This is a genomic window from Vibrio sp. 10N.286.48.C11, from assembly GCF_041469805.1.
GTDB classification, from domain to species: Bacteria; Pseudomonadota; Gammaproteobacteria; order Enterobacterales; family Vibrionaceae; genus Vibrio; species Vibrio crassostreae_C.
Map to the genome: position 1 here is coordinate 56,487 of NZ_JBFRLK010000003.1, position 57,671 is coordinate 114,157.

General features: G+C 45.4%; 41 protein-coding genes and 3 pseudogenes (1 of these 44 only partly in view). 26 read left to right on the top strand and 18 right to left on the bottom strand.

Annotated features, from left to right (window positions below):
• On the top strand, window positions 1-388 hold the 3' portion of the coding sequence (locus AB4209_RS01155; protein WP_017067247.1) for a hypothetical protein. 137 nt of this gene lie to the left of the window's left edge; only the last 388 of its 525 coding nucleotides appear in the window; its start codon lies beyond the left edge, outside the window; its stop codon occupies window positions 386-388.
• Window positions 389-429: 41 nt separating this feature from the next.
• Here the strand turns inward: AB4209_RS01155 and AB4209_RS01160 are convergent, their stop codons facing one another.
• Window positions 430-1,065 (bottom strand): START domain-containing protein, encoded by a 636-nt coding sequence (locus AB4209_RS01160; RefSeq protein ID WP_372054526.1) that lies wholly within the window; start codon window positions 1,063-1,065, stop codon window positions 430-432.
• A gap of 49 nt (window positions 1,066-1,114) precedes the next feature.
• On the opposite strand from AB4209_RS01160, the gene AB4209_RS01165 reads away from it, so the two are divergent.
• Window positions 1,115-1,237 (top strand): hypothetical protein, encoded by a 123-nt coding sequence (locus tag AB4209_RS01165; RefSeq protein WP_017061529.1) that lies wholly within the window; start codon window positions 1,115-1,117, stop codon window positions 1,235-1,237.
• On the opposite strand, the pseudogene AB4209_RS01170 reads toward AB4209_RS01165, so the two are convergent.
• Window positions 1,234-1,724, bottom strand: a pseudogene (locus AB4209_RS01170) (YHS domain-containing (seleno)protein). The gene AB4209_RS01165 and the pseudogene AB4209_RS01170 sit on opposite strands and share 4 nt — an antisense overlap.
• A 110-nt stretch (window positions 1,725-1,834) precedes the next feature.
• Between AB4209_RS01170 and AB4209_RS01175 the strand changes: the two are divergent.
• Both AB4209_RS01175 and AB4209_RS01180 read left to right on the top strand, forming a co-directional pair.
• Window positions 1,835-2,289: pseudogene (locus AB4209_RS01175) on the top strand (helix-turn-helix domain-containing protein).
• A gap of 232 nt (window positions 2,290-2,521) precedes the next feature.
• Window positions 2,522-3,400: a 6-pyruvoyl tetrahydropterin synthase family protein gene (locus AB4209_RS01180; protein WP_372054528.1), complete on the top strand. Its 879-nt coding sequence runs from the start codon at window positions 2,522-2,524 to the stop codon at window positions 3,398-3,400.
• Between the two features lie 125 nt (window positions 3,401-3,525).
• On the opposite strand, the gene AB4209_RS01185 is transcribed toward AB4209_RS01180, so the two are convergent.
• Both AB4209_RS01185 and AB4209_RS01190 read right to left on the bottom strand, forming a co-directional pair.
• Window positions 3,526-4,566 carry an acyltransferase gene (locus AB4209_RS01185; protein WP_372054530.1) on the bottom strand — a complete coding sequence of 347 codons (1,041 nt, stop codon included), beginning with the start codon at window positions 4,564-4,566 and terminating at the stop codon, window positions 3,526-3,528.
• A gap of 122 nt (window positions 4,567-4,688) precedes the next feature.
• Window positions 4,689-5,645, bottom strand: coding sequence for an AEC family transporter (locus AB4209_RS01190; RefSeq protein ID WP_102321390.1), 957 nt, complete (start codon window positions 5,643-5,645; stop codon window positions 4,689-4,691).
• Window positions 5,646-5,821: 176 nt separating this feature from the next.
• Here AB4209_RS01190 and AB4209_RS01195 point away from each other — a divergent pair, with 176 nt between their 5' ends.
• Both AB4209_RS01195 and AB4209_RS01200 read left to right on the top strand, forming a co-directional pair.
• The gene (locus AB4209_RS01195; RefSeq protein ID WP_029235279.1) at window positions 5,822-6,415 is read left to right on the top strand and encodes a TetR/AcrR family transcriptional regulator; all 594 of its coding nucleotides are present in this window, start codon (window positions 5,822-5,824) and stop codon (window positions 6,413-6,415) included.
• A gap of 192 nt (window positions 6,416-6,607) precedes the next feature.
• A complete protein-coding gene (locus AB4209_RS01200) occupies window positions 6,608-7,456 on the top strand; it encodes an alpha/beta hydrolase (RefSeq protein ID WP_017065066.1) in 849 nt (282 codons plus the stop codon).
• 148 nt (window positions 7,457-7,604) lie between these two features.
• Here AB4209_RS01200 and AB4209_RS01205 read toward each other — a convergent pair whose 3' ends face one another.
• Both AB4209_RS01205 and AB4209_RS01210 read right to left on the bottom strand, forming a co-directional pair.
• Window positions 7,605-10,139, bottom strand: coding sequence for a glycosyl hydrolase family 18 protein (locus AB4209_RS01205; RefSeq protein WP_372054532.1), 2,535 nt, complete (start codon window positions 10,137-10,139; stop codon window positions 7,605-7,607).
• Window positions 10,140-10,537: 398 nt separating this feature from the next.
• Entirely contained in the window at window positions 10,538-11,002 is a 465-nt protein-coding gene (locus tag AB4209_RS01210) for a DUF2850 domain-containing protein (RefSeq protein ID WP_017065063.1), read from the bottom strand.
• Window positions 11,003-11,309: 307 nt separating this feature from the next.
• On the opposite strand from AB4209_RS01210, the gene AB4209_RS01215 reads away from it, so the two are divergent.
• Complete coding sequence (locus AB4209_RS01215) at window positions 11,310-11,591, top strand: pyrimidine/purine nucleoside phosphorylase (protein WP_017057600.1); 282 nt, start codon at window positions 11,310-11,312, stop codon at window positions 11,589-11,591.
• A gap of 197 nt (window positions 11,592-11,788) precedes the next feature.
• Here AB4209_RS01215 and AB4209_RS01220 read toward each other — a convergent pair whose 3' ends face one another.
• On the bottom strand, window positions 11,789-12,661 hold the full coding sequence (locus AB4209_RS01220) for a pirin family protein (protein ID WP_372054534.1): 873 nt from the start codon (window positions 12,659-12,661) through the stop codon (window positions 11,789-11,791).
• A 158-nt stretch (window positions 12,662-12,819) separates the two neighbouring features.
• On the opposite strand from AB4209_RS01220, the gene AB4209_RS01225 reads away from it, so the two are divergent.
• On the top strand, window positions 12,820-13,104 hold the full coding sequence (locus AB4209_RS01225; protein ID WP_017061541.1) for a hypothetical protein: 285 nt from the start codon (window positions 12,820-12,822) through the stop codon (window positions 13,102-13,104).
• 25 nt (window positions 13,105-13,129) lie between these two features.
• Here AB4209_RS01225 and AB4209_RS01230 read toward each other — a convergent pair whose 3' ends face one another.
• Window positions 13,130-14,320 carry a GGDEF domain-containing protein gene (locus AB4209_RS01230; protein WP_372054587.1) on the bottom strand — a complete coding sequence of 397 codons (1,191 nt, stop codon included), beginning with the start codon at window positions 14,318-14,320 and terminating at the stop codon, window positions 13,130-13,132.
• A gap of 315 nt (window positions 14,321-14,635) precedes the next feature.
• Between AB4209_RS01230 and AB4209_RS01235 the strand changes: the two genes are divergently transcribed.
• The 6 genes from AB4209_RS01235 (at window position 14,636) to manA (ending at window position 21,873) form a co-directional block, all read left to right on the top strand.
• Complete coding sequence (locus AB4209_RS01235; RefSeq protein ID WP_017061543.1) at window positions 14,636-14,974, top strand: DUF1840 domain-containing protein; 339 nt, start codon at window positions 14,636-14,638, stop codon at window positions 14,972-14,974.
• A gap of 406 nt (window positions 14,975-15,380) precedes the next feature.
• Window positions 15,381-16,775, top strand: coding sequence for a hexose-6-phosphate:phosphate antiporter (uhpT, locus tag AB4209_RS01240; protein WP_017061544.1), 1,395 nt, complete (start codon window positions 15,381-15,383; stop codon window positions 16,773-16,775).
• A gap of 147 nt (window positions 16,776-16,922) precedes the next feature.
• Complete coding sequence (uhpA, locus tag AB4209_RS01245; RefSeq protein WP_372054536.1) at window positions 16,923-17,531, top strand: transcriptional regulator UhpA; 609 nt, start codon at window positions 16,923-16,925, stop codon at window positions 17,529-17,531.
• Window positions 17,531-19,027: a signal transduction histidine-protein kinase/phosphatase UhpB gene (gene uhpB, locus AB4209_RS01250; RefSeq protein ID WP_017065060.1), complete on the top strand. Its 1,497-nt coding sequence runs from the start codon at window positions 17,531-17,533 to the stop codon at window positions 19,025-19,027. The genes uhpA and uhpB overlap by 1 nt, the downstream gene beginning before the upstream one ends.
• A gap of 8 nt (window positions 19,028-19,035) precedes the next feature.
• Window positions 19,036-20,376 (top strand): MFS transporter, encoded by a 1,341-nt coding sequence (locus AB4209_RS01255; RefSeq protein WP_065583566.1) that lies wholly within the window; start codon window positions 19,036-19,038, stop codon window positions 20,374-20,376.
• 291 nt (window positions 20,377-20,667) lie between these two features.
• The gene (gene manA / locus AB4209_RS01260; RefSeq protein WP_372054589.1) at window positions 20,668-21,873 is read left to right on the top strand and encodes a mannose-6-phosphate isomerase, class I; all 1,206 of its coding nucleotides are present in this window, start codon (window positions 20,668-20,670) and stop codon (window positions 21,871-21,873) included.
• Here the strand turns inward: manA and AB4209_RS01265 are convergent.
• The 4 genes from AB4209_RS01265 to AB4209_RS01280 form a co-directional block, all read right to left on the bottom strand.
• The gene (locus AB4209_RS01265; RefSeq protein WP_102321382.1) at window positions 21,870-22,394 is read right to left on the bottom strand and encodes an N-acetyltransferase; all 525 of its coding nucleotides are present in this window, start codon (window positions 22,392-22,394) and stop codon (window positions 21,870-21,872) included. The genes manA and AB4209_RS01265 overlap by 4 nt on opposite strands.
• Before the next feature lie 96 nt (window positions 22,395-22,490).
• Window positions 22,491-22,748: a YdcH family protein gene (locus AB4209_RS01270; protein WP_009846137.1), complete on the bottom strand. Its 258-nt coding sequence runs from the start codon at window positions 22,746-22,748 to the stop codon at window positions 22,491-22,493.
• Between the two features lie 201 nt (window positions 22,749-22,949).
• Window positions 22,950-23,939 (bottom strand): rhodanese-related sulfurtransferase, encoded by a 990-nt coding sequence (locus AB4209_RS01275; RefSeq protein ID WP_372054538.1) that lies wholly within the window; start codon window positions 23,937-23,939, stop codon window positions 22,950-22,952.
• 314 nt (window positions 23,940-24,253) lie between these two features.
• On the bottom strand, window positions 24,254-25,402 hold the full coding sequence (locus AB4209_RS01280) for a PLP-dependent aminotransferase family protein (RefSeq protein ID WP_372054540.1): 1,149 nt from the start codon (window positions 25,400-25,402) through the stop codon (window positions 24,254-24,256).
• Window positions 25,403-25,517: 115 nt separating this feature from the next.
• On the opposite strand from AB4209_RS01280, the gene AB4209_RS01285 reads away from it, so the two are divergent.
• The 7 genes from AB4209_RS01285 (at window position 25,518) to AB4209_RS01315 (ending at window position 33,417) form a co-directional block, all read left to right on the top strand.
• Complete coding sequence (locus AB4209_RS01285) at window positions 25,518-26,387, top strand: GyrI-like domain-containing protein (protein WP_017061552.1); 870 nt, start codon at window positions 25,518-25,520, stop codon at window positions 26,385-26,387.
• A gap of 209 nt (window positions 26,388-26,596) precedes the next feature.
• Window positions 26,597-27,934, top strand: coding sequence for an MATE family efflux transporter (locus AB4209_RS01290; RefSeq protein WP_372054542.1), 1,338 nt, complete (start codon window positions 26,597-26,599; stop codon window positions 27,932-27,934).
• 220 nt (window positions 27,935-28,154) lie between these two features.
• Complete coding sequence (locus AB4209_RS01295) at window positions 28,155-28,913, top strand: ATP-binding cassette domain-containing protein (protein WP_372054544.1); 759 nt, start codon at window positions 28,155-28,157, stop codon at window positions 28,911-28,913.
• A complete protein-coding gene (locus tag AB4209_RS01300; protein ID WP_017065049.1) occupies window positions 28,910-29,761 on the top strand; it encodes an ABC transporter ATP-binding protein in 852 nt (283 codons plus the stop codon). Before AB4209_RS01295 ends, AB4209_RS01300 begins: the two co-directional genes overlap by 4 nt.
• Before the next feature lie 48 nt (window positions 29,762-29,809).
• On the top strand, window positions 29,810-31,321 hold the full coding sequence (locus tag AB4209_RS01305; RefSeq protein ID WP_372054546.1) for an ABC transporter substrate-binding protein: 1,512 nt from the start codon (window positions 29,810-29,812) through the stop codon (window positions 31,319-31,321).
• 4 nt (window positions 31,322-31,325) lie between these two features.
• Window positions 31,326-33,062, top strand: coding sequence for an ABC transporter permease subunit (locus AB4209_RS01310; RefSeq protein ID WP_372054548.1), 1,737 nt, complete (start codon window positions 31,326-31,328; stop codon window positions 33,060-33,062).
• A 112-nt stretch (window positions 33,063-33,174) separates the two neighbouring features.
• Window positions 33,175-33,417 (top strand): hypothetical protein, encoded by a 243-nt coding sequence (locus AB4209_RS01315; protein ID WP_372054550.1) that lies wholly within the window; start codon window positions 33,175-33,177, stop codon window positions 33,415-33,417.
• Window positions 33,418-33,523: 106 nt separating this feature from the next.
• Here AB4209_RS01315 and AB4209_RS01320 read toward each other — a convergent pair whose 3' ends face one another.
• The 3 genes from AB4209_RS01320 to AB4209_RS01330 all read right to left on the bottom strand — a co-directional run bounded on the left by AB4209_RS01320 (window position 33,524) and on the right by AB4209_RS01330 (window position 39,831).
• Window positions 33,524-36,379: an FAD-binding and (Fe-S)-binding domain-containing protein gene (locus AB4209_RS01320; RefSeq protein WP_372054552.1), complete on the bottom strand. Its 2,856-nt coding sequence runs from the start codon at window positions 36,377-36,379 to the stop codon at window positions 33,524-33,526.
• A gap of 416 nt (window positions 36,380-36,795) precedes the next feature.
• Window positions 36,796-37,935: an FMN-dependent L-lactate dehydrogenase LldD gene (lldD, locus tag AB4209_RS01325; RefSeq protein ID WP_372054554.1), complete on the bottom strand. Its 1,140-nt coding sequence runs from the start codon at window positions 37,933-37,935 to the stop codon at window positions 36,796-36,798.
• 201 nt (window positions 37,936-38,136) lie between these two features.
• The gene (locus AB4209_RS01330; RefSeq protein WP_017061561.1) at window positions 38,137-39,831 is read right to left on the bottom strand and encodes an L-lactate permease; all 1,695 of its coding nucleotides are present in this window, start codon (window positions 39,829-39,831) and stop codon (window positions 38,137-38,139) included.
• Window positions 39,832-40,065: 234 nt separating this feature from the next.
• Between AB4209_RS01330 and AB4209_RS01335 the strand changes: the two genes are divergently transcribed.
• The 5 genes and pseudogenes from AB4209_RS01335 to AB4209_RS01355 form a co-directional block, all read left to right on the top strand.
• Window positions 40,066-40,983: a LysR family transcriptional regulator gene (locus AB4209_RS01335; RefSeq protein WP_017068571.1), complete on the top strand. Its 918-nt coding sequence runs from the start codon at window positions 40,066-40,068 to the stop codon at window positions 40,981-40,983.
• A gap of 11 nt (window positions 40,984-40,994) precedes the next feature.
• Window positions 40,995-43,055: a prolyl oligopeptidase family protein gene (locus AB4209_RS01340; protein WP_372054556.1), complete on the top strand. Its 2,061-nt coding sequence runs from the start codon at window positions 40,995-40,997 to the stop codon at window positions 43,053-43,055.
• Between the two features lie 221 nt (window positions 43,056-43,276).
• Window positions 43,277-45,613, top strand: a complete 2,337-nt coding sequence (locus AB4209_RS01345; protein WP_372054558.1) for an immunoglobulin-like domain-containing protein — start codon at window positions 43,277-43,279, stop codon at window positions 45,611-45,613.
• Between the two features lie 201 nt (window positions 45,614-45,814).
• Entirely contained in the window at window positions 45,815-48,586 is a 2,772-nt protein-coding gene (locus tag AB4209_RS01350; RefSeq protein WP_372054560.1) for a glycoside hydrolase family 3 N-terminal domain-containing protein, read from the top strand.
• 210 nt (window positions 48,587-48,796) lie between these two features.
• Window positions 48,797-49,837, top strand: a pseudogene (locus AB4209_RS01355) (family 16 glycosylhydrolase); the annotation flags it as partial.
• Between the two features lie 150 nt (window positions 49,838-49,987).
• Here AB4209_RS01355 and AB4209_RS01360 read toward each other — a convergent pair.
• The 3 genes from AB4209_RS01360 to AB4209_RS01370 all read right to left on the bottom strand — a co-directional run bounded on the left by AB4209_RS01360 (window position 49,988) and on the right by AB4209_RS01370 (window position 57,108).
• The gene (locus AB4209_RS01360) at window positions 49,988-52,768 is read right to left on the bottom strand and encodes a glycoside hydrolase family 3 N-terminal domain-containing protein (protein ID WP_372054591.1); all 2,781 of its coding nucleotides are present in this window, start codon (window positions 52,766-52,768) and stop codon (window positions 49,988-49,990) included.
• A gap of 543 nt (window positions 52,769-53,311) precedes the next feature.
• On the bottom strand, window positions 53,312-55,420 hold the full coding sequence (locus tag AB4209_RS01365; protein ID WP_372054562.1) for a hypothetical protein: 2,109 nt from the start codon (window positions 55,418-55,420) through the stop codon (window positions 53,312-53,314).
• A 131-nt stretch (window positions 55,421-55,551) separates the two neighbouring features.
• On the bottom strand, window positions 55,552-57,108 hold the full coding sequence (locus AB4209_RS01370) for a family 16 glycosylhydrolase (protein WP_372054564.1): 1,557 nt from the start codon (window positions 57,106-57,108) through the stop codon (window positions 55,552-55,554).
• Window positions 57,109-57,671: the final 563 nt, after the last annotated feature.

Here is a 57,671-nt window from a genome sequence, read left to right on the forward strand (position 1 = left end):
CAATGTGTACTCAATACAGCTTGCTTGGAATACGATTGAAACCCTAGAGCGCAAGCGTGAAGCGATTTTGATTCACCTTGATAAACTAGAAACGGTGCAGCCGACCACGGTTCTCGACGAAGCACTGCGTGGGCAACTTAGGCGTTGGGTGAGTAGCGAAGTGCCAAGTATCTCTTTGGCTCACTTACCGAAACTGATGATGCTGATAAACAGTGCACAAGAAGCACAACGAACTCGAATCGATGATTACTATTTGGATAACCTGACCTTGGTTGAGTTAATCCAAAGGCTTGATGAGAAAATGGCTTTCTATAAGAACATCGCCCTGTTTCTTCAAGTATTTGGCTTGGCGCTTATCTTAGCTCGCGACCTCGCTAGAAGACCTTAATCTTAACCTTAATGCCTCCATTTACTTATCGACTTGTATCGTTAGCGAGACTCATTTGGCAGGTTAGGGTGCTGTTGGCCTTGGTACTTTGGTAACTGTTCTTTTAGCCCCTTAAACGTGCTCAGTGCACTGCCTATCGATAACTTGTTCATCAACCAATTTGGTAAGATGCCCCCTGCGTTCGCATACGCGGTGTAGGTGATGTAGGTATTGCCATTAGTCAGCGGTTGCAGTGTCCAAAGTGCGTCCACATCGTAGATTCGAATGTACCCCGACTCTTTCGCCAAATAGTTCGACGCATCCTTTATCGACAAAACAAACTGCCCACCCTCGATGCTGTATTTTGAGTAGGTCACCATGTCTCGATCTCTGGCAGGCCACGGTGCTTTGAATTGGGTATAGACGATGTTTTCATCTTCAGATATCTGCATCAACACACGGCTTTGCGATACATTATCTATCCAGTTTGGCACGTTCTCACTGTCTTCCAATAACAGTAAAAAACCGGAGTAAGTGGTGGACGTTTGCATCTGTGCTCGTATTTCGACCAAGCCTTCGCTGTGTGGCCTTTTATCAATCATGATGCCATCTTCACTTTTGACGAACTGCCATGGGTTGGCATAAGTCAGTGTCGATAGGGCGCAGAGGCCGAGTGCCAAAATCCTAGGTAATGTCATTATTCTTCCATAAAAAGAAAAGCTTATCTGCTAGGAGTATAGAATAGAAATGGACTTAGTAGGTGTTGCCAATCGCTTTGGGTTGGCCTCTTTGGGGAAAATCCCAATGAAAACGGAAGCGTTCGGTCGCTTCCGTTTTATTCTTGGGCAATGGATAAGCGCTGTAGGCTAGAGCTTATAGGCTTCTACGGTTTTGATGGTTGTCCAGTTGCTGTTGGCGTCTTGGATGAACTCTTGTGTATTCTCCAGCCAGCGTTTCTGAACCGATTTGTCTAAGTTCAGATACAACTTTCCATCTTCCATCTTCCATCTTCCACCTTCCAAGCGAGAGGGTCGGTTTCAAACTTCTTACCCATGGCTACTCCAAACGCGCAGTAACCGCCATATTGAGGGGCATAGGCTTCTGGATTGGCTCGAAATTCATCTCTGTTTTTACTGCTCGCAAAGTTATAGATCGCATTCTTATAGGTCGCTGTGAACTCAGATGTGCCTTTTACTGGACCTTTATTGGCAAAGTAAGCGACAGGATCATAGCCTTTAATTGCGAGGTTATTGCTGTCGACACTCATATCAAGGTCTGCTGCCATTAACGAAAAGCTGGTGCCTAGTAACGCGGCCATTAGAGTGATTTTTTGACTGGTCGATTTCATGTGTGACATATCAAGTTCCTTGTCAGTGTTGGTTATCTTGTTTGAAATAATTTAGCCCACTCGTCCGGTCTATAGAGGGACAAAAGAACTAAAAACTAAGCGAATCGTTCGGAGGATGCATGGATCTGCTTTCACAACTAATGGAACACTTCTCGATACGCACTGGCGTTTTCTATTCTGGAAACCTGTGTGGAGTATCGTCATTTAACGCGCAACAAGGTAAAGAGGGCCACCTTCATGTATTGAGCGCGGGGGAGTTGAGCTTGTCTAGCGCTCACACGGAACACAGGCATTTGTCGCAGCCTTGCATTGTTTATTTGCCGAAATGGCGTCACTGGCCGCGATGTCTCGTACTCAGTTTATTGAAGCGTTCAAACGGGAAGTGGGTGAAACGCCGGGAGATTATGTGCAAAAGTGGCGAGTCTCTGTTGCTCAATCTCTGTTATTGCAAAATAAGCCGATCAATTGGGTCGCTGATGAAGTGGGTTACAATAGCTATTCAGGATTCTCACGTGCTTTTCAACATGTTGCCGGAGTGTCGCCGCGCCTTTGGCTAAAGCAAAATGCGTCGTGAAACGGCAGGCAATCCCCACCCGATTTATGGCTATTCGTATCTGGCTGGTCTATGTTTTAGCGGAAATTGTATGTAGTTTGTTCTTTTATCGGAAGAGGGTGTAAAAAGGTGGACTTTATAAGCTCGTTGTAACATCCTGCCCGTCCTATTTTATCTAGACACCAATGAGACGAAGTGCCTGCTGAACATTATTCAGCCTCCCGTATCTCATTAAAGTATTAAGGAGTTCAACTTGAACCTATTTGTAAGAGACCTTACCGTTATCGATTCTTCATACATCTGTGAACACAGAGGGGTCGTAGGAGATAGTTGGATTTTAGATGTCACCATGTCTGGTGAACTTAATGAAATGAGCATGGTGCTGGATTTTAGCAAGGTCAAAAAGCAGATCAAACAGCTTGTCGATGAGCATGTTGATCATCGTTTGCTGCTGCCAATGCAGAGCGCTGCAATTGTTCTTCAAGCGAGCAAAGCGGGCTACTCTAAGGTTGATGTGTTGCGTGGTGACAAGAGTCTTCATCTACATTGCCCTGATGAAGCATATTGCCTCATTGATGCAGAAGCGATCACCATCGAGAGTGTGACCGCACACGTTTACAATATTCTTCGCGATAACCTACCAAGTAACGTCACAGGGTTAGAGATCACCCTACGTCATGAGAACATTAATGGCGCGTTCTACCACTACACCCATGGTTTAAAAAAGCATGATGGCAACTGCCAACGCATCGCGCATGGTCACCGTTCTCCAGTAGAAATCGTGGTCGATGGTCAGCGTGACGGGCAACGTGAACAAGCATTTGCTCAGCGTTGGGAAGACATTTATTTAGGTTCTAAAGAAGACCAAGTTTCAGTTTCATCACTTAACCTGAGTGAACATGCGAACAGTGTGAATGATGAAAGTCACTATGGCTTCCGCTACACCGCGCCACAAGGCGAATTTGAGCTAGCGATTGCTAAGAGTGAGACGGAAATTTTGCCGACCGATACCACGGTGGAATTACTTGCTGGCTATATTGCGGATCAAGTTGAACCGAGCCTAGCAGAGAACCAATCACTACAAATCGTCGCTTATGAAGGTGTTGGTAAGGGCGCAATGGCGTTCCGATAACACTTCAACGAGTGACACAGTCTCATTACTGACATGATGAAATAAAGGCAAGATAATCCGTTATCTTGCCTTTATTTTTTGTGACTCTTTAAAACTGATTTAGCTGATGATGTTAGGCACAAACACTAACGAAGCAGCACACGTCGCAGTGGTGTTTTTTCGATTCCAACAACCAACCCGAAGCTCAACAATACGGTGCCAAAAAATACCGTAACGTCTTTTGTCAATTCCGTAATGCCTAAGACTCCACAGACATTGAACAGCACGATAATGATCAGCAAATGGCTGACGTAGATACCTAGCATGCGATTTGAAATGGCGCGAACCCAAGCGTAGTTACCCATGTTTGGATTTGCTAAAAGCCACATGAACACGCCCATCCCCCATAGCGCCGTGCCAAACAAGAAATCATTCATGTTGAATCCGACGTCGAACGTGGTGAGCCATGATGCCTCAGCAAAATGAATCAACATGCCTAACGCTAATAACCCCAACGCTTTAGTTGATGACACCTTCCATTGATTCTGACGAATAAGGAAACCTAAGGTCACCATTAACGTGCTAAAGAACGGGCCATTACGCGTGAAGAAAGGTGCTTCTAACCCGGTTAGCGTTGCGTAGCTGCCCGCTAAAACACCATAAACGTAAAGTACAATGGCCGCTGGTAATAGCAGTTTGTCGAGTTTCATTTCGACTATCAAAGCAATGATCAAAACTGCACATACGAGAGCGGGAATAAACCATAAATGAACCAATCCACCCTCTAAGAAAGAGTTAAGTGGCGTGTTCATTAAGAAACCCCAATAGCCTTGGCGCTCACCTAGGTAACCAAACTCTTCTACCTTCGCGAGGTTGAATGGCATCACTAAGCAAATGATGCTCCATGCTAACCAAACCTTAAGCAGTGGTTTAGAGTAATTAATGACGGTTTGCCACGGGGAGGCAGTCAGCTTGGGCTGAATAAGATAACCGGAAATTAGGAAAAACAGAGGTACCGCAAAACGAGCGGTTTGGTTGAGTACATAACCGATCCAAGGCACTTCATCTATTTGCCAATAAGTGAGTGCCACTTGGCCATGTAAGCCAATGATCGCCAAGATAGCAATCACTCGACCCAACTCAATACTGGCGATGTGTTGTGAAGGCGTATGTTGAACGGAAGACATATCAGATCTCTAAGAAAATTTTCGTAGAATCTAACAGCCTTTTTATTGAATCAGTTAGCGCTAAATCAAGGGTTGCGACCTTTGTTTTAAGGCTTGTATTGATTATTTGAAGCCTGTCGCAGCTATATTAAATCCATTGCAGTAAGTACAAAAATACCGAGAGTACAAGTGATAAGAGAAACAACAGTAGTAAGCGCGATGATGTTAGCCGCCAGTGTTGAGTTTCCTCCCATCGCACGAGCCATAACGTAGCTTGCCGCTGCTGTTGGTGCTGCGCTCATCAAGAAGATAAGCCCGAGATCGAGCCCTTCAAATCCTAAGTACCCAGCCGCCAATGTAATCAGTAACGGTGAGGCAATTAACTTGTAGCTAGAGGCGAACCACGTCGATAACTTTTCTTGTTTGAGCGAGCTGATGTCCAGCGACCCACCGGTACACAGCAGTGCCAAAGGTAACGTCATGTTGGCAAAGTACTGACCAGCATCAGTGACCATTTTTGGGATAGGAATCGAAAGCGCATAGAAGACGACCGCTAAGAAAATAGCGATGATCAATGGGTTCTTGGTAATCGACTTAGCGATCACTTTAATCGCTTTCGCACCAGTGTCTTCGCCTTTGGGTGTCAGTGCAATCACGGCTTGAATGTTATACAACACGGTTAGAGATGCGACATAGATAGCCGCCAATGCCACGCCTTGGTTGCCATAGATATTAGCCACATAGGCGAGGCCGATGATCGCGGTATTGGCGCGGAATCCACCTTGGACAATCACACCTTGATCTTTCGAACCTTTAAATACTAATTTGGTTGAGAAAATCGTGAACAAGAAAAAGACAAAGTTAGCGATGACGCCAAACGCAACTAACGCGCTACTGGCTGAAAAGTTGTGATTCGATTGAACAATACTCAGAAATAGCATCGCGGGCAGGGTGACTTGAAATACCACCTTAGATGCGACATCAATGAAATTGTCATTGATTAAGCCGATTCGCTTGAGCATCACACCAAGAAACAGCATTAAACAGATAGGGCCTGTTACCGACGCCGAAAACGAAAACTGTTCCCAAAGTGTGTTCATTCTCTTTCCCTAGTTATTAAACTCAATAATCGGTTAACTCAAATTCCTTTGAATACTGTCGCATTTTTCCACAGTTCTTTGATAAGACAAAATGAATACCTAGGGTTAAGTAAAAAATCTTGAAAAAAAGAACGAACGTGCTAAAAATAATGTATCAGATTTATTATTGGTGAATAATGAGTAAGGGAAAGATAACCAAAGAGTATATTTTGAGCCATGCATTCGCGCTTGCAAGTGAGAATGGGCTTGAGAGTTTGACGATTGGCGAGTTAGCCAAGCAGTGTGGCATGTCTAAGAGTGGCTTGTTTGCACACTTCAACTCTAAAGAAAACCTGCAACTCTCTGTACTCGAGTATTCCAACGCCATATTCACCGAAAGAGTCATCATTCCCGCAAGAGAGCTGGGAGATGGTGATATTGAAGCGAAATTGAAACAGCTGCTCGACAATTGGTTGGGCTGGAACCATTCATTCCAAGGCAGTTGCATGTTTATTGATGCATGGAAAGATGCGGGCAGTGAAAGGTCTGTGATTCAGAAAGCACTGCAGAAAACCATTTCAGTGTGGATTGACTACTTGACGATTCAGGTAGCAAAAGCGGTTGAGAGCAAACAGTTCAGAGCCGATTTAGACCCGAAACAGGCAACCTTCGAGTTATACGGTCTTTATTTGAGTGCGAACTTGTTCTACTCGTTACGAGGCCAACAAGCGAGCCACACCCATTTTTGGAGTGGCGTCGAGCGCTTGGTAGCCAGTTGGAGAGCGGTTTAATACATACAGCAGGTTAACTCGCAAATCATGTGACTTTGCTTAACTAAGGTTTGCAAAAGATTTTAACAGAAGTGGCGGCAAGCAATCATAAACAGCGCTATCGTCATTTTTTATACTAACAAATAGCACGGTCGTTCGATTTTCAGGGCCGAGCTCGATCCGCCAATGATGATGGCGATACAAGGACCGGTCATGAGTGACAAAATCTACTTTAATACATCGAACAAATTCAGCTTCAAGCGCAGCTTAATTGGCGCAACAACCAACCTGCATTACATCCTAGCGCCGAGTCATGCGAAGAAAACCGCACGTAAGTTGCTGCTCACTCCAATGCGTACTGAGCAGAAAAATGCTGATCCCCAAGGGCTTATCAAGAGTGAAATCAAAGGTCGTGATGGCGTTTTAAAAACCTATTCTTTGGGTACGGGGCCTGTTTGGGTGCTGACTCATGGTTGGTCTGGCACCGCGAGTCAGTTTTTCCCTCTGATGGAACATATCGCCGCTAAAGGTTTTACGGCTCTGGCTTATGATCACCCTGCTCATGGTGGCAGTGATGGTGTACATGGTCATATTCCTGCGTTTGTGAACGGCCTTGAAGCGATTCTCGATTCGGTGGGTGAGGTAGCAGGTTTGGTCGGTCACAGTATGGGCACGGCTTCTGCGTTGGAATGTAAGCACGTTAAATTGGAAAACAAGCCATTATTGCTGATTGCACCTGTACTGGATTATCTAGAAAACCTATTTGGCAGCGTTGCGCGTTCTGGCTACTCAATGAAACTGTTTGAAGCGGTAGTCGGAGAAGTAGAAGAGCAGTTTAACTATCCAATTCAGTCTGTTGATCCCTATGGAAAGCTAGCGCTTCGTGAGTCTCAAACGATCATCGTTCATGATGAGCAAGACAAGTTTACTAAGTTTGATGTGTCTCAGCGTGCTGCTAATGAAATGGGTCGCGTTACTTTAATTGCGACTCAAGGACAGGGCCACGGGCGAGTAATGAAGTGCCCACAAGTGTTCGAGAGCTTTGATAACTTAATTGGCTAAGCACAACGAGCGCAAGTCAGTAGGACGCCAGTAAAAAGATCGTAAGCTCAAAGCTAAGAAAACAAACATTAAAAAGGCCAACCAGACATTATCTGGTTGGCCTTGCTTTTAGGTGCTTAGTTGGTGTTTAGCTCAACCCTATTTTTAGTTAACAGCTTGCAGGACCAATCTCTTTCCACACGCCCCATTGGCCTGTCGTTGTTGGATCTTCACCGGTTGTCCACCATTTCGCTTCCCAAATCTTACCGCCTTGAGTCACTTGGTCGCCACCAGTGTAAACCGCGCCTGAATCCCAAGCGTTAGTACACGTACCGCCGCCTGTGGTTTTCTTTAGAACTTTCACTGAAGTAGCCGCAACCGATGTATCAGTGCCATCGCTGACCGTTACAGAGAAGTTCAGCGTTGTATCTTGCGTGTATTCCGCCGCGACAAAGCTCACTGAAGCACCTTGAACCGTTGCATCGATACCAGCAGGTACATCCCACGTGAAGGTCAATGTGTCTTGGTCTGAATCGCTTGAAGCCGAAGCATCAACCACGACTACATCACCTGCATTCACTTCAGCCGGAGCCGTAACCACAGCAACTGGTGCTGTATTGACTGGGCCTGTGTCTTTAGGAGTTACCGTTACAACAACGGTGTCAGTTGCAGTAGCGCCTTCGTTATCAGTTACCGTTAGGCTGAACGTGAGTGCTTCTTGTTGCGCGACTTCAACCACATCGAAGCTTACAACAGCCGCATTCGCGTTCGCCAGCGTTACTGCCGTGCCGCTTACTTGTGACCAAGCATAGCTCGCGATTGTACCGTCGCTGTCTTTTGAAGCGCTGCCATCTAGAGAAACAGAGGCTGGGCCTTCAACTGATTGGTCTGCGCCTGCAGCTGCCGTTGGTTTACGGTTTACAGGATCTGTTGTACCGCCAGCAAGGCCTTCATGCATTGCATTCAGGATGTCGCCGTTGTCTGCATCAATTTCCCAAGAGAATAGACCCGCAAGGCCAAGGCTACGAACGTACGCGCCTTTTGCTTTTACTGAGCGGTCATCATCAAATGTGATGAGCTGGCCTGAAGTACGGTTCCAAACGTAAGGCGCTTCTGCCATTTCGTCGTAGCCATATTCGAAGCCGTTGATGCCTTGGTTATTCGCGCCAAGCATGTTTTCTTTAATGCCTTTGTAATCAATAACGCCATCTTCCCATACGCCTTGCGCAGAGCTACCTTTCAGTTTGCCGTTACCAACGCCTGTCATAGGGTCGCTCGGATCGGTGAGTGATGATGGTAATACGCCTTCCCAGCCACGACCGTACATCGCTGTACCAACCACAAGTTTGTTCGCTGGAACGCCTTGTTCAAGTAGCAATTGGATGCCGTTGTCTGTGGTGTAAGCTGGGCCTGTGTACTGTTCGCCATTTTCATCAAGGCCTGTGCCATCACATTGACCAGGACGCATGAAGTTACCGCAGTTTAGTGCTGTTTGGTGACCTAACACGTTGTTCCAACCGCCGTAGAAGTCGTAAGTCATTGCGAAGATGTAATCCATGTATTGGATAGCATCGCCGTAGTTCACGTCTTCAATCTTATCGTGACCAACACCGATCGCAGAAGTGAGCTCGTAAGTACGACCGTTTTCCGCTTCTAGCTCATCTAGCATCACGCGAAGTTCTGCCATCAGTGCAATGTAAGCTGGGCCGTCATTTACAGGATCACCAAGGTCTGGAGCAGCACCGCCACCACCAGGGAATTCCCAATCGATATCCACACCGTCGTAGAATTTCCATGTGTTAAGGAATTTCTTAACAGACGCTACAAAGGTGTCACGGTTGGCTTTAGTTGTGAAATCAAAGAACGGGTCAGACAGCGTCCAGCCACCAATCGATGGGATGATCTTCAAATCAGGATTACGCTGTTTGAGCGCCATCATCATTGCGTAGTTACCCTTGATCGGTGAGCTGTATTCGTGTCCCGCTTGAGGGAAGCTTTTCTGGAAAGCCGCCCAAGGGTCATGAATCACCACTTCGTAATCGTTAACACCCTGACAAGCTGTCATGAGGGCGTTGTAGCTGTTTCCACCTACCGATTTTACTGATTCGTTAGGACCACAAATTGGGATGAAGCCGTAAAGGATGTGGGTCAAGTTATCAGCAGGTAGGTTATCTACCGTGTAGTCACGACCATAAATACCCCACTCAACAAAGTAAGTACCGACTACCGTGTTTGGATCTGTGTTGTATGACTTGTTGTTTGGATCCACATTCATCGCAAGTGGCGCTAAGTGTGCGCCATCTGTATCGGCAATCGTGATTTTAGCGGGTGCGCTTTTGCTACAACCTGTTTCGTCACACGCTTCTATTTCCATTTCGAATAAGCCGCCTTGGCCATATTCGAATGAAGCCGTGGTTTGGCTGCCAGTGATTGGGCCAGTGGCTACTTTAACGCCATCAAAGTAGATGTTGTACGTGTTTCCTGACGTTCCGCTCCATTGGTTGAACTTAACGTCGACCTTCGCTTGGTCGTGATATTTCACCATCTGGTTGTAGCCAGAGGTGGTTTCCATCGCGAGTTCAATTTTAGAAAATTGCAGGTTGTTGGAACCGTACATGTCGATGCTAGGTGCTGTTGGAGCAGCTAATGCTGTACTAGATAGCGCTAGAGCAATGCTTGCAGCACAGGTATTTATACGAATCATACTATTTCTCTCATTCCTTGAAGATTACGAGAACCCAATGGCCCCATAAACGGCTCCAATCAGTTTTGAAGGAGCTTCCCAGTCAGTATTCGAGAGAGTTTTAATTTCATAACTGAAAATAAATCCGTTTTCGATGGACAACTAAAAAATTGTATCTTGTTACAATTCTGTTGCTTAATGAATGAGAGGCTGAGTCCATGTTTTATAAAATAAAACATCCTTCAGTAGGAAAATCTCACAAGTGAAAATTCACGACATGAAGTTATGAAAAGGTGCGACAAACTATAAGAAAATACTGTGGATTGAAGCTGAATCACAAAGTGAAGTATGTTGAGCGAGCGGGGTCGATCGACGGGTAAACTTGAAGACGAATGCTTATGGCAGTATGGATAAGAGGGTTATCTTTTGAATTGCTCAGCTAAGGAAGCGCGTCGTTGTTGCATGACACTATGGGTATCACCAGTCGCAGTATCTTCGTAGCCTTCTTTAATAAATTGCTGAGATGGTACGCTTGGCTCTAATCGCTTTAAGCGAGGCGAATCGTAAGTACCACTGATGGTGTAAACGGTGGTTCCAGAGCCAGTGTTGATCGTGACGATCTTCCCGTCAAAATCGAATGAGGTAGTGATAAGACGATGATTCATCATCACACCGTTTTCTGAAAGTGTCAGGATGTCGGTGTTGTAAGGTGGCGCCGCAATCTCTATCCATGTGCCATAGACGTTGCTTGGGCTGACAGATTGCTGGTGGGCTTGGTAAGCAAAATAGCCGGCGGTGAGGGCAACCATAAAGCCAGCTAATAGGAAGCCGTAGAGTAACGAGTTGGCAAATAGATCTCTGCTTTTAGTCGGCTTTTTTGCCATTATCTCTTCATTTTTCGACTGATATTGTTTTAGATTCTATTAATTAAAACCTTAGTTTGCAAAAATTGTTCTAAGAGTTAGAAGCAGGATCGAATGTTCTAATAAATGTGGTTGCTTTAGTGGTTTTTAGCCTTGCTCCTCAGTATTTACGCTATCAATGAAAGCGAACTCCAGAAATGCTTAAGCTATGCGTATTTATTTCTTGTAGGAAAGTCTCGAATTGGTTAAAACAATTATCACCTAAATTTACGCATAGGCTTACTCGGTGAGCTCAATAATTGCAATTTGAAGATAACAAGGAAGTACAATGATTAAAGAAAACACATACTTTGAAGGTGGCGTTAAGTCGTTAGCGTTTAACCAGTCTGGTGCTGATGTGAGTGTTGGTGTAATGGCGGCTGGTGAGTACACTTTTGGTACTGCGGCTCCAGAAAAGATGACCGTTGTTAAAGGTGCTTTGATTGTAAAGCGTGTTGGCGATGATGACTGGACGACATACCAATCTGGTGAGTCTTTTGACGTTGCGGGTGACTCTTCATTCGACCTACAGGTAAAAGAAGCGACAGCTTACCTATGTGAGTATTTGTAATCAGATCTAAATTTGTTCAATCAGGGCATCGTTTGTCTCTGATTGAATAGAAAAAAACCACGCTCTAGGAGCGTGGTTAAATAAGTGATAGTAACCGGCAGTGGATAGTGTCACTTGTTTTTGTAGTCATCAAATGGATGACCAAATCGTTGTTCGTTGCAAAATCTCTTCAACCTTCAAAGCTCAAAGCCAAGACATCAGTAAGTCTCAAACACACCGTTGTTGTAGTCTTGAATTGTCTGTTCAATCTCTTCCATCGAGTTCATGACAAACGGACCATAGTGCACGACAGGTTCATTAATCGGCTGACCAGAAAAAATCAGTACACCTGAATCTTCTAGGCTTTCTAAAGACAACAATTCAGCTTTGGTGAGCAGGGCAAGTTGACTTTGGTTGATGACTTTGTCGCCGATCTTAATACTGCCTCGGTACACATAAGTCATGGCATTGTGATTAACATTAGTCCCTAACGTGACTTTTTGCCCAGAATGAGAGCGCCAATCCGCAACGCTTAATGGCACACCTGTTTTCTGTAATGGACCCTGCGCTCGTAAAGCCTCTGAATCCTTGTCAGTTTGGTTGTGCAGTTCAAACCCTCCGGCAATCACTCTTAACAAACCACTTTGTTCACTTTGATGCTCCGCGATGCTTTCACTTTGGAAATCGTGATACTGAGCTGGCTGCATTTTGTGTGTCGCAGGTTGGTTTATCCAAATCTGAAAACCATGCAGCGCACCTTCTTCCATCATTGGCATTTCGCTGTGAATGACACCACGGCCTGCGGCCATCCATTGAGCGCCACCGCTGCGTAGCTCTCCAACATTCCCCATATGGTCTTTGTGTTGGAAGTGACCTTGGAGCATGTAAGTGAGCGTTTCTATCCCACGGTGAGGATGTGGAGGAAAGCCGCCAACATAGTCTTTGCTTTCATCCGACTTCAGTTCATCAATCATTAAAAATGGAGAGAAACGTGCGTTATTAAAACCTGCGAGTCGTTGGATTTTGACGCCATCACCATCTGAGGTGGCATGTGCTGCAATCACATGATCTACTGCTCTTACATTCGTCATTTTGAAACCCTCATAAACTTGAATAGCTGTAGTTTATGTAATTTGATTTAAAAAGAAGATGGCACAGCGTTGAGTGACTTATTCGAAAATCTTGAACAGGTAACAAGATGAAATTATGTCTATACTTGAGTAGAGAGTAGACCGCCAAGGAGGCCGCTATGGCAGTTCAGCAAAAACATGGCGAAAGGCATGGTCGGATAGGTTTTGATAACGACTTTACAACGGAGCAAAGCCAGCGCTTTACAGAGGTTGCAAACAGCGCAGTTAAACGCCGCGTGAAAAAACGTGAGATAGAAGCGCCGTTTATCCAGTCAGCTAAGCAAGCCGCTTTTAAAACCGTGGTGAGGCGACCTAAAGGGAATAACCCAAACCGAACACGTCAAGTCATATGGATTATTATGATCGGGTTAGTGAGTCTTTGGCTTATGTACCTTGCAGGTTAGCAGCGCCGCTCCGTTATAGGAATGGCTAGCGTTGACGCATTTTTAATAGCGTAACATTGTTCCCTTCGATCTTCGCTTCAAAGCAATCTTCAAGTTCAGATGAATCCGGTGCTGAGCTAACAAGGCTCGTTGGTAGTTCTTCTATCAGGGTCGATACTGGGTTGTCGTGATAATAAGCATATCGGTTTTTTCCTGAATGCTTGGCAACATACATCGCTTTATCAGCACATCTCGTCAGCTCATGTAATTCTTGGGCATCTTGCGGATATAAAGCAACCCCAACACTTAACGTCAATTCCTTGATTCTCTCGTTTGTTTGGCAGCCGCTTTCGAACAGCCCGCAGATCCTATCTAGAATGCCGTCTAGATCTTTACGAGTTGGCACATCGTAGAGCATCAGAACAAACTCGTCTCCAGCAAAGCGCGCGATGGAATAATCGTATTCATGGCTTTTTCTGTCTCTGGTTCGAATGTTGTTGCTCAAGCGATTGGCAAAATGCTGTAAGACACTGTCTCCCACATCGTGCCCGTAGCTGTCGTTAATGCCTTTAAAGTCATCTATATCCAAAAAGACCAATGCCGTAAGTGATCGCTCACTATCCACGGTGGCTAGTTTTTCTGTCGCCCAGCGTTCAAAGCTCCAACGGTTTGCCAAGCCGGTTAACTGATCTCTGTAAGCGAGATCTTCAATGCCTTCTTTATACAGGCGTTGAATATAACTGACGGCTTTTGTGTAGTAATAGGCGGATGTGTGGCACACCAAGCTCATGGTAAATAAGCTAAGGAAAAATCTGTGTGTGCTGTTAAATGGTAAAGAAAAATTGTTGGGCATTGCTGTAATTAAGGTGCTGATAAATATGCAAAATGAGGTGCTGAAGATAATGCCAATTCTGAAATCATTAATGAAAATGACCGCGGCCAGAATTGGGTAGAGCCAGAGGATGCGATCTGGGATGGCGTGACTGTACAAGAATAGGATGACGCCCTGAACTAGAAGAACACCACTCAGAATCAATTCGGAATACTCAGGATTGATGACTTTTCTTACATATAAAGCGTTAGAAATGGCAATGATGGCGAAGCACAATTCGAATATTGACAGCGTGTAATGCTCGCCTTCGAAGTAAGCCCAAGTATAGAAAATGAATAACGCAGCGGCAGTCAGTGAAAAGGAGTGGACAATTTTTTGCTTGCGGGTGGATCGTATGTCCGCCATTTCTTCTAGGTGCCTGCCGACGAGCCTTTTCATGTGATCTGTGCCAAAGTTTTTGATAATGGTGTTAATAGTAGATTAAATAACAAGCTATGCAGAGGCTTAGATGTCTATTTAGTGTGACTACTATCAAGGTTTCATATGAAAGGCTGTTCAATCAATTCCAAATAGTGATGTATATCACCGATGGTGCTGGTCATCTCTAGAAGATTAGATTTAAGCATCAAACTTGTAACCGTTGTTTGATGTTTATCTACTTGCTTTCCAGAGAGTTACTCCACATAGTTTGTAAACGACCAAAATTAAGAAAGGCTCATTATGTTAATTACCTTTAGTTGTAAAGCTCATGCTAGTGTCACGATGTTTGGTGAAGTCGGCCTCCAGTTCATCAAGATGCTTGGGCATAGCGGCTCCATCCCAGGTGCTATGGATGCTTCAGAGGTTCCTCAAGCTCTGGATAATCTACGTGCTGCTATTGCAGCAGAGCAGAGCAAGTCCGTAGAGCATGAAAATACTGATGACGACAATGAAGAAGAGGTGGTTGAAGCGCCTGTTAATATAGGTAGTCGAGCGTTCCCACTGGTTGAATTATTAAAAGCTGCCATCAAAGATGAATGTGAAGTAATGTGGGAAGACGGTAGCGGCAAGCGACTGTAGTACGATTCACGCGAAACGTAACAAGCCTATTGAATCTATTTTAATCAGAATGAATGCTGAACCAGTATCGGACACACCATGACCATGGAGTTTTATGGTGATGAACCGATACTGGTGTTTTTTTAGTGAAGTAATCCACTCGTTTCTGTTTATTTACAAGGTTCGTCAGCCCTGAAATGAGTGACTTTTGTTATCGTAATATCAATCCATAACAGACCGTAAACAAAGTGATGCTGTTCACGCTTTCTTGACTCCCAATTCTGAACTAAGAATTTTTCCTAGTTATTCTAAGACCCTCTCTCATGCGGTCGATTTTTAGACTCCTTATTATTTCACGGTCAACTAACAAACAATGTATGGCCGCAATTATGCCGTGCAGACCTCACAAAAAATAAGAGAGTTCACAATGTTAAAGTTCCTAGATCAGGTTCGAAAACCGACGCTGGATCTTCCGGTCGAAACTAGAAGAAAAATGTGGTTTAAACCATTCCTACAATCTTACCTCGTCGTGTTCATTGGTTATCTAACCATGTATTTGATCCGTAAGAACTTCAATGTCGCGCAAAACGACATGATTTCTACTTATGGATTATCGATGACGGATCTAGGTCTTATCGGTCTGGGTTTCTCTATCACTTACGGTATCGGTAAAACCGTCGTTTCCTATTATGCCGATGGTAAAAACACCAAGCAGTTCCTGCCATTCATGCTTGTCCTTTCTGGTATTGCCATGTTGGGCTTCAGCTTCAGTATGGGCGGCGGCAGCGCTAGCTTATTCTTGATGGTTGCCTTCTATGCGTTGAGTGGTTTCTTCCAAAGTACCGGCGGTCCTTCAAGCTACTCGACCATCACTAAATGGACGCCTCGTAACAAGCGTGGTTCTTATTTAGGCCTTTGGAATATGTCGCACAACGTGGGTGGCGCAGGTGCCGCTGGTGTTGCTCTGTTCGGTGCTAACTACCTTTTTGATGGCAACGTGATCGGTATGTTCGTGTTCCCATCAATCATTGCGATTGTGGTTGGCTTTATTGGTATGCGCTTTGGTAATGACTCTCCAGAAGCCTATGGTCTAGGTACGGTTGAAGAGTTGTTTGATGAAGAAGTCAGCGAAGAAGATACGGCTGCTGAAGAAAATCAAATGACTAAGAAAGAGATCTTTGTTGAATACATCCTGAAAAACAAAGTGATCTGGTTGCTCTGCTTCGCGAATATCTTCTTATACATTGTTCGTATCGGTATCGATCAATGGTCTACCGTTTATGCGTATCAAGAGCTAGGTCTATCAAAAGAAACCGCGATTTCAGGCTTCACTCTGTTTGAGGTTGGTGCACTGGTCGGTACGTTAATGTGGGGTTATCTGTCAGACCTTGCGAACGGACGCCGTGCTTTGGTTGCTTGTGTATCGCTTGGCCTGATTATCGTTTCGCTAGAGTTCTACCAGCATGCAACCAGTGAGTTCATGTACCTAGCATCACTGTTTGTGCTTGGTTTCCTAGTATTTGGTCCTCAGTTGCTGATTGGTGTTGCTGCAGTAGGTTTCGTGCCTAAGAAAGCAATCAGCGTTGCGGATGGCGTGAAAGGTACATTTGCTTACTTAATTGGTGACAGCTTTGCCAAACTTGGCCTAGGTATGATTGCAGACGGCACACCTATTTTTGGCTTAACGGGTTGGAAAGGCACGTTCGCAGCGCTTGATACGTCAGCTGCCATTTGTATCGTGTTACTGCTATTCGTTGCGGTTGCGGAAGAGAAGAAGATTCGCCACGCTAAGAAAATACACTTAGCGTCTCAAAACGCGTAGCGAGTCTCACGTGCTTTATTGGTTTAAAGCACGTGAGATCATACCAATCGTTAGTTCGATTCAGTATCATCTCTATTAATAAACTTAATTTTAGATAGCTCCTGTTGGGGCTATTTTTCTTTCTTACTCTTAATTTTGGTTAATATCATGATTAATGTTGCGCTTGTTGATGACCACGTCATTGTTCGATCTGGCTTTGCTCAATTACTCAGTCTTGAAGCTGATATTACGGTCGTGGGGGAATTCAACTCTGCGGCAGAAGCGCGCCTAGGATTGCCAAGTTGTCACCCTGATGTCGTGATCTTAGATATCTCAATGCAAGACGAAAGTGGCCTGAGCTTATTGGAAGAGATTCCATCAGGCATTGCCAGTATCATGCTGAGCGTACATGACTCTCCGGCGATGGTTGAGAAGTCATTAGAGTTAGGAGCCAAAGGTTATCTCAGCAAGCGCTGTAACCCTGATGAGTTAATCCAAGCCGTACACACGAGCGCAAATGGTGGCTGTTATCTCACGCCCGATATCGCCATAAAGCTTGCGACGCCCATGAAGAATAAAGCCTCTTTAAATCAGCTCACCCGCAGAGAAAGCGAAGTGTGTCAGTTATTGGCGACAGGGCTCGATGTAAAATCTATTGCCGTAGAGCTAGGGGTTAGCCATAAAACGGTGCATGTACACCGTGCCAATGCGATGGACAAACTCAATGTTAAGAATAATGTCGAGTTAGCGAAACTGTTTACACAAGACCAGTACTAATGCGTTCTTACCTAGCCACCTCCCTGTGTGGGGTTTTTATGGCTGGCTGTGCATGGTTCTGTTTATGGGTTATTGCCTTCTATTTCATTAATGACCCTGAGTTAGCCATTCTGCTTTTCCCGTTTTCACTTCGACTGGGAATGACGCTGCACACTCGTACCCACTATTGGCCTGCCATCTATATTGCAGAGTGGGGGCTTGCGATTGCTTTAGCTCTGCTGCTTGATGAACCCCAATGGCTGACGATACTCATCGCCAGTGGATTGAGTATTCCTGCCACGCTAATTGCCAAGCGTTATTATTCTGGTGACCAGAATCGTCACTTGTTAGTGATGGCGAGCTTAATCATGGTCACAGCATTTATTAACGTTGCCGTGGTGGGTTCTCATGTTTCTGCTGTTTACATGGTGTGGTTGGTGAGTATTACTGGCGGACTGATGCTGGTGCCGATGTGTTATCTGGTCTGGAACTATCTATTCCAAAACAAGTGGGCACCATTGAGCTCTTACTTAATCAATAATGTCGTTGAGTTCAAAATCCGTCATATTGCTTTATATAGCGTGTTGTTGGTCGCCAGTATTTTGATACAAACCAGTTTGCCTGATGAGCTAAGGCGCTTTGCCCCGTTCTGTATGGCGATCCCTATTATCTTGCTCGCCGTTCGTTATGGATGGCAAGGTGCTCTGCTTGCAACAATGTTAAATAGTGTCGCGTTGATTGCAGCCCACAGCGGAACATCCAAACTCGAAATTACCGACTTACTCTTGTCTCTATCTGCTCAAACCATCACAGGTATACTGCTTGGTTTAGCGGTTCAAAAGCAGAAAGATCTCAACTCCAAATTGCGAAGTGAACTCTCCAGAAATCAAAACCTTTCACGTCAGTTAGTTACCGCTGAAGAGTCGGTTCGTCGTGATATTGCGCGTGAACTGCATGATGAAATCGGCCAAAACATCACGGCAATTCGTACTCAGGCAAGCATTATTAAACGTGTCGACGCGGCTGAGATGAGCGTTCGCTGTGCGGGTACCATTGAATCATTATCTTTGAATGTTTATGACACCACCAAACGTCTACTTACAAAATTAAGACCTAAGATGCTGGACGATCTGGACCTAAAAGATTCCGTGGAACAGCTTATTCGAGAGATGGAGTTTTCGGATCACGGCGTTGATATTCAGTTAAATTGGCAAGGTGATTACTCGTGTTTGAGTGACACGCTTAAGGTCACTATCTTCAGGCTGTGCCAAGAATCTCTAAACAATGCCTCTAAATACGCCAACGCGAGCGAAATCAGAATTGAACTGCTTTTAGGTGACCAGGCTTATCTTCAGATATCAGATAATGGCATTGGTTTTACAGCGCAAGATCTTCTCAAAGGAATGGGTGTTCGCGGTATGCAAGAGCGTGTTCAGGCGCTCGGCGGCAAGATGACAATCAACGCTAATGGCTCATCTTCGGGTACCAATATCAGCGTTACATTACCTAAAGTGTGAGAACGAATATGTTTGGATTTCTGCGCTCAACAACGTCAGAGAGTGATGCTCTAACTGATGATGAGGTCAATCAGAGTTATCGCTATTGGCGCCTTCACATCATGATAGGAATGTATGTCGGCTATGCGGGTTTTTACTTCACTCGTAAAACCTTTAATTACGCCGCGCCTGCAATGATCACCGATCTAGGTTTGGACAAAGGCGATATCGGCTTAATTGGCACGCTCTTTTATCTTTCTTATGGCTTATCGAAATTTATCTCAGGCACGATATCGGATCGGTCGAACCCTCGTTACTTCATGGGGCTTGGCCTAATCGCGACTGGTCTGATAAACATCGCGTTTGGCTTTTCGAGTTCGTTAGCGGCTTTTATCTCGCTATGGGTATTGAATGCATGGTTCCAAGGTTGGGGCTGGCCATCGTGTTCCAAGTTATTGACGACTTGGTATTCTCGCTCCGAAAGAGGCTTTCGCTGGGCAATCTGGAATACAGCGCACAACGTTGGTGGAGCGCTTATCCCTATTCTTGTGGGTTATCTAACGCTGCAGTTCAGTTGGCGAGCTGGGTTTATCTGGCCGGGTGTGATTGGTGTTTTTATCGGTCTTATTGTCTGCTGGCGCTTACGTGACAAGCCCACCACCATGGGACTTCCGACGGTAGGGAAGTGGCGCAGTGATCACCTGGAATTAGCGCAAGAGAGCCATGGGCAAGGGTTAAGCTATCGAGAGATCCTGAAAACCTATGTGTTCAGCAATAAGTACATTTGGTTGCTCGCCTTTAGTTATGTGTTGGTTTACATCGTAAGAACGGCAGTTAACGACTGGGGCAATTTATACCTCACCGAAGAACACGATTACAGTTTGATCAACGCCAACGCTGCCTTGTCTCTGTTCGAGATAGGAGGTTTTGTTGGTTCACTTGTTGCTGGGTGGGGATCGGATAGGTTGTTTGGTGGCAACCGCGGTCCAATGAACATCTTGTTTGCGATTGGCATCTTCCTTTCGGTTTCGGCTTTATGGCTTATGCCTTTAACCAACTTTGTGTTTCAAGCGGCTGGGCTATTCTGCGTTGGCTTTTTTGTTTTTGGCCCTCAAATGCTTATTGGCATGGCGGCGGCGGAATGTTCACATAAAGACTCTGCCGGGGCGGCGACAGGTTTTGTTGGCTTGTTTGCTTATATGGGAGCAGCACTTTCTGGTTACCCATTAGCGCTCGTTCTAGAAGCTTACGGCTGGAGTGGGTTCTTCATTACCATCTCTACTTGTGCGGCCGTTATTGGCTTGCTGTTACTGCCTTTCCTACAAGCTCAATCACCTCAGAAAAGTGCAGAAGCTCGCTCTGGTTTTTAAGGAACGATAACAAGATAGTCACTAGTGTTTGTATTCAGATGCTTGTATCGCTGCTGTAATCAGTGCGATACAAGCCGCTATCTTATTCTCAGCGCTTTCTACTCGTGATATTCAAATGTGACTATTTTCACGCTTTTCATCGGTCTCACCTGTTTCTAAGAATTTTTCCTATTGCGTCTAAGACCTCATCTCATGTGGGTTCTAGCCGAGCTCTGTAGTCTTTCTAATTATTTACGTTATTAGAAATCAGCTCTCTGAATTATGTTCAAAGGCCTCACTATGGAAAACGCCATGTCACTCAGCCACTTCTCAGAACACTCATTTTTCCCAATGGAAAACACCATCCAAAATTATGCATGGGGGAGCATTTCTTCGATACGTGAACTGTTTGGCTTTAAGAATGAGTCACAAGAACCACAAGCGGAAGTTTGGATGGGAGCGCATCCGAAAGGTTGCTCAATGGTCAAGCTGGACCAACATTTAGTGCCTCTATCTGAGCTGATTAACAAGAATAAATCGGCCTACCTATCAACCGATATTGCGCAGGCGTTTGGTGAGCTACCATTCTTATTTAAGATCTTAGCGGCAGAAAAGGCGCTGTCGGTTCAGGTGCACCCAAACAAGCGACAAGCTGAAATTGGCTTTGCGAGAGAAGAGCAAGCAAGAATCCCTCTAACCGCAGGGCATCGTAACTATAAAGACTCTAACCACAAACCTGAATTGGTTTACGCGATCACTGAATATCAAGCAATGAATGGCTTTCGAGAATTCGATGAAATATTAGGGTTGTTCAGAAAGTTGAATTCGAGCGAGCTGGCTGGTTTAGTTGAAGAGTTTGGCAACCACCTTGATTCTCTAGGTTTAGAGGCGTTTTTCCGTGATTTATTAACTCTGGACGACCAACGTAAACACCGAGCATTAGAGCAACTTCTGGCTTACGCAGCCGCTCACCAAGGTCAATCTGAGTTTGCTTTGGTTACTGAGCTTAGCCACCAGTACCCGAATGATATCGGTTTGTTTTGCGTTCTGCTGCTTAACTTGATCACACTACGGCCGGGTGAAGCGATGTATTTGAATGCAAACACTCCGCACGCATACATCAAGGGGACTGGGCTCGAGATTATGGCCAATTCAGACAATGTGCTGCGAGCTGGCTTAACGCCAAAACACATTGATGTCGCTGAGTTGGTTGCCTGCACAGAGTTTACACCAATCCCGTTCGAACGCTTGTTGTTAGCACCTTCAAAGTTAGGTCAATGTGATCGCTATGATATCCCAGTTAGTGACTTTGATTTCAATATTTTTCATCGCCCAAAGCAAGAAGAAGTCATCACAAGCGGTGCTGAAATTTTAATGGCGATAGATGATGATTTAACGTTAATGAGTCAGAAAGGTGAACACCTAACACTCACCAAAGGGCAATCGGTATTTATCCCAGCTTATATTGGTCATTATGTACTGAGCAGTAATGGGCGAGTGGCTAGGGCGTTTAATTAGAGATGGTGTTTGTGGTATAGATTGAGCTCCATCCCCACAAAATCATCATCTCCTTCATCAACAACGTGATAGCCAAGCGATTGATAAAAGTTAATAGCACGAGCATTACTTTTAAAACTCGATAGAGTGACTTGACTAAGTTGCTCTGCCATAGCTTTTTTATGTATGAGAGTCATGACTTGCTTGCCAAGCGAACGACCTTGGTACTGGGGGGAAATGATCAGCAAATGAATATGGTATGCGTTGTCATAAGGTTTAAAGCAGGCGAGCCCCACTCTTTTATTTTCGCGATATACCCAATGAAACCAAGATGGATGGTATTCGTTTAAAAGTCGTTGACGTTGAAAGTCGTCATCCCAGCCGAAAACGCTATCTACGTGTATGAAGATACCTTGTTTAACACACGCAAACAGTTCATCGAATTCAGAATTTGAAGCGAGTTGGAGTTGTATGTTCTCTTCTTTCATTGCCACTTTTACCGCTTCCTTATCAAACGCCTTTGAATAAGCAAACAGTAACATAATTGAAGAAGCCGAATTAGCTTAGATTTGCGAAGTGATGAAACCAAAAAGCCATGCGTGGTGCATGGCTTAGAATAAAGTATTGGATTGATTTTTCTATACGATCTTAAGTGCGTGGTGGCGCGTGAGCTGTTTGTGTAGCGAGTCTTTTAGCTCCATGCGTTCTACTTTGAGGTTGTGCATGCTGTCGTCATCGATAGGGCTGCCAGAGATTTCTAGCTGACGGATGTCGTAGTCGAGTTGGTGGTATTTCTGCATGTCTGCTTTGAATTTTTCGTCGTCGTGGTTGAGCTGAACAATGTCTAATTTAAGATCTGGGAAATCTAAGATAAAGGCATGGTTTTCATTGAGCATTGGCACTTCCTCTCTAGTCGAATTATTAACAGTATAGAAGCAATTTTTCGAAAGAAATGTGGTTCAAAACACAAAGCCGTAAAGCGATCAAAAAAGGGCGTAAACTCGTAGGATTATCCTCGAACTTGCGCCCTTTTGTATGTATATAGCTAACTATTTATAGTTATATGTTTAGAACTATAAGAGTTTAAAGCAGAAAGTTTACTTTGCTTTCTTACCAGAGCGTTGCTGCTCTTTGTGTGCAAGCTTCTCTTTTTTGCGTTGCTCGATAAGGTGAGCAGCTTCGCCGCCTACGTGGGTTTCGCCACGAGCATTCGACAGTTGAACTTGCTTTTCACGTTCACGGAAACGGGCTTTCTGCTCGTCGCTGTGCTTATCAATACACTTAGGGCAGCTTACGCCTTTCTCGAAGTGTTTAGAGGCTTTGTCTTCGTCAGTGATTGGCAGGCGACACGCGTTACACACATCGAAGCCGCTCTTTTCTAGCTGGTGGTTTACTGCAACACGACCATCAAATACGTAGCAGTCGCCTTCCCACATGCTCTCTTCTTCTGGTACTTCCTCTAGGTACTTAAGAATGCCGCCTTCAAGGTGGTAAACCTCATCAAAGCCTTGCTCTTTCATGTAGGCTGTTGATTTTTCGCAACGAATACCACCAGTACAGAACATCGCGACTTTCTTGTGTTTCTTAGGATCAAGGTTGTCTTCAACGTACTGAGGGAACTCACGGAAGGTTTCTGTGTTTGGGTTTACGGCATTTTTGAAGGTGCCGATGTCCACTTCGTAGTCGTTACGAGTATCAACCAGAATCACATCAGGATCAGAGATCAATGCGTTCCACTCGTTTGGTTTCACGTAAGTGCCAACAACATGGCGTGGGTCGATGCCCTCAACGCCCATGGTTACGATCTCTTTCTTAAGCTTAACCTTGGTGCGATTGAATGGTTGTTCTTCGTTGAACGACTCTTTGTAAACAACATCAGCCAAGCGAGAATCTTGTTTGAACCATTGAAGAAGGGCGTCGATCGATTCGCGCTTACCTGCAACGGTACCGTTGATACCTTCACTCGCAAGTAACAAAGTACCGCGGATTTGGTTGGCTTCTAACACGTCAGTGAGTGGCTGGCGAATTTCTTGGTAATCATCAAGTGCTACGAATTTATACAGAGCACATACAACATATTGAGACATGGTTTTTCCTTTCTGCGAGCTGGAACGTAAATCCAGAGCGGTTGCCTTTTATGATACATACTGAGTTTGATTTACTCAGGTTTGCCCATATTGGCTTATTAAAATCCGCCGCAGTATAACCAAGCCAAGGAAGGACAAAAACCAACCAAAAGTAGGGCTATTTAGCATTGTTATTAGTGTGGCTTTTGGACTAAGAAATGCAATGAAACCGTTTTATCTGGTTCGAATTACAACACGTATTCCCAAACCAAAAAGGCCCTGCTGTAAAAATACATCAGGGCCTTGGTATTGAATCTGTCTGACTTAATCAGCGATTACGCTTGGTTAAGTACTTCCGCTAAGCGTTTCACCGCTTCTGTTAATTCTTCTGGGTTGGCGTTAGTGAAGTTTAAGCGCAGTGCGGCTTTTGCTTCATCGGCCTTTGGATAAAATACTGGGCTTGGTACAACCGCCACGCCATTCGATAGCAAGGTTTTCGCCAGTTCGAAGGTGTCGCACTCTGGGATCTCAACCCAAATGAACATCCCGCCATCTACGGCTTTTAACACGCAATCTGCAGGCAGTTGTTTCTCTAGCTCTGAGAACAGCGCCTCATAACGAGACTTGTACAGGGTACGAATGTTTTCCATGTGTACGTTGAAGTCTTCATGTTTTAGAAGACCAACAAGCAGTGCTTGCATAGGTACACTTGAGTGTAAATCCGCGCCTTGCTTCACTTTGATCAGTGGCTCAAGGTAGCTGCGTTTGCCTGTTACCGCGCCAATACGTAGACCTGGCGATGCAATCTTAGAGAATGAACGAAGAACGATAGAGTTATCAGGGCAGAACGAAGAAACCAACGGCAGCTCTGTGCCTGTGAAACGTAGCTCACGGTATGGCGCATCTTCAATGAATGCCACGTTGTATTTGATACACAGCTCAGCCACTTTTTGACGAGTTTCTGTTGCCCAGCACACACCGGTTGGGTTGTGAAAATCAGGCACCGCGTAGAACATTTTTGGCGCTTGCTGTGCAAAGCATGTTTCCAATTCATCTAGATTCGGCCCAAATTCGGTTTGAGACACGGTCGCAATGTTTGCTTGAACTAGGCCAAACACCTGCATCGCACCTAAGTAGCTTGGCGCTTCCATCACAACCACATCACCTGGATCGACATACGCACGCGCAATCAAATCCAAACCTTGCTGAGAGCCAGTACAAATCATTACCGTGTGTGACTCTGGCAATTGGTAGCTTTGTGTTAGGTGGTCAAGCAACGGGCCGTAACCGGCAGTAGAGCCGTATTGGAAAACTTCAGGCATGTTCGCTAGGTTTTCTAGCGTTGGCTTCATTAAATCGATTGGGAATGTTTTCTCGTCCGGTAAACCGCCGGCCAATGAGATGACATTTGGATCACTTGCGGCTGCGAGGATCTCTCGAATGTATGAAGATTGAATCTGTTGTAATGACTGTGCGATTTCCATGTGTTGTGTCTCGTCGTTTATCGTTTTTATTCTATCGCTTGATATTACACGGCAATTGTAAAAACTAGCGTGTCCGTTTATGCTCTTAAACATGTCCATTTATGCTATTTAAACGATGTCACGTCAACACATATCGCGAATCAATGATGTCCTGTTCCATATTCACCAAGACATCAGTCAGCCTTTGTCTGCCAAAGAGTTATCTGAGATAGCGGCCTATTCAGAACAGCACTTTCATCGCACCTTTAAAAGCGTGGTCGGGGAGTCGTTGCATCAATATATCCGACGCACTCGAATGGAGTATGCAGCCAACCAATTGATGTTTGATACCAGCTCGTCAGTGGTCGAGATCGCCCATAAATGTGGCTTTAGCTCGGTGTCTTCGTTTAGTCGAGCATTTAAAGCGACCTTTAATATGTCTCCGGGCGAGTGGCGTAAACACGATTTACAAGTAGCAGAAAAACCCTATTTGAAAGATCCCGAAGTGGCGGCGGGCTATTTGAATGTGGCGCAGCGAGTATTGCCCGAACCCAAGATCGTTGAAGTGCCTGAACGGATGGCGGCCTATGTTCGACATACGGGTTATAACCGCTCTATTCGCAATGCGTGGTTGATATTGAAAGCGTGGGCGAATTCCGAACAGCGTGATTTTTCGAGCCAATTTGGTTTGCATCACTCAAACCCTGCTTGGGTTGAAATGGATCAGTGTCGTTATGTCGCGTGTATCGCGATTGATGAGCCGATTAAGTATCGTAGCGTAGTTAATCAGATGGTGATTCCGGGCGGCTTACACGCTGTGTTTCGACTAAATGGCCGCTATGGAGAACTGCTACCACAGATCAGTATGGTGTTAGAAAAGTGGCTACCCACATCTGGTTTCAAACAGCGCTCGACTCCCGCGTATGTGCATTATCATCAGAATCATTTTCTCAACACCGATGAAGTGTTCGAACTCGATTTCTACCTTCCCGTGAGCTTTTACTAATCGATGGTTGTGCTGTTTTGTTGAACCAGACTTTGATCTTTTGTTGAGACAAATTAGCACAACCAATAGCAGCTAACGATTTTATGCAGTTGGCCTAAGATAAAGATGCTTTGTTGATAATCTACTCTAAGTAAATGATGACAACGTACGGATTAAACGATAGCATTTCGTTCTAATTGCAAATAGTTCTTAATATCACTCGATAGAATATGACCATTACCCACAAAGATTATCTGAAAATCGCTTTCCCTTTCATCATCTCAACGGTGACACAACCTCTGTTAGGTGCTGTGGATACCGCTGTTATTGGCCAACTTGGTATTGCTGAATTGATTGGTGGCGTAGCGATCGGCACCATCATTATGAACACCATGTATTGGTTGTTTGGTTTTTTCCGTGTCAGTACCACGGGCCAAAGTGCGATGGCACTGGGTAAGGGAAACCGCACTGATTTGGCGGGTAGCTTGATGCGTCCGTTTGTGCTGTCTGGTTTAGTGGGTTTGATCTTTATCTTGATACAACCACTCATCTGGCAAGGCGCAATGTGGGTGATAGAGCCTGAAGCCAATGTAGCCGAGCACGCGCATATCTACTTCAGTATTTTGATTTATGGCGCGCCTTTCGTGTTGCTTAACTACACCATTATTGGTTGGTTAATGGGACAGGCGAAAGCCAAAGACGTTCTTTATACACAAGTGTTTGGTAATGTGTTGAACATTGTCTTGGATGCGGTGTTTGTACTTTATTTCGATTTGGGTGTCGCAGGTGTGGCTTACGCAAGTTTGATTGCACAAGTTACCACCTTTGCGATTGGTGTGACCTTGGTGATGAAGACCAGCAATATTTCGATCTCTGAGTTCTTGCAAGGCTCGAAGATGACCAAGAAAGACCTATCGACAATCATCTCTTCGAATACCGATCTATTGCTTCGCACCATTTGTATCTTGGTGTTCTTCAACATGATGGCGCGTACTGGCTCTAAACTGGGTACCGATGTTCTAGCGGCTAACGCGATCTTGATGCAGGTGACCTTCATTGTCAGCTATATGTTTGATGGTATTGCCAACGCATCGAGTGTGTTTGCAGGTAAGGCGGTAGGACAGAAGAACCCTTCAATGCTTGATCGTGTTTTAAGGCTTAACTTCCAATGGACGGCAGGTTTCATTGCCGCGCTGACGCTTTTAACTTTGATTTTTAAAGATATGATTGTTTTCTTGTTTACCGATATTCTAGCGCTGGTCACGCTGTACCAAGAGATGGCTCCGTGGTTAATTGTGTTCCCGCTAGTGGCTGGCTTTGGCTTAACGGTTTACGGCATCTTTACCGGAACGGGAACCACGCGTCCGGTTAGAGACTCAAGCATCGTGACTTTGTTGGTATTCTTAGCGGTACAGGCATTCACCATCGATATTTGGGGCAATCATGGTTTGTGGCTTGCGTTTACTCTGTTCTATCTTGGGCGTATTGCGTTCCTGTATCCGTTCATCGCACAAGTTAAGCAGAAGTGTTACCCAGTCAAAGATGCAGTACAGGGTGCCATTAACTAAGCTGTCTAATTGCCATCTTTAATACATTATTAATATTTTATGAAAGCGCTTTACTATTTTTATACGATAAATTTGGTGAGCGCTTTTTTGTATGTAATGACTCACTATAAATGGTCAATAAAATTGTAAGTAAAACGCGATACAGTTCAATGTCCGCTTTTCATCGCCTCAGCTAAATGATAATGTTGTTATGTTATAACATCTATCTGTGAGTATCTGCGTGAACGCCCCACTTTTGTCTGTTGACCACCTAACGATCAAAACCTCTTCGAGAACCCTTTTCCAAGATATCCACTTCGATGTTTATCGCGGTGAGCTGTTGGCGATCATGGGACTGTCAGGCATTGGTAAGTCGATGCTTTCACGTGCGATTGCGGGTTTTCTGCCAGAAACGGTCGAGGTTGAAGGTCATATTTCTCTGTCTGGTGAAGCGGTATGTGGTTTGCCTATGCTGCAAAGAACCGCAGCACAACGACCTGCGGTTATCTTCCAAGATGCCCTTCAAGCATTAAATCCTCTGGTTTCAATCGAAGGTCAACTTAGTTTGGCATTGACGGGGACTCGCACTAAGCTTAAATCAAAAGAAAAAATTCAAATTACCGAGTTGCTGAATCAACTTGGTTTTCCTAATCCAGAAACCATCTTGCCGTTGTACCCGAGCCAAATTTCGGGTGGGCAACGCCAACGTGTGTGTATTGCGATTGGCTTGCTGAGTAACGCCGATATTATCATCGCCGATGAACCAACCAGTGCGTTAGATCCGGTGACAGAGCAAGAGATACTTAAGCTGATTCGACACAATGTTAAACAGCGTCAAATTGGTGGTTTACTCATCACCCATGACCTGCATAGCGCGTTGGCGTGTGACAAGTTGTTGGTCATCGATGATGGTGGTGTGGTGGCTTACGGTGCACCGAAACATGCACTTGAGTCGAGCTCTCACGCTTTCTGCTGTTCATTGAGAGACTTAATCGAATGAGCTCGACCTTATCACTAAACTCAGAAGCCTCGCCATTAATGCCAGTGACTGATTCAGAAACACAAACACCGATAGAGATTAAGTTCGACAATGTGAGTGTTCACTACTACTCCGTACCAAGTTGGTTGGGTGGTAAAGCGTTCAAAGCGCTACAGAACATAGACCTTAATGTTGAAGACAAAAGCCTAGCAATTGTTGGGCGTTCTGGTGCCGGTAAATCAACGTTAATTGAACTGCTATTTGGCCTTAAAGCGCCAACCGTTGGTCAAATAAACTTGTTCGGTTATTCGCTCCCAATTCGCGATAGCAAAGCGCAAGCAACGGTGTGTCGCTTGATTCAATTGGTGCCTCAAGAGCCCCACACTAGCCTCAACCCTTACTATACCGTTCGACAGATCTTAGCCGAACCTCTAAGTAACTTAGATGTTTCGGGTAATCATGAAGCCATCATTGAAGAGGCGCTTTCAGACGTTGGATTGCCTGCCAGTTTGCTCTTACTGAAACCTAATCAGCTTTCTACAGGTCAAGCTCAACGTGTGGCTATTGCTCGGGCTCTTGTCGTTAGACCCGCAGTGCTGGTGGCCGATGAACCTACTGCCAGCCTTGACCCAGTGAATCGCCAAAGGTTGTTGGACTTGGTTAATTCATTAAAAAAGAAGCGCGATATGCGCCTTATTTTGGTTACTCACGATTTAGGTGCCGCAAAAGCCCTTTGTGAAGAAATACTGGTACTCGACCATGGTGAAATGGTGGAGCACGGACCGACCGATCAAGTGATGAGTAAACCTGCTCATCCTGCGACTCAGATGCTGATCGAGTCTCAGCCTCTTTCGAAATCTACTTGTTAAACACAACCTTATTTATTAAAAAAATACAGCTACAGAGAAAAAATAATTATGCGTTTTAATTCAATCAAACTGGCTTGCACGCTTGCGTTGGCTCTGCCTTTGACGGGCTGTTTTGACTCTCAACCAGGGTCTAGCGATGCCGCAGTAAAATCTGAAATTCGAGTTGCGATGATGCAACCACCAAGAACGGGTTTATCGCCACTTTCTGATGACGCTTTTAAGTTATCTCGTTGGAGCACAGCAGAAACTCTGGTTAACCTGAGCCCAACCTCAGAAGCAGAACCTATGCTAGCAACGGATTGGAAACATCTTGATCCTCTGACTTGGCAGTTCACGATTCGCCAAGGCGTTAAATTCCATGACGGTTCGACATTAACGGCAAACTCTGTAGTGAACTCTTTGCAGAAAGCGCTTGAGGCTGCACCTAAGCCACGCATTCTAGATGGTGTCGATCTCGAAGTGAAAGCGATGGACAACTACCGCGTAGAGATCAAGACCAGCTTTGATGACCCTCTTTTACCAAGCCGTTTATCAAGCCCTCAATTAGCGATTCTTGCAGCAAGTGCTTACCAAGAAGATGGCCGTGTTAGCCCAATGGGTGCTGGTACGGGCCCGTTTGAGTTGACTGAAATTAACGGTACAACCAGCGCGAAGCTAAAACGTTTCGATGGCTACTGGGGTGAAAAAGCGCAAGTTGAATCTGTGATTGCAGAATACGTCCCTAACGGTTTTGCTCGCGCTGCAGCACTGAGAACCGGCACGGCTGACGTCGTTGAAGCGGTACCCGTTTCACAAATCGCGACCATTGATCCGAACCTACTTTATGAAGTGGCGATGCCTCGTACCAATACGCTTTACTTAAATAACAAGTCAGGCGTATTCAGCGATATTAACTTGCGTAAGGTAGCGGCGGCTGCGGTAGACCGTGAGCAAATCGTGAATACTGTTTATGAAAACCACGCGGACATCGCACAAGGCCTATTAGGTCCTGCACTTGCTTGGGCTGAGCCGATCCGACCTGAAGGTCAAGCAATCGACAAAACGCTAAAAGCAAACGGTGAAAGTATTGTTATCGGTACCTTTACCGACCGTGCAGAGCTTCCAGAAGTGGCAGCGCTACTGAAGCAACAACTTGAAGCGGCTGGTTTCAAAGTTGAGCTGGATATCCGTGAATACGCTCAGATCGAGAATGATGCGCTCTCAGGCAAGTTCGATGCGTTTATCCTTTCTCGTGCAACGGTTCTAGATTCGGGTGACCCAGTGGCTTACATGATGAGTGACTTTGGCTGTAAGGGTTCATTCAATCTTGGTCAATTCTGTTCTCAAGAAGTAGACCAAGCACTGACTCACGCTGATCTGCAACCACTAGGCGCACTGCGTCAGCAAGCGATCATCGAAGCTGAGCAAAAAATCCTTAACGACTTCGCTGCTATTCCACTGCTTCACGAACGTGTGATTCAAGGTGAAAGCGAGCGCGTGAGCAATGTGGTTCGTGACCCAAGTGAGCGCCGTTTAGTTGACCAAACTACACAGATCAAACAAGCGAAACAGGCTAACTAAATAGATGCTATCTGCTGAGACTCTGCGTCGAACCTTATTTCTCTTGACGCCTTGGTTATCAAGAATCGCCTCACTGATTGTGGTGGTGATTCTTGTTGGCTTGATGCCTGACATTGCAGGCATCGACCCAAGCCAATCCATTCTGCGCGCGAGGGCGGGGCAACAACACCTGCTTACGCCTGAAGCTTTAGCAGCGGTACGCGCTGATCTTCAGCTTGATCGTTCGGCAAGTGAGCGCTTGATCGACTGGATAGGAAGCGCTTTTTCGGGTGACCTAGGTGAATCATGGATTGATGGTTCCTCGGTTGCATTAAGCATTCAAAAAACAGCATCTACGTCTCTGTTCTTGATGTCTAGCGCACTTGTGATGACTTTCGTACTGTGTGGTGCAGGCTTACTTGCTACCTTACGCAGTTGGAAGAAGGGCAAACTAGGGCAGAGTTACAGCAGTTTAAGCACCGTATTAATATCGTTACCAGAGTATGTGGTGGCCTCGGTATTAATATTGGTGTTCTCTATCTGGTTAGGTTGGCTACCACCGTATGGTTGGCAAGGTTGGCAAGATATCTGGCTACCGAGTTTAGCACTCGCACTGCCTGCTAGCGGCCTATTTAGTCGCCTACTCAGAGACAGTTTACAACGCGTTCTAAATGAACCTTGGGTGATCACTTGGCTCAGTGCCAACGTTCACTCCAATCAAATTATTCGCTTTGCGCTAAAAAGAGCGTTGAGCAGTCTGATCCCACAAATCGCGATGATTGTGATCGGCTTGACGGGTGGTGCGGTCGCAGTTGAGCTTATCTTCTCGATTCCGGGTATCGGGCGCATGATTCTTGGTGCTGCTAAGGCGCAAGATCTACCTATGCTGCAAGGCGGCTTATTAGTATTGCTGCTGTTTTCGATTGCAGTAAGCAGCATCAGCTTATTTGTTCAGCAGTTGATTCTGGGTCACAGCCTGAAAAGCGGCAAGCTCATTAGTAGTCACTCTTCGTTTCGCTTTACCCAGAGCCGCGCCAAGCGTGTCACTGCTTTTGCGATTTTCTCATTCCTAATTGCTATCGTGGTATGGGCGGCATTCCGAGACCCATACACCAGCCAATTTGCACGTTTGGCATCACCGAGCTGGCAAGCACCTTTGGGGGCCGATGGCATTGGGCGAGACCTGTTAGCGAGAATCGGTTCTGGTATGGTCGCGACCTTCCAAGCGGGTATCTTGGCAACCTTCTTGAGCTTGGTGACGGGCATCATCATGGGCTTCAATACGCGCTTTAGCCAAGGCCTTATCGAGATCACTAAGGGCATCCCTTACATCATTGCTGGCCTGTTGGTTGCGGGCTTAACAGGGATGAACCCGAACAGCGCATTAATCGCGATTGTACTGGTATCTTGGGCGCCATTAGCGGCGCACTGTTCAAGTTTAATTGTGGAAGCTAAGGCTCAGCCTTATACGCACCTCGCGCCATTGTGGGGTACTAGCAAGCTGAGCATCTTCCGCTTCTACTTGCTTCCTTATGTGTTACCGCCGCTACTAAGACACGCGTTGTTGAGGTTGCCAGTCATCACGCTAAGCCTGACATCACTGAGTTTCATCGGGTTAGGGGCAAAACCACCAACACCTGAATGGGGTTTAATGATTGCAGAGAACTTGCCATACATTGAGCGCGCGCCATTGGCTGTGATGGGACCAATTATTGGACTGATTCTGCTGGGCGCTGCCATCAACATGATGTTTGATGACTAACGAATCAGGAAGGGGCTTAAGTTTTCGGTTCGCTATTTATGTTGTAACCTTAGGCTTGCTTTTAGAACTGCTCGAAAGTTCATAACACCTACTAAAGTGTAAAGGATTCAACATGTATCTCGTTTTGTATTGCCACAACATTGGTATGACTGATTTTTCTTTCTTTGAGACGGAAGATTTCGACAAAGAAGAGGGTTATATCGTGCGAGGAAAATGGCCGAACGAAAAAGCGTTTCGTGATTACTTGACCAAGGAATTTGGTGATATGAGTGAGTTCCGAGTGATCGACTTAATTGCCAAAGGTGCAGAAGCAGAACACTACTCGCCAGAAGAGTTGATGCGTTTAGCTCTCTAACTGTTAGCTCATTAGCACGTTTTAAATCGAATAAAGAAATGGCAGCCTGATTAGGCTGCCATTTTTCGTTTTAAGCTAGAGCTCGTCACTAGTAATGAGAGTGAAGCTACTGTGCAACTTCGTCCACCAAGTACAAGATTGATTGATATGGAATGCCACTGTGATGTGACAAACCGATCTCACAAGTTCGGCTGTTACTGAATCCACGAGTACAGTTGCTCGGTACTTGTTCCTTAAGTGGGTGCACCGCTGCTTCATTCAGTTCTGGTGTCGTGAAGCCTTTGTCACCCGCCCAGCCACAACATTGAATATGCTCAGGAACAATCACTTCTTCAGTACAGGCCTTAGCGAGGTTTAACATCGCGCCTTCTAAGCCCATTCGGCGAGAGCTACAAGTTACATGAAGCATCACGGTCTCTTTCAGTGGCTCAAGCGTCAGATGTTCAAGCAAATATTGATTCACAAAGCCTGTCGGCTCCAGAACTTCTAAGGGCTTAGTGAACTGCTCAATACTGCGTTTGGCGCATGGGCTGGTGTCCATCAATACTGGGTATTCACCCTGACGACTCGCTTGCCACAACACTTCTTCGAGCTGTTGTGCTTTAGATTGGGCTATATCGTTCATCCCTTTGCTGTCGTAAGGCATACCGCAACATTGATCGTCTAATTTCTTCGGCAGGATGACTTCAAATCCAGCTTTGTTGAGCAGAGACATGGTCACTTCAGTAAGAGGGCGTTGATCACCCGCATCATTTTGTTGACCCATGGTTCGGCTAGCACACGACGGGAGGTAAACCACTTTCTTTGCGTCATTAGAAGTTTCGGCTGTCATTGGTGAAGCCGTGAGAGAGTGACTGTTGGACTGCGGCATCTCAGGCATCCAAACAGGCGTTACGCCTTTGGTCACTGAGCGCAGGCCATTGGTAAGCTTACCGACCGTGTTTGCCCCCAAGACCTTACTCGCTACTTGATTGGTTTTGAGGCCGGCTTTGGTCAGCTTCGTGGTGGTCGAGAAATGATCCGCTGTCCATTTGGCGATTGGTGTGAACTTCTCATACTTGGCAACACGAAGCTTCTTCACCAAGTCACCCGTATTAATGCCTACTGGACAGCGTTCGGCACACAGACCTGTTGCCGCGCAGGTATCGATGCCTTGGTATTCGAAGGTTTTCTCTAGTTCACTGGCTTCTATCTCTTCACCTGCAGCTCGGCGGCGTTGCAGCTCTCGGTACAACACAATACGTTGGCGTGGTGATAAGGTCAGTGTGCGAGATGGGCAGACTGGCTCACAGAATCCACACTCAATACAGCGGTCGACAAGATCGTCGGCAGCTGGCATTGGCTTTAAGTCTGTGATGTGGGAGTTTGGGTTGTCGTTGATGATAACGCCAGGGTTGAGCAACCTTTCTGGGTCGAACAGCGCTTTGATCTGTTGCATCAAGGCATAGCCGTCTTTGCCCCATTCCAACTCCACGTAAGGTGCCATGTTACGGCCTGTGCCGTGTTCCGCTTTCAGAGATCCTTGATATTTCACGGCGACAAGCTCGGCTACGTCATCCATGAAACCACCGTAACGGTCGATCTCTTCTTGGCTATCAAAACCTTGGGTAAACACAAAGTGCAGGTTGCCTTCCAGAGCGTGGCCAAAAATGATCGCCTCGCTGTAGTCGTATTTATCGAACAGCTCTTGCAGCTCTCGAATGCCATTTGCAAGATTTTCGACTGGGAAAGCAACATCTTCAATGATGACCGTCGTGCCGACTTCACGCACTGCGCCAACGGCCGGGAACATGCCTTTACGGATGCCCCACAGGGTAGCGACAGTCTTAGGATCGGACGTGAAAGGGACAGATTCGACAATCGTGTAATCAGCTAATGCATCCAAAATTGATTTACATTGTAAATCTAAGTCCTGCTGGGAGCTGGCGTGTGATTCCACCAAAATAGCTGCAGCTTCTAGATCTAGGCTTGGCATGAACGCAGGCATACCCGGTTTATCCGCGACGGAACGTAGCGCTCTACCGTCCATTAACTCAACAGCAGCAACCGGTGTTTTTGATAGCGTAGTCACGGCCTTACTAGCTTGCTCGATGTCGGCAAACACCAACAGAGCAGAGGCTTTATTCGGGTGTTCAATCACCGTGTTGTAAGTGATCTCGGCGATGAAGCCTAGCGTGCCCTCTGAGCCAATCATCAGGTGTTTGATGATCTCAACTGGATCGTGGTAATCGACCAATGCATTAAGCGCATAGCCCGTGGTGTTTTTAAGACGGTATTTGTGACGGATTCTGTCGGCCAGTTCTTGATTTGAGCTAGTTTGACGGTGCAATTCAGCAATACCATCAAACAGCGTTTTGTGTGACTGCTTGAATGATTTAACGCTAGCACTGTCTGCGGTATCGAGCAGGGTGCCATCGCTTAGGACGACTTTCATGCTTTCGACCGTGCGATAGGAGTTCTGCGCAGTACCACAACACATGCCACTGGCGTTGTTCGCGGCAATACCACCAATCTTACAGGTGTTGATAGAGGCTGGATCTGGGCCTATTTTACGTTGGAACGGGGCAAGGTATTTATTGGCATCTGCGCCAATTACACCGGGTTGAAGAATGATTTGGTTGCCGTTATCGACAATCTCATGGCCGCGCCAATCGTCGGTCAGAGTGATAAGTACTGAATCTGAAACCGCTTGTCCTGAAAGGCTGGTACCTGCCGCGCGAAAGGTAAAATGAATGCCCAGCTCACGACAGCTTTGAATCGTGAATATCACTTCCTCTAAGTTTCTAAGTCTTAGAACCATTTTCGGCACCAAGCGATAAAAACTCGCATCGGTGCCGTAAGCCAATCGCTTTGCCTCTTGCGTGACAATGCGTTCCGTTTCTATTTTTTGAGCCAGTATCGCCTCAAGCTGCTGATAAGCTTTAACGTCAATTACTCGCTCATGGGATGTGTTTGTCTCCATCTTTGCTTCCTTGTGCTTCTTATTTGGCACTGATCAGGGCGTGTTGACCTTTCGTGGTTAAATTTTGTTCGAGTCAAAAGCGTTTTAATCGCGGCGAGGGGGAAGTAGCCTAGTCACTCTAAGAAAATCCCTCTCAACAAAGAGTAAAACGCTTTTAGCTGAACCCTTCGGGCAGCGTTTGCTGGCCATTTCTACTACGTTATCGGCTTCTCATGTAGGCTAGCTACACATCGACGCCTCTGCCTTGTATAAATACCCAGCAACTCGCTGCAAAAATCAGCTCGAAAGATCAACACGCCCTAGCTTTTTATTTTATTTTCCAGTGCTTAAACGGTGTCACAACGGCAGTGGAATTGCTGTGACACCGATTGAACTTCAGTCTAAGTAGACCAAAGCATTACAGTGAATCAACGGGCTTACTCTAACCCCACCAAAGATTCACGAGTTAAGTCTTTGATTGTCTTTGCGCCAGTTAATGTCATGGCAACGCGCATCTCTTTGTCGTAAAGGTCGAGTAGGTTCTCAACGCCGGCTTGTCCTTGCGCTGCTAATGCGTAAACGAAAGAACGGCCAAGCAAGGTGCAGTCTGCGCCCAATGCCATCATTCGAACCACATCCAAGCCAGTACGAATGCCAGAGTCGACCAGAATTTTGGTGTCGCCTTTAACTGCATCAGCAATCGAAGGCAGCGCTTTGGCACTTGATAGAACGCCGTCAAGCTGGCGGCCGCCGTGGTTTGAAACCACAATGCCGTCTGCGCCAAATCTCACCGCATCCTTTGCATCTTCTTCATCAAGAATGCCCTTGATGACCATTGGACCGTCCCAGAAATCACGAATCCACTCTAGATCTTTCCATGAAATCGACGGGTCGAAGTTATCACCTAACCAACCGATGTAGTCTTCCAGCTTGGTAGGAGAACCACGATAAGTAGAGATGTTGCCTAGGTCGTGTGGTTTACCCAGTAAGCCGACATCAACTGCCCAGCTAAGATGACGCATAGATTGGAATACGCGGCGTACTGCTGCATTTGGACCACTCATTCCTGAGTGCATGTCACGGTAGCGAGCGCCGGGTACGGGCATATCCACGGTGAAGACCAGTGTTGTGACGCCAGCGGCTTTAGCGCGTTCAAGAACGTTCTTCATGAAGCCACGGTCTTTTAACACGTAAAGTTGGAACCACATTGGGCGTTCAATCTTAGGTGCAACTTCTTCAATCGGACATACCGACACGGTCGACATGGTAAAAGGGATGCCTTTGTTGTCGGCGGCTTTTGCTGCTTGTACTTCACCGCGTCTTGCGTACATACCCGTTAAACCAACAGGCGCCAGTGCGATTGGCATCGCTAGCTTCTCGCCAAATAGTTCGGTTTCCAAATTTAGGTCCGACATGTCGTTGAGTACGCGTTGTTTTAGCGCAATCTCAGCTAGGTCAGCCGTGTTGCGACGTAGGGTATGTTCTCCGTAAGAGCCACCATCAATGTAGTGGAAAAGAAACGGTGGTAATTTCGCTTTTGCTGCGGCGCGGTAATCAGTCGATGCGGATATGATCATAATTTCAGTCCTAAATTCTTGGGATGTTGCTCTTCTTTGAGAGCTTGGTTTGGGCTGCTTTAATTCGGGAAAATGGCGTTAATACCCATGGGTGTTGATGTGATCTAGTATCCATCCCGGAACTCATCAACTGTCTTATTAGACGGTGTCGCTGTCGGGGAATTGAGTATTAACGCCAAGTGCTTTTGAACGACTTATGGTTTACATAAGTGCGTCGGTCATTTTGAATCCGTAGATAACCACTAGGCCGATGATGCCTGTCATCACCAAGTAGTAGAACGTTGGAATGATTGTCTTACGTAGGGTTGCACCTTCGCGTCCTAGCAAGCCAACAGTTGCTGATGCCGCTACCACGTTGTGAATCGCAATCATGTTACCTGCTGCTGCACCAACGGCTTGTAGAGCAACAACCACCGCACTAGAGATAGTCAGAGTCTGCGCTACTTCGAATTGGAACTGGCTGAACATCATGTTTGAAACTGTGTTCGAACCTGCAATGAAGGCACCTAACGCACCAACCGTTGCACTCAATGCTGGGAATGCGCTACCAACGAGGTCAGCTGCGAAGTTTGCCGTGGTTACGGGCATACTTGCTAAATCTGCGCCGTTCACACCAGAGTTAATGAAGATACGAACCATTGGGATGGTGAACACCAACACAAAGCCTGCGCCAATCAGAGTCTTGCTCGATTCACCGAAGGCTTTAGCCAGTGGCGTTGCGCTGCGAGATTGCATGAGAACAGCAACCAGCGCGACGAAGACCAAGATACCGCCCGGTAGATACAGAGGCTGAATCGCAGTGCTCACACCGGTTTCACCAAGGATGTTGCTGAACGATAGGCTAACGCTCTTCAGTAGGCCTTTGAATTCAGGGCTCACGCGGCTCGCAACCAAGGTCACCGCTAGCAGCACGTATGGTGCCCATGCCATCGCCATGCTCATCTTCTTATGGCCTTGATTGTTGTCGTCAAGGTCGATTTTCAGAGAACCTAGCCATTCTGCAGGCCACTTGTCTTCGCTCTCAAAATCCCATTTTGATTTTGGTACGAGGAAGCCACGTTTTGCTGCAGTAACCACAATCGCAAGGCCAACCAAACCACCAATCAGTGATGGGAATTCAGCGCCTAGGAAAACACCTGTTAGTGCGTAAGGAATAGTGAAAGCAGCACCTGCGAACAGTGCGAACGGCAGGATATCTAAACCTTCAGTCCAGCTTTTGTTCTTACCGAAGAAGCGAGTCAGCATCATTGCCATCAATACAGGCATCATCACACCAACAGAAGCATGAATTAGCGCAACGCTTGACGTGATTTGTTGTAGATAAGCATCCCATGTTGAGCCATGAGCAATCAGGCTTTCACCGATGTTGTGCGTGTCCAATCCTTTGTTCACACCAACGATGATAGGTGTACCAACCGCGCCGAATGATACTGGCGTAGATTGGATCATCATGCCCATCAGTACCGCAGCCAGCGCAGGGAAGCCGATAGCAACCAGCAGTGGTGCAGCGATGGCAGCTGGTGTGCCGAAGCCAGATGCGCCCTCAATGAATGAACCGAAACACCAAGCAATGATGATTGCTTGAACACGACGGTCAGCGGATATATCAGTGAATCCGTTGCGGATGGTGGTGATAGCTCCGGTGTGTTTCAAAGTGTTTAATAAGAAGATGGCGCCGAACACAATCCAGAGAACCGACACGGTAATGCCGAAGCCTTGGAATACAGAAGCCAGCACGCGAGTGCCAGACATGTCCCAAGCAAGTAGGGCGATAGCAACGGTTAAGGCAAATGCCACAGGCATCGCTTTTTTTGCAGGCCAGTTAAGGCCAACCAGCAGAATCGCTGCAACAACTATTGGTGAAAATGCCAATAGGGCTAGTAGAGTTTCACTCATGGGTACTTCCTCGTACTGTTTTCAAACGTTCATGTTTGAAGTAAAGATCACGTTATGGTTTGTCATTATTTGAATCGCTTTGGCCTCTAAACGGGAACCTTCTTTAGGCGAATCTTGTAATTGGAATGACTGTTTTTGTAATTGTTTTGTTAATTTGGCGTGAATTTACCCCTTTATTTTTTATTGATATAGGGAAATAATGAAAATAATTAATTCCAAAATTGGCATAATCAGATGCGAGCAGACGATTTGATCCTGTTTTCACAGGTGGTAGAACTAGGCAGCTTCAGTAAGGTGGCAGAGCAAAATAACCTTACAAATTCGGTAGTTAGTAAAAGAATTGCGCGTTTAGAGGAAGAGATTGGCGTGCAATTATTATATCGAACCACGCGTAAATTGACCTTGACTGAGGCGGGCAAGGCAATGTTACACGGGGCCAAAAATGTGAAGCAGGCAGCTCAAGAGGCTATGGACGCAGTTTCAGGCTTTGGTGAAAATGTCAGTGGTCATATCAAAATGTCAGTGCCTACTATCTCCGGAGATTTGATTCTCGCAGACGCTGTGGCCGAGTTTTGTAATATGCACCCAGGTTTAACGGTCGATATGTCTCTGAATAATCGCTTTGTCGACTTGGTTGAGGATGGTCTCGATTTGGTGATTCGAACCGGCTACTTGGAAGATTCAAGCCTCATTGCTCGTCATATATTAGATTCACAATGGGTGGTGTGCGCTTCGCCGTCTTATATTGCTAAGAACGGTAAGCCGATGCTGCCTAAAGATTTAGTGCAGCACAATTGCTTGCAATACGCCTATCAAACAACGGGTGCTAGCGAATGGCAGTTTCTGCATAGTAAAGATGGCTGTACCGACAATGACAAATATATCGTGCGTGTTGCGGGCTCTTTTTCGACTGACAATGCAACCGCGTTAAGAAAAGCGGCGCTGGGTGGGCATGGTGTGGCGTACGTACCACGTTGTCTGGTTTATCACGACATTCGCAATGGTCAGCTGGTGGATATCTTCCCTGATTTGGTAGGCAAAAAGTTGGGAATTTATGCGGTGTACCCTTTTACTCGCCAGCCACCAAACAAGATTAAGTTATTGATTGAACATATCAGAACGCGCTACTTGACGATTTCTCACTATTTTTAATAAGGATCACGATGAGCTATTTAAAAGAGTATCCATATCCAATCACCAATAAACAGATCGTCAGCGATGACTACTTTGGTCAGATAATCGAAGACCCATATCGTTGGCTAGAAGACGACAGAAGTGACGAGACCGCGAAGTGGGTGGCGAGTCAAAACGCAATCACGTTTGATTACCTCGCTCAAATCCCGTATCGCGCGGAACTGAGAGAGCGACTGGCAAAAGCACAAGACTACAAAAAGAGCTCGCAGCCGTTTGTGCGAGGTGATTATACCTATTTCTATAAGAATGATGGTCTGCAGAACCACAGTATTCTCTATCGTCAGAAAGAGGGGCAACAGGTTGAAGTCTTCCTAGATCCGAATACCTTCTCGGAAGACGGCACCACATCATTGGGCTCAGTTTCGTTCTCGAAAGATTACAGCTTAGTGGCATACAGCATCTCTGAAGGTGGTAGCGACTGGCGTAAGATCTTCGTGATTGATACCGAGACTAAACAGCAGCTTGAAGCCGAAATCACTGACGCTAAATTTACCGGTATTTCTTGGTTGGGTAATCGCGGCTTTTATTACTCTAGTTACGACAAGCCAGACGGCAGTGAACTCTCTGCTCGTACTGAGCAACACAAGCTGTACTTCCATGAGTTGGGTACAGAGCAAGCTAGCGACAAAGTTATCTTTGGTGAGAACAACGCTGAGCAGCACCGCTATGTATCAGGCTATACCACCGAAGACGACCGTTACTTAATTATTCTTGGCAAAGAATCGACATCGGGTAACAGGCTGTTCTATATCGATTTAGATTCAGAGGCGCAACCGTTGAACACGCTGATTGACCATGTGGATAGCGACACTTACCTCATCGATAACCAAGACCAAGTCTTCATCTTATACACCAACTTAGATGCGCCAAACGGCAAGGTGGTGAGCTTTGATACTCGCGATGGAAAGTGGCTTGATATCATCCCTGAGAAGCCACAGCCATTGGACATCAGCACTGGTGGTGGTTATTTGTTTGCGCACTACATGGTGGATGTGGTGTCTAAAATCGATCAGCTTGATTACCAAGGTAACTTAGTTCGAGAACTTCACATGCCTGGGATGGGAACGGCCAGTGGTTTAGGTGGTAAAAAAGAGCAAACCCAGCTTTATTACACCTTTACCAACTATGTCACGCCGCCAACGATTTTCTCATTCGATGTCGAAACTGGCAGTTCAGAAATCTATCAGCGCTCTGAGTCTCCGTTTGAATCGGATAAATTTGAGTCTAAACAGGTCTTCTATACCTCAAAAGATGGTACACAGGTTCCGATGCTTATCTCTTACAAAAAGGGATTAAAACTAGACGGTAGTAACCCAACCATGTTGTACGCTTATGGCGGCTTTAATGTCAGTCTGACGCCTTCTTTCTCAGGTACGGTGGGCAGTTGGTTAGAACTGGGTGGCGTATATGCCGTGCCTAACTTACGTGGCGGTGGCGAATACGGTAAGGTGTGGCACAAAGCCGGTACACAACAACAAAAACAGAATGTATTTGATGACTTCATTGCTGCTGCGGAGTTCTTAATTGAAGAGAACTACACCTGCAATGATAAGTTAGCGATCCGCGGCGGTTCTAATGGAGGCTTGTTGGTTGGCGCTTGCATGACACAAAGGCCTGAGTTGTTCCAAGTGGCTTTGCCTGCGGTTGGGGTGTTGGACATGTTGCGTTACCACACATTCACGTCTGGTGAAGGCTGGGCGTACGACTACGGTACATCAGCGCAGAACAGAGAGATGTTTGAATACCTGCTTGGTTATTCTCCGGTTCATAATGTGGTGCGAGGCACGGATTACCCTGCGACATTGGTTACTACCGCTGATCACGATGATCGTGTGGTACCTGCTCATTCTTATAAATTCATCTCAGAGCTGCAAGATAAGCATGAAGGCGGCGCGCCCGTGATGATCCGTATTGACGTCAATGCAGGGCATGGGGCAGGTATGCCGCTGAGTAAAGCTATCGATCTCACTGCCGATATTTATGCATTTACTTTGTTCAATATGGGGGTAACAACTGAACAAGTAAATTAATCATAAGTGGTTAATTAGGCAAATTTCGCAGTATTACTTGGTACTTATTCATATTTGAGAAGGTAGATCACTAAAAGAGATTTTCCTGATCGGGTATCTGTGACGTCGTTTAAACAAATATAACTATCCTGTTGTTATCTCATCCTCCAGTGTGTGAACATTCAAACAAAGAAAGCGCTTTCTTTGTTTGAGGGCGATATGTCAAGTCAATGAGGTTATGTATGGAAACAAAAGGTAAATTTAGACTATCTAATATCGCTATGTGCGTAGCGCTAGGTCTGGCATTAGTGGGTTGTGATAGTGATGATAACGATACGGTAGTAACGACGCCGTCACCTTCGGAAGAGTATGTTGCAGACCAAGGTTTCCATATATCGCCAACACAAGGTGTGTTTAGCGGCGAAGATGGAGAACAACCAAAATTTGTTGTTCCAACGAATGCACACACACCAATTGTGACTTCTGATGTTGCGACGCGAACAAGCTCAACACGAAATGTTGTACAGTTCACGACGGCTGACAATGCGGGCCTAGTTGCCGGCTTTGATTTAGGTAACCTAGCATTTAGCAGCCTTCCTGACGCATCTACCATCGAGTTCGACTTACGCATGGTAGGAGTGGCTAATATTGTATCATCGTCTGGTTCTATTGCGCAATACAGCGATACTGCGGCTAAATGGACATTTTTAGTTGAAGGACAGGACTCTAGCGGCGCAGATATCATAACGACAATGGATTTTGCCGCAGAGCCAACAGCAGAGTGGAGCCACTTTGTATTTACAAAATCAGAGTTGTTGAAAAGCAACGCTGAACTTACCACTATCACAGCCATCAAGATGTACCCAAACACTGATGCAACCGTTTATAACGTTGATAACGTCGCGGTTTACCCTGAATATCGAGATTCAGAAGGGCCTCAGTTAACTCTTATTGGTGGTGCATCAATCACTCAGCTTAACTATCCAGATGCTGTTGATACTTTTGAAGACCCAGGTTATTCAGTGACAGATAATCAGGATGACACAACCGAAATCGTCGTTAAAAAGACCTATGGTGATTCAGGTGAAGTGGATGCAGATAAAAACGATACCTATCAGATCACTTACAGCGCAGTCGACACGACAGGTAACGTCGGTAAGCCTGTAATGCGAACAGTCATTATTGAAGCGGCTCCTGATCTTGATAATGATATAACGCCACCAGAATTAACATTGAATGGTGCATCAACGGTGCGTGTTGAGCTTGATGGTGAATATGTTGAGCTTGGTGCAACCGCGAATGATGACGTTGATGGTGAAATCAAAGATATTACTATTTCTGGTGAAGTTGATGTTCATACCATTGGTAATTACACAATCACTTACACGGCAACTGACAGCTCAAACAATACTGGAACAGCAGAAAGAACTGTAACAGTCTATGAGTCAGTCATATCCGAAAACCTGATCGTGAATGGTGACTTTTCTACTTCAATAGGTAGTGAATGGGTTCTTCAAGAAGGTGAAGGCAAACTAGAAATTGTAGAAGGCCAAATGGTTATTTCTGAGTTTACGCCTGGGGCGACATGGCAACCACGCTTCGTTCAATCTGGTGTCGAATTAGAGCAAGATCAAGCTTATATCGTGACCTTTGATGCAAAAGCGGGTGAGGCTCGAAATATCGTACTACAGGTTGGACAACTGCTGACGACAGACCCTTGGTACCTTCCTGTGATGGATGACACAACGGTTGGTATCTCGACTGAAGTTGATAATTACAGTGTTCAATTTACAGCTAATGAAAATGCAGCGAAGCCAGTCGACTTGATTTTCGCTATTGGTGGCGGTGCTGCGACGCCTATCACACTTGACAATGTTTCAATCCAAGCGGTCACTGCCGATATGATTGCGCCAGTGATTACTTTGACAGGCAGTGATGTACGTATGTCTGTCGGTGAAAAATATGTCGAGCCTGGGTATGTTGTCAACGACAATGTGGATGGTGACATTACCGCGTCTGTTGTTGTGACGGGTGATGACTTTAGCACTGCAGAAGTAGGAACTCACACTGTGACATACACAGTAGAGGATTCTGATGGTAATGAGTCTGTTGCAGAAAGAACGGTTTATGTGTTGTCTGCAGAAGATGTCGATAACCTAGTCACTAATGGCGATTTTTCTTCAGACCTTGACGGTTGGTTGCAGTTTGCAGGTGTCGACCCTGTCATTGTTGACGGCGCTGTAAAATACACAACAGGTGTATTGAAGCAAGAACGTTTTGCTCAAGGTTCGGTTCTGCCGGGTGACCAGTTGGTCGTATCACTTAAGATGAAAGGCGCATTCACTGAAGGTGGCGTATTCAAAGTCGGTTTACATACAGAATCTCCAGACGGCTCAGGTTTACCTGCTGAATCTAAATGGGAAGAATACTGGTCGGTAAGTTCAGATTGGACAGAGGTAGAAATCCCATGGACTCTAGGCCAGCATGCCGACTCAATTTCAATTGAATTGCTTGTAGCCGGTCCTCCTGGACAAGAGATCTACCTAGATGACATAACCATCAAGCCAGCAACATTCTAATTGTTCTATAAACCTAGCCTCTTGATGACTTTTCAAGAGGCTAATTTAATGAACCAAATCAATTAACACTATTAATTAAAAACACGAGTTTATATTAAAGCTGATTTTTCTTGTAAGAAGAGACTTTACTATACATTTGCGTGACCAATATTCACTTGTAATCAAATACTGACAGTCATGAGTACCTCGGAGATAAAGTTCATGGACAGAGACAATTTATTAGACGTTCAGAATAGGCTAGCACCAATTAGCAGACAAGCTGCTGCGGAAGGCATCGTGTTATTGAAAAATGATGAGGCTGTACTGCCCATTAAATTCAGTGATAACTTAGCTGTATTTGGTCGTTGCCAGCTAGATACTTATCGCAGTGGTACCGGGTCGGGCGGGGCGGTTAACGTTAGATATGCAGTCTCGATCATCAACGGATTTCAAGGCAATGACACGATTCATTTGAATGAGAACTTAGCCGAACGCTATCGACAATGGGTAAAGGAAAATCCGTTTGATGATGGCGGAGGTGGTTGGGCTGCTGAGCCTTGGTATCAAGAAGAAATGTTACTCAGTGATGAAGATGTGGCTCTTGCCTCAACAGAATCGAATAAAGCAATATTTATTGTTGGTCGAACCGCAGGCGAAGATCAAGATAATGCAGATCTTCCCGGCAGTTATAAAATGACTGACATCGAAATGAGCATGCTGAAGAAGATTACCCAGCATTTCTCTGAAGTCATTGTTGTAATGAATACGACCAATGTGATGGATATGTCTTGGTTGGTGACACTTGAAAATCGTCATGTTATCAAGTCGGTGCTTTATTGTTGGGCGTCAGGTATGGAGGGTGGGCATGCTTTAGCTGATGTTTTATCAGGTAATATATCTCCTTCAGGAAAGATGACCGATACCATAGCCTACGATCTGTGCGAATACCCTTCTTCCGCTAATTTTGGACGCTCAGACTACAACTGTTATGACGAGGATATTTACGTTGGTTATCGGTATTTTGAGACTTTTAAACCTAGTGCTGTTCAGTTTGAATTCGGCTTTGGTTTGTCTTATACCCGCTTCCAACAAGATCTAGTCGGTTTTGACATTGTAGGGCAAGGTCAAAAGTCAGTGGTGCAAATTTCTGTGAAGGTGACCAATATCGGGGAGCTTTACGCAGGAAAAGACGTCGTTCAGGTGTATTTAGAAGCGCCACAAGGAAAATTGGGCAAACCGGCTCGATCGCTTGTTGGCTTTGTCAAAACCTCTGAACTCAATCCAGGATCATCTGAAACTTATACTATTTCTACCCCTGTTCGTGATTTAGCATCTTATGACGACAGCGGTGCCACGGGCTACAAAAGCTGCTATGTATTGGAACCCGGTGATTATTACTTCCATATCGGGGCAAGTGTTCGTGACACAACGAAATTGGCGCATAGATACCATGTGTCCTCGCTTATAGTGACGCAAGAGTGCCAAGAAGCGTTAGCCCCTTCACGTTCGTTTGAGCGAATGAAGCCTAGAGGTTGTTCTAGTGGTCAGTATGATGTGGCTTTTGAGCCTGTTCCTCAGCGCAGCGTCTCTTTATTAGATCGAATTGAATCTAATTTGCCGCAGGAGTTAGCGATAACTGGAGATATTGGAGTAAAGCTGCAAGATGTACAATCTGGCGAGGCCGCGCTAGAGCAGTTTGTGGCTCAATTATCACTATCACAGCTGGCGACCATTGTTCGTGGTGAAGGGATGTGTAGCCCGAAAGTCGCGCCTGGTACAGTCGCAGCATTTGGTGGGATATCGGATGATCTGACCGATTTTGGGATTCCCGCTGTCGCAGCCGCTGATGGTCCTTCTGGTATTCGTATGGATAGTGGTCATCAGGCGACACAAGTCCCCATTGGTACGCTACTAGGTTGTACTTGGAACCCACAATTAAACGAACAATTGTTTTACTGGATTGGTAAAGAGCTGCGCGCGTATCAAATAGATACGCTGCTAGGCCCGGGCATAAATATTCATCGACACCCTTTAAATGGCCGAAACTTTGAATATTTTTCAGAGGACCCATACCTCACAGGCACTATCGCGGTCGCGCAAGTTAGCGGGCTAAAACAAGCGGGTGTTACTGGTACGCTCAAGCATTTTGCAGCAAACGACCAAGAAACGGGGCGAATGGATGTAGACAGCGTTATGTCTGAACGCGCAATCAGAGAAGTCCACATTAAGCCGTTTGAAATGGCTGTGAAATATGGGGGCGCGACAACCATCATGACTTGCTACAACCCTGTTAACGGTCATTGGGGGGCGTCAAATTATGACCTTAATACAAGCGTGTTGCGTAATGAATGGGGCTTTAAGGGCATTGTTATGACCGATTGGTGGGCGAAAATGAATCACCCCGTCGACGGTGGGGTTGAGGATAAAGTTCACACTTCTTACATGATCCGAGCTCAGAACGATCTTTACATGGTTGTGGATAATGATGGTGCAGCCTCGAATGTAGCAGGAGACGATACCCTTACGGCGATAGAGCAGGGTATGCTTACACTTGGTGAATTGCAGAGAAGCGTCATGAATATTTGTCGCTTTATTTTGGATACGCCAGCAATGGGTCGCCCAGTTGAGCGTTATGAAGCGGTAAAAGCGGTGAACCCTTTTCACGAGTACTTCGGAAGCAATGCTATTACGGTAGATGCAATACCACCACTTAATGCAAATAGTAATACGAGCTTTGTTATTGAGGTTTCGGCACCGGCGACTTATCAAATCACAGCCAGCATGAGCTACAACAGGCCGTCATTGGCGCAGTCTTCTTGTGCTTTGAGCTTAAATGATGAGTTTTGTATGTCTCTGTCTGTCCATGGGACTGGCGGAAGTCTTACGAATATTGAAGGTTCTAAACTGTACTTGGAGCAAGGTTACTATCACGTGTGTATTGATTTTGTTAAAGCAGGGGCGACAGTGCACGAGTTAGAGTTTCGAAAATGCTGATGGTTTAGGTTGGTTTAAGTAAATTGAAATGATTGATATGCAGCGTCTAACTAACGCTGCATATTTTTTGTCTATATAAGGTGAAATTCAAATTTTCGTGTGACTTCAATCACGTTAGGTCATCACAAAGTGGCTGCTATTTTGTGATTGAATAAAACAGTCATGATAAATTGAAAGCGCTTTCAAAATTAGCCAATTTTAAGTTGAATTATGTCGAACACAAATAAAAATACCAAAAAATTAACTTTAGCCGCACTGTGTAGCGGTGTATTTATTGCTGGTTGTAACAGCGGCTCTGATTCACCAAGCACTCCAACACCACCTGATGCCAATGGGTGGACAATGGTGTGGAGTGATGAGTTCTCAGGCACTGAGATCGATAAAACCAAATGGGGTTTCGAAGTCAACTGTTGGGGAGGTGGTAATGGAGAGCAGCAATGCTATACCGACCGTGCCGATAACTCATACCTAGATGACGGCAAGCTTTATATTCTCGCAAAACAAGAAACATTTACTGGGCCAAATAACCCCGAGGGTAATTGGAGCGACACAACGACATTGCCATACACTTCTGCTCGTCTACGTACGATGAACAAAGGTGATTGGCAGTATGGTCGTTTTGAAATTAGAGCAAAGCTTCCCTACGGGCAAGGCACTTGGCCTGCAATCTGGATGTTGCCAACAGACTATGTGTACGGTGGCTGGGCAGCTTCAGGTGAGATTGACATTGTTGAAGCCGTCAACTTGAAGGCACCTTCAGACGCTGGTGGCTTGATTGGTGGCACTCCTGAAAGACGCGTGTATGGGACGCTTCATTACGGTGCGGCTTGGCCTAATAATGTGGAATCGGGAGAAGAGTATTACATGCCGGGCAACGTCAACCCTGCAGATGATTTTCATACTTACGCTTTAGAGTGGGAGAAGGACGAAATTCGCTGGTATGTTGATGGTGTTCACTATGCTACTCAGCGTTCAAGTGGTTGGTACAGCCAATATACCGAAAATGGCCAAGTAGTGATTGGAGAAGAGGACGCGCCTTACAATCAGAGATTTCACCTACTGCTTAATCTCGCGGTTGGTGGGGCATGGGCCGGCAACACCAATGATAAAGGCATTGATGAGTCTGTTTTCCCTCAAACAATGGTTGTAGATTACGTTCGTGTATATGAGTGTCAATCGAATACCGTGACTGGCCAAGGCTGCGCTTCGGTTTCTCCTGATGCGGTTCTTGTTCCAGGGCATGCCGCACCATAGGGAAGGCGGTTAATATAAGAATGGTTTATGGAAGAAAAGCCCAGATAAAGAGCTGTTAATAGAAGACGAAGTTAGAAATAAAGTTTATAGAAAGGTGGTGTGGCTTAGAGATAAGCCACACCATTTTTTTTGCTAATTCCAACCTATTTAGTTGTTTAGGTCAACAGACCCTAGCACCTCACTGCAGTCAACCGCATCTTCTGGTGTGCCACTTGAATTTGGCACAATTCGAATTCTGCCCAGATCAAACTCTACGCTTTGTTCACTGAACATCAAAAATGGCGTACTCATCCTCTGAAATGACATTCCAGCATGCTCGAAACATTGCAGAGGCACCTTAACGGTCGTCCATTGTTCTGAAGGTTCTGGTAATACTCGGTTGATCTGTAACTCACCGATACATGGCCATTCACAATGTGTCGCTAGAGTCATGCTCTCTGGTACCTGAGTCTTCATTCGAATATCAAACTCTAGAGTGGAGTTTGCGTTAGTATAGCGGTTGTAGTCTGCTCCTTTTTTATCGGGAGCCTGCATATACAATTGGGCGGCAGGGCGCTCATTAAACGATTCTTCAGAACTTAAAAACTTAACGTTGAGAGCCGATTGCTGCATTCCGTTATAGTTAATACCGGTTGTAGTGAGTGAGCCTATCGACGTTGTGCCCTTGGTCACGGCAAGTGATTCCCAATTATTGGCAGCGCCAGACATTCTTGCAGTAAATTCACCTTTAGCGTCTTTACCAAAGACTTCCAGTGCGACTTGCGCAATGCCATTGTCAGGTTCTGACATGCCACACCCGTAGTCTCTTGGATCGAGCGGAATATTATCTAGATCGTCGTAACGAGCCTTAATCTCTTTTTGATCTTTATAGTTGAGCCCATATCCATAAGGGAAAAGGGGCTGATGTTCACCCGTGGTATTCTGTTCAATGAGGTTGCCAGTAATCCCGTCGATCGGAGTTTGGTAATTAGGAATGTTCGGAGCATTGCGATTAATGGTGGTCGAACATTTTTTTGCTCCCCATGAATAGCTCAACGTTCCTTTGAAGTCTTGGCCTTGGTTTGCGAAGAGCACATCGGTGATCCCTAAGCCTTCAGTACCGGGTAGCCAAGCAGCGACAAAAGCGTCAGATAGGTTGATCTCTTCGTTCACATAGAGCGGGCGACCGGAGTAAAAAATGGTCACAACCTTGTATCCTTGGCTTTTCAGGGTTCGAATCGTCTCTAGATCATTTTTGTAAGAAGGCTTAAGTTTGGCGAATTCTAAAGTTTGTGTTCGGCTGATGTCACCAAACATCTCTGCGTAAGGATCTTCACCGATAACCACAATGGCGGTTGTGTCTTCCGGGCTGGCATTGGATCTATCGGTCGTCACATTGTCAGGCCCTACAACAGATTTCATCGCCATTAATAGTGTCTGTGCATTTGGAAAGTCTTTTTCAATGGTGTTGCCATCGCCTTGCCAAGACAACGACCACCCACCTGTTTGCTTCGTAATATCATTCGCGGCAGAGCCTACAACCAAGAAACGGTCGCTTGTCGATAACGGAAGTGCGTCGTTGTTTTTAAGCAGTACCAATGACTCTGACACCGCTTGGCGAGCCAAAGAAACATGTTCTGGAGCGCTTAATACCTCTTGTTTTCCGGCTAAAGAGCGCAAAGATGGCATTGGCTTGTTCCATAAATTAGCGCGTTTCTTAACTCGTAATATCCTAGTGACGGCATCATCAATGCGTGACATTGGAATCACCCCTGAGTTCACCTGCTCAATGACATTGTGATAGAACGCTTGCCAGTCTTCACGCGCGGTGATCATGAATACATCATTACCTGCGATAACGGCTTGTGGGCAATTTGCGGCTGTGCAGCCATTAATTTCACCTTGCCCATTCCAATCTGTGACAACAATGCCATCAAAGGCCATTTTTCCTTTGAGTACGTCTGCAATCAGGTATTCAGAACCATGAATTTTTTGGTTGCTCATGTACGGTTGATCGGACGTATTGGCTTTGTCGCTACTCATTGGGTCGTAGTTATTAGGGTTCCACCAAGAGTTAAATGAAGACATCACCACTTGCGCGCCAGAGCTTAAGCCCCCGACATACCCCATAGCGTGAATATTACGAAGATATTCTTCTGTGTAACGGTTCTCACCGTGGTCAACGCCATTGAGTGTGCCGCCATCACCAATCCAGTGTTTGACGTTAGAGATCACATGAGTGTCTCCCTTGAGGCCACTTTCTCCGCCTTGAATACCTGTTACCATACGTTTGGCGTATTGGTAAACGATTTCAGGATCTTCAGAATACCCTTCGTAGACTCGCCCCCAGCGATAGTCTCTCGGGGTAGCAACGGTGGGTGCAAAAGTCCAATCTAAGCCGGTGGCAGCCACTTCACGGGCGGTAGCGACACCGATTTTTTCAATTAACTCTGGATTACGAGCTGCCCCTAAACCAATGTTATGTGGGAAGAGTGTTGCTCCAAAGACATTGTTATGACCATGGACGGCATCTGTGGCCCACATGAACGGAATGCGAAACCCTCGGCCTTCATAACTTTGTTCAAGTGCTAGCCAGAATTTGTCCGCTTCATTGGCCCACCGTTTTGCCGACGCATACTTGTCGTCGTCGGGGAAACCACCACCGCCGTTTAAAATGGAGCCTAGTTTGTACTGTTGTGCTTCAGCTGGCGTGACTTCACGTAGATCGGGCTGAACCATCTGTCCGACTTTCTCTTCAAGCGTCATGAGTGACACGATTGCCTTGATCTCCGCCTCTATAAGTGGGTCTTTTGATATTTGGCTGTTCACCGGTTGCCAATCGTTCAAGTAGGGCAGAGCGTCATTTGAATCGAACTCGGCAGAGGATATTGCTTGGTCGGGAGTTTGGCACCCTAAAATAAAGCTTATGGAAATGCATAAGCTCAACATCGATTTTTTATAGATAAACACGTATAAACTCCTGTTCATCGCAAGGCGACACGGTATTTTCTTAGATGGATAAATTTAGAAACCATTAATCAAATCGAAGACCTAATTAATGGTTAAGAAGATTTTGGGGAGACTAAGCAGAGTGAAAAAGAGAGAAACTCTGCTTAGCTTCAATTAGAAGTAGTATTTGTTGTAGTCTCGTGCGCAGAGCACTCCTGATGTGACTTTAAAAGGCAGACCGGCAGGCACGACTAATGATCGTTTCTTGTAGCGGACTAAGTCTTTTAAAGATTTGGCATAGGCGTATTTGCTCGCGAGATCTTTCCAGTAATTATCAAAACTCATGGTCGTCACCTTGAATAGGAGTGGCCTTTTTTAGTTAGGTCACCGTAAGGACTCATTGATTCTAGCGACGAGAGGGAGCGCGTTACTCGATCTCGTCGTTTGTGTTGAAGGCTGCTTTGAATTTAGGAATAGCCAAGTTTTAGGAATAACCTAGTATCAAGAACAGCCGTTTTAAGAGCCGTTTATTTTAAAAACAGCCTATTTTGAGAACTGCATATCGGTTAGATAAAACTTGTCACCAGCAGCGCCATTGCTACCGAAAATAGCGACTTGCATGACTTCGTTTACATCGATTGGAAGCTTTGTCATATCAAATGAGTATGTCGTCCAATCGCTACCCACAGTTGGAGTCAGCAATGTTTCGTAAGATGCGCCTTTAGTTGTATTAAAGGCAATCTTGAAGTCCGATAGGGCACCTACTGATGCGAGTTTAAAACTCAGGTTTTTGTATTGGTTCATATCAAAGTCGAATGGCAAAATTTCACCATAGACATCACCAGTGAACGCAACAACCGCTCCCCAACCGTCACCTTTTGTCATTTCCCACGCATTGCTACCTAGGTAAGTTGATTCTAGGTTGAAGTCTGTCCCTGTTGACCACTCATTGAAGGCAGCGTTACCAACATTAAGGAAAGCACTGTCATCATAAGTTAGGTCTGAATCTAAACTTGTTGGTGAAATCATCATAAAAGCATCACCGTAATCATTGTGATCGCGAGTCGGGTGTATCCCCTTGTCGTAGGCAATGAAGTCTGTGACATACAACGTTTGACCTGTCGTGTCTGGGGTATAAACACCGTACACAGCAATTTGGTTAATATCGCTAAGTGCGAGTCCAAAAGCGTTAAGATCAATATCTATTTCATTCCATTGTGTTGCATCGTCCAGTCCAAAAGGAATCACTGAACTTGTCGCTTTACCATCAACGTTTGTATCTAAGAAAACCTCAAATCGATCAAAGGCACCATCGGCGGCTACTTTTAGTTTCAAGTTAGTGTAGTTTTCCAAGCTAACGAGGTTAACCGGTGCGGCTTCAGTACTGTTTTGGTTGGTCATCGCCAAAACGGCACCCCAACTACCATTCTCTTCGAGGATCCATGTAGACAGGCCATCAAACGAGCCAGAAGAGATAACAGTACCCGTGCTCCATTCGCCATAAGCGACGTCTTTTAGGCCGGTTTCGCTGCTTGAGTGTAAAATGATGAATGGGCTTTCTAAGTTGTCATCAACCGTCGGCTCTTGAGTTTTCACGAACTTATAGTCTGTCACATAGAAAGTAGAAACACCTGGTGTGCCGCCAACACCCATGATTGCGATAGAGTCTACGTTAGAGGTTTCTAAAGAAAACTTACTAAGATCAAGTCGTACCGATTGCCATTGATCATTGATGCGATCGTCAACAGGTAAAAGAAGTTCTTTGCTTACGCCGTTTGCCTCTAGAGTAACGGCGTATTTTTCGAAACCACCGAGAGTTGCAACTTCAACATCTAAATACGTGAATCGGCTGAGATCTTGCTCAATACCGCCGTTGAACACTAAAACAGCACCCCAGTTACCTTCTTCAGGTGATTTAGGACCCGAAGTAATGCTCCATGCATTTTGGCCCAAGTAATTTGAATCACCATTGAAGACAGTACCAGTGCTCCATTCTTGAACGGTATCGTCACCAAAAGTAATATCCGATACTTCACTGCCAGAACTGATCAGTACAAACTCATCCGTTGGCGGTTGAACAACCACTTCTTCACTTAGGAAGACGTCCGCTAATTCTACTTGACCTGCATTTTCAAAAGTCAGTGAGAACCAAGATGTTTCATCATTTGGTGTAACAGGGACTTTCATTTGAACCCAACCATCGGAAAGGGCTGTACCGTTTGATATTGGGTAGTTGTCTTTGTATTCAGCTTGTAAGGTTACGATACCCACTTCAACCGTGTTTGCTGTTGTGGTACGAACCTTGAAATTCGCATGCGTGATATGGGCGGCATCAATTTCGTTGCCTTCAGAAACGCCCCATGCAATGTTAGACGTTGGTGCACCCCAGTTAGAACCGGGTTGCATCACAAGGATTTCACCGTATTGGCTGTTTTGAGCAGTGGCAAAAATACTGCCACTTCCCCAGGTGTCCCAGAATTCGAAAGTATGGTTTATCTCTTCAGTAGCGTGAAGAATATAAATACTTTCACCAACCACGACAGGAGGCAGTGGATCGATAGGTGGTGAGGTTACGTCGGTAAGCGGGTCGTCACCGCAACCAGCAAGAGCCAAAGCGGCTAGTGTTGGTGCTACATATTGGTACAGTTTCATTTTTGACTCCATTCAAAGAAAGCGCTTACAAATCGAATTTTGAGAAAGGTATAACACTTTCTTTCTTTTTAGTAATTTGAACGAATTAGATACGTTGGGGGTAGCGTTCGTGAGAAAGCTGAAACTATTTATTAGCGTTCGAATCGAACATTATCGAGTTGGAAAATCATTTCGCCTTGAGGATCAAGAACCAGTAGATTTTTGATCTTTGACATATCTACTTTCCCTACTCCAAATGAGTTGCCATTTTGCACAAGATCATTCAGACCAATGGTGATGGTATTCCACTGGTTATCTTTAGGGATATCAACAGAGTAATCGCTCACGTTTGGCCAGCCACTGTCAATTTTCACCACGATCTTGTCGCCTTTAGTGACTTCTTCCATTTTAATGTCAAAGATCAGTTTTGCGTCTTTCGTCCATGAAGAGAGGTCTAGCTCTGGTGTTGCGAAATAGACATTGCCTGTTTCACCTGTTTTCGTAACCTGCATTACTTGGCCACGGTCATCAGTGTCGACATAGTCAAAGCCCATAATCACGCCTTGTGGATCGTACTCGTTTTGCTGTAAATACTTACTCAACTCACCATCGAAAACCGAAATTGTGTTGCCTGTTACGTAATCACTTGGTAGCTCAACGGTGATAGGTGGCTTATTACCTTTCACATGAACGGCGTCTTCAGAAACCGTCGCACAACCTTTACCTGTTGTTGGATCGGTTGAACATTGGTAAACACGAACGTAGTCGACTTCAAGTGCTTGCGGGAAAACGGAAGAATCGATGCCTTTTTCATTGGTGTTACCCGCCCATGATCCGCCTATCGCTAGGTTTAGCAAAAGGTGAAATCTTTGCTCGAAAGGGGCGTCATCCACACCGATGACCTTCTCACCATCTTTTATATATAGGTTGTACCAACCATCCGATGTCTGAGTTGCAAAATGCACATCATCCACATACCAACGCATCTCACCTTTTTCCCACTCTAATGAGTAGGTGTAGAATTCGTCACCCGGGTTTTTATTATCAGGTACGGTATAAGCTTGACCTGAGTGCTTGTTATTTGGCCACATGCCGCCGTAGTGCAGGGTGCCATAAGTACGAGTTTCTGGTTGTCCATTTTGATCACCATGGATATCAGATTTACTCTTGAGGTTAACGGCTTCTACAATATCGATTTCGCCAGAAGCTGCCCATGTGCCATAAACCCAATCGGAAGGTAACATCCAAATTGCAGGCCATGTGCCTTGACCTACGGGCATTCTCGCTCTTACTTCAAAACGACCATATGTCCAATCGCCTTTATCGAGACTGCGTAAACGTGCAGAGGTGTAAGGTAAGGTTTTTAAATCGTCATAATTGCCGTCGACGTTGTTAGGGCCTAAAAAGTTTTCTTTATTTGCGACAATATATAAAATGCCACCTTCAACAAATGCATTCTTATCTCTTGCTGTGTAGCATTGCTGTTCATTGTTGCCACCACCCCAGCAGTTTTCTTCGAGAGTCCATTTAGAATCATCGATTTCAGTGCCACTGAACTCATCATTCCAGACTAGCTCCCAACCCTCACTTTTTTTGATCGCTGGATCGGACAGCGTTTGTTTTGGTACAACAAAGTCAGAACTGGAACACCCAGAGAGTAGTACAGTACCGATAAATAAAGCCAAAGGTGTTGGCTTGCTTAAGAACATAAGATATCCCTACATAAAATGAAAAAGAAAGCCCTTTCTTTATAGTCATTCCCTAATTCCCTTTCAACTTATAAATAAATAATGGGTATTTTCTGTTCCCAATTTGTGATGAGGCTCAATAGAGAACTTCCTATTCTATGAATATTCAATAAAATTTGAGTGTTTAAAATAATCCAACAATTAGGCGAGATAAATATTATAGACTCGCTGTTAGAAATTAAGATCCTTATTGAATTTGTTTTTATGTTGTTGTTTTTTATTGTTTTAATTTTAATTTATACAGGGGGTGAATTGATTTCAAAGTAATAATAAGGTTTTAATTTAAGTAACTTTAAGAATAAACCGCACTGCTCATACTATTTAGCCTATATAAAACATACATGATACAAATTTGCAGCAAATAAGGTGTGCATCATGTTTCACTTATGGGGTGGAATTTCATTTTCATTTTGAAAGCGCTTTCTTAATTATGAGTTTGATCACGGTAATATCCCGTTTTAGCCACTAATATTCACAGCCTAAAGGGTCGCTTTGACGAATGTCGACATCAATAGAAAGCGTTT

What these genes read in the sequence shown, in the direction of transcription:
- AB4209_RS01190 (WP_102321390.1), bottom strand. Translation starts at nt 5,645, where the DNA reads ATGAACACACTTTGGGAACAGTTTTCGTTTTCGGCGTCGGTAACAGGC.
- uhpA (WP_372054536.1), top strand. Translation starts at nt 16,923, where the DNA reads ATGATTAATGTTGCGCTTGTTGATGACCACGTCATTGTTCGATCTGGC.
- AB4209_RS01270 (WP_009846137.1), bottom strand. Translation starts at nt 22,748, where the DNA reads ATGCTCAATGAAAACCATGCCTTTATCTTAGATTTCCCAGATCTTAAA.
- uhpT (WP_017061544.1), top strand. Translation starts at nt 15,381, where the DNA reads ATGTTAAAGTTCCTAGATCAGGTTCGAAAACCGACGCTGGATCTTCCG.
- AB4209_RS01330 (WP_017061561.1), bottom strand. Translation starts at nt 39,831, where the DNA reads ATGAGTGAAACTCTACTAGCCCTATTGGCATTTTCACCAATAGTTGTT.
- AB4209_RS01195 (WP_029235279.1), top strand. Translation starts at nt 5,822, where the DNA reads ATGAGTAAGGGAAAGATAACCAAAGAGTATATTTTGAGCCATGCATTC.
- AB4209_RS01365 (WP_372054562.1), bottom strand. Translation starts at nt 55,420, where the DNA reads ATGAAACTGTACCAATATGTAGCACCAACACTAGCCGCTTTGGCTCTT.
- AB4209_RS01280 (WP_372054540.1), bottom strand. Translation starts at nt 25,402, where the DNA reads ATGGAAATCGCACAGTCATTACAACAGATTCAATCTTCATACATTCGA.
- AB4209_RS01200 (WP_017065066.1), top strand. Translation starts at nt 6,608, where the DNA reads ATGAGTGACAAAATCTACTTTAATACATCGAACAAATTCAGCTTCAAG.
- AB4209_RS01340 (WP_372054556.1), top strand. Translation starts at nt 40,995, where the DNA reads ATGAGCTATTTAAAAGAGTATCCATATCCAATCACCAATAAACAGATC.
- AB4209_RS01335 (WP_017068571.1), top strand. Translation starts at nt 40,066, where the DNA reads ATGCGAGCAGACGATTTGATCCTGTTTTCACAGGTGGTAGAACTAGGC.
- AB4209_RS01210 (WP_017065063.1), bottom strand. Translation starts at nt 11,002, where the DNA reads ATGGCAAAAAAGCCGACTAAAAGCAGAGATCTATTTGCCAACTCGTTA.
- AB4209_RS01360 (WP_372054591.1), bottom strand. Translation starts at nt 52,768, where the DNA reads ATGTTGAGCTTATGCATTTCCATAAGCTTTATTTTAGGGTGCCAAACT.
- AB4209_RS01205 (WP_372054532.1), bottom strand. Translation starts at nt 10,139, where the DNA reads ATGATTCGTATAAATACCTGTGCTGCAAGCATTGCTCTAGCGCTATCT.
- AB4209_RS01255 (WP_065583566.1), top strand. Translation starts at nt 19,036, where the DNA reads ATGTTTGGATTTCTGCGCTCAACAACGTCAGAGAGTGATGCTCTAACT.
- AB4209_RS01320 (WP_372054552.1), bottom strand. Translation starts at nt 36,379, where the DNA reads ATGGAGACAAACACATCCCATGAGCGAGTAATTGACGTTAAAGCTTAT.
- AB4209_RS01160 (WP_372054526.1), bottom strand. Translation starts at nt 1,065, where the DNA reads ATGACATTACCTAGGATTTTGGCACTCGGCCTCTGCGCCCTATCGACA.
- AB4209_RS01275 (WP_372054538.1), bottom strand. Translation starts at nt 23,939, where the DNA reads ATGTCTCAATATGTTGTATGTGCTCTGTATAAATTCGTAGCACTTGAT.
- AB4209_RS01370 (WP_372054564.1), bottom strand. Translation starts at nt 57,108, where the DNA reads ATGTTCTTAAGCAAGCCAACACCTTTGGCTTTATTTATCGGTACTGTA.
- AB4209_RS01345 (WP_372054558.1), top strand. Translation starts at nt 43,277, where the DNA reads ATGGAAACAAAAGGTAAATTTAGACTATCTAATATCGCTATGTGCGTA.
- AB4209_RS01235 (WP_017061543.1), top strand. Translation starts at nt 14,636, where the DNA reads ATGTTAATTACCTTTAGTTGTAAAGCTCATGCTAGTGTCACGATGTTT.
- AB4209_RS01300 (WP_017065049.1), top strand. Translation starts at nt 28,910, where the DNA reads ATGAGCTCGACCTTATCACTAAACTCAGAAGCCTCGCCATTAATGCCA.
- AB4209_RS01310 (WP_372054548.1), top strand. Translation starts at nt 31,326, where the DNA reads ATGCTATCTGCTGAGACTCTGCGTCGAACCTTATTTCTCTTGACGCCT.
- AB4209_RS01230 (WP_372054587.1), bottom strand. Translation starts at nt 14,320, where the DNA reads ATGGCGGACATACGATCCACCCGCAAGCAAAAAATTGTCCACTCCTTT.
- AB4209_RS01165 (WP_017061529.1), top strand. Translation starts at nt 1,115, where the DNA reads ATGGACTTAGTAGGTGTTGCCAATCGCTTTGGGTTGGCCTCTTTGGGG.
- AB4209_RS01225 (WP_017061541.1), top strand. Translation starts at nt 12,820, where the DNA reads ATGGCAGTTCAGCAAAAACATGGCGAAAGGCATGGTCGGATAGGTTTT.
- AB4209_RS01285 (WP_017061552.1), top strand. Translation starts at nt 25,518, where the DNA reads ATGTCACGTCAACACATATCGCGAATCAATGATGTCCTGTTCCATATT.
- AB4209_RS01265 (WP_102321382.1), bottom strand. Translation starts at nt 22,394, where the DNA reads ATGTTACTGTTTGCTTATTCAAAGGCGTTTGATAAGGAAGCGGTAAAA.
- uhpB (WP_017065060.1), top strand. Translation starts at nt 17,531, where the DNA reads ATGCGTTCTTACCTAGCCACCTCCCTGTGTGGGGTTTTTATGGCTGGC.
- lldD (WP_372054554.1), bottom strand. Translation starts at nt 37,935, where the DNA reads ATGATCATATCCGCATCGACTGATTACCGCGCCGCAGCAAAAGCGAAA.
- AB4209_RS01350 (WP_372054560.1), top strand. Translation starts at nt 45,815, where the DNA reads ATGGACAGAGACAATTTATTAGACGTTCAGAATAGGCTAGCACCAATT.
- AB4209_RS01290 (WP_372054542.1), top strand. Translation starts at nt 26,597, where the DNA reads ATGACCATTACCCACAAAGATTATCTGAAAATCGCTTTCCCTTTCATC.
- AB4209_RS01185 (WP_372054530.1), bottom strand. Translation starts at nt 4,566, where the DNA reads ATGTCTTCCGTTCAACATACGCCTTCACAACACATCGCCAGTATTGAG.
- AB4209_RS01315 (WP_372054550.1), top strand. Translation starts at nt 33,175, where the DNA reads ATGTATCTCGTTTTGTATTGCCACAACATTGGTATGACTGATTTTTCT.
- AB4209_RS01305 (WP_372054546.1), top strand. Translation starts at nt 29,810, where the DNA reads ATGCGTTTTAATTCAATCAAACTGGCTTGCACGCTTGCGTTGGCTCTG.
- manA (WP_372054589.1), top strand. Translation starts at nt 20,668, where the DNA reads ATGTCACTCAGCCACTTCTCAGAACACTCATTTTTCCCAATGGAAAAC.
- AB4209_RS01215 (WP_017057600.1), top strand. Translation starts at nt 11,310, where the DNA reads ATGATTAAAGAAAACACATACTTTGAAGGTGGCGTTAAGTCGTTAGCG.
- AB4209_RS01220 (WP_372054534.1), bottom strand. Translation starts at nt 12,661, where the DNA reads ATGACGAATGTAAGAGCAGTAGATCATGTGATTGCAGCACATGCCACC.